Source organism: Alteromonas sp. 5E99-2 (assembly GCF_017368475.1).
In the GTDB taxonomy this organism is placed as follows: Bacteria; Pseudomonadota; Gammaproteobacteria; order Enterobacterales; family Alteromonadaceae; genus Alteromonas_F.
In genome coordinates, this window is record NZ_JAFNJE010000008.1 from 115,344 (window position 1) to 168,839 (window position 53,496).

42 protein-coding genes are annotated in these 53,496 nt (G+C 40.1%); 16 read left to right on the forward strand and 26 right to left on the reverse strand.

The window, feature by feature from the left end:
- The first annotated feature begins 217 nt into the window (after positions 1-217).
- The 3 genes from J3L16_RS10120 to J3L16_RS10130 all read left to right on the forward strand — a co-directional run bounded on the left by J3L16_RS10120 (position 218) and on the right by J3L16_RS10130 (position 4,624).
- Entirely contained in the window at positions 218-1,537 is a 1,320-nt protein-coding gene (locus J3L16_RS10120; protein ID WP_207612904.1) for an MATE family efflux transporter, read from the forward strand.
- The gene (gene uvrB / locus J3L16_RS10125; protein ID WP_207612858.1) at positions 1,516-3,534 is read left to right on the forward strand and encodes an excinuclease ABC subunit UvrB; all 2,019 of its coding nucleotides are present in this window, start codon (positions 1,516-1,518) and stop codon (positions 3,532-3,534) included. Before J3L16_RS10120 ends, uvrB begins: the two co-directional genes overlap by 22 nt.
- Positions 3,535-3,694: 160 nt before the next feature.
- Complete coding sequence (locus J3L16_RS10130; RefSeq protein WP_207612859.1) at positions 3,695-4,624, forward strand: LysR family transcriptional regulator; 930 nt, start codon at positions 3,695-3,697, stop codon at positions 4,622-4,624.
- Here J3L16_RS10130 and queC read toward each other — a convergent pair.
- A complete protein-coding gene (gene queC / locus J3L16_RS10135) occupies positions 4,621-5,283 on the reverse strand; it encodes a 7-cyano-7-deazaguanine synthase QueC (RefSeq protein ID WP_207612860.1) in 663 nt (220 codons plus the stop codon). The genes J3L16_RS10130 and queC overlap by 4 nt on opposite strands.
- Before the next feature lie 93 nt (positions 5,284-5,376).
- Here queC and queE point away from each other — a divergent pair, with 93 nt between their 5' ends.
- Both queE and J3L16_RS10145 read left to right on the forward strand, forming a co-directional pair.
- Complete coding sequence (queE, locus tag J3L16_RS10140) at positions 5,377-6,045, forward strand: 7-carboxy-7-deazaguanine synthase QueE (RefSeq protein WP_347564659.1); 669 nt, start codon at positions 5,377-5,379, stop codon at positions 6,043-6,045.
- 14 nt (positions 6,046-6,059) lie between these two features.
- The gene (locus J3L16_RS10145) at positions 6,060-6,926 is read left to right on the forward strand and encodes a transporter substrate-binding domain-containing protein (protein WP_207612862.1); all 867 of its coding nucleotides are present in this window, start codon (positions 6,060-6,062) and stop codon (positions 6,924-6,926) included.
- 78 nt (positions 6,927-7,004) lie between these two features.
- On the opposite strand, the gene asnB is transcribed toward J3L16_RS10145, so the two are convergent.
- Positions 7,005-8,669: an asparagine synthase B gene (asnB, locus tag J3L16_RS10150; RefSeq protein ID WP_207612863.1), complete on the reverse strand. Its 1,665-nt coding sequence runs from the start codon at positions 8,667-8,669 to the stop codon at positions 7,005-7,007.
- Between the two features lie 227 nt (positions 8,670-8,896).
- Positions 8,897-10,546, reverse strand: coding sequence for a M28 family metallopeptidase (locus J3L16_RS10155; protein WP_207612864.1), 1,650 nt, complete (start codon positions 10,544-10,546; stop codon positions 8,897-8,899).
- A 76-nt stretch (positions 10,547-10,622) separates the two neighbouring features.
- Here J3L16_RS10155 and J3L16_RS10160 point away from each other — a divergent pair, with 76 nt between their 5' ends.
- The gene (locus J3L16_RS10160; RefSeq protein ID WP_207612865.1) at positions 10,623-11,480 is read left to right on the forward strand and encodes a DUF3025 domain-containing protein; all 858 of its coding nucleotides are present in this window, start codon (positions 10,623-10,625) and stop codon (positions 11,478-11,480) included.
- Here the strand turns inward: J3L16_RS10160 and J3L16_RS10165 are convergent.
- Entirely contained in the window at positions 11,469-12,173 is a 705-nt protein-coding gene (locus tag J3L16_RS10165; RefSeq protein WP_207612866.1) for a YIP1 family protein, read from the reverse strand. The genes J3L16_RS10160 and J3L16_RS10165 overlap by 12 nt on opposite strands.
- Before the next feature lie 225 nt (positions 12,174-12,398).
- Here J3L16_RS10165 and J3L16_RS10170 point away from each other — a divergent pair, with 225 nt between their 5' ends.
- Both J3L16_RS10170 and J3L16_RS10175 read left to right on the forward strand, forming a co-directional pair.
- Positions 12,399-13,181, forward strand: a complete 783-nt coding sequence (locus tag J3L16_RS10170) for an ATP-binding cassette domain-containing protein (RefSeq protein WP_207612867.1) — start codon at positions 12,399-12,401, stop codon at positions 13,179-13,181.
- Between the two features lie 2 nt (positions 13,182-13,183).
- Positions 13,184-14,377, forward strand: a complete 1,194-nt coding sequence (locus J3L16_RS10175; protein WP_207612868.1) for an ABC transporter permease — start codon at positions 13,184-13,186, stop codon at positions 14,375-14,377.
- An 18-nt stretch (positions 14,378-14,395) separates the two neighbouring features.
- Here J3L16_RS10175 and J3L16_RS10180 read toward each other — a convergent pair whose 3' ends face one another.
- Entirely contained in the window at positions 14,396-15,304 is a 909-nt protein-coding gene (locus tag J3L16_RS10180) for a hypothetical protein (protein ID WP_207612869.1), read from the reverse strand.
- A 217-nt stretch (positions 15,305-15,521) separates the two neighbouring features.
- On the opposite strand from J3L16_RS10180, the gene J3L16_RS10185 reads away from it, so the two are divergent.
- Together J3L16_RS10185 and J3L16_RS10190 are read left to right on the forward strand one after the other, a co-directional pair.
- Complete coding sequence (locus J3L16_RS10185; RefSeq protein ID WP_207612870.1) at positions 15,522-16,862, forward strand: radical SAM protein; 1,341 nt, start codon at positions 15,522-15,524, stop codon at positions 16,860-16,862.
- A gap of 50 nt (positions 16,863-16,912) precedes the next feature.
- Positions 16,913-17,677 carry a DUF547 domain-containing protein gene (locus J3L16_RS10190; protein ID WP_207612871.1) on the forward strand — a complete coding sequence of 255 codons (765 nt, stop codon included), beginning with the start codon at positions 16,913-16,915 and terminating at the stop codon, positions 17,675-17,677.
- 8 nt (positions 17,678-17,685) lie between these two features.
- Here the strand turns inward: J3L16_RS10190 and J3L16_RS10195 are convergent, their stop codons facing one another.
- The 4 genes from J3L16_RS10195 to J3L16_RS10210 form a co-directional block, all read right to left on the reverse strand.
- A complete protein-coding gene (locus J3L16_RS10195; RefSeq protein WP_207612872.1) occupies positions 17,686-19,077 on the reverse strand; it encodes a DUF1501 domain-containing protein in 1,392 nt (463 codons plus the stop codon).
- Positions 19,078-19,086: 9 nt separating this feature from the next.
- Positions 19,087-20,775, reverse strand: coding sequence for a DUF1800 domain-containing protein (locus J3L16_RS10200; protein ID WP_207612873.1), 1,689 nt, complete (start codon positions 20,773-20,775; stop codon positions 19,087-19,089).
- A 141-nt stretch (positions 20,776-20,916) separates the two neighbouring features.
- Positions 20,917-22,179, reverse strand: coding sequence for a DEAD/DEAH box helicase (locus tag J3L16_RS10205; protein WP_207612874.1), 1,263 nt, complete (start codon positions 22,177-22,179; stop codon positions 20,917-20,919).
- A 117-nt stretch (positions 22,180-22,296) separates the two neighbouring features.
- Positions 22,297-24,171: a CocE/NonD family hydrolase gene (locus J3L16_RS10210; protein WP_207612875.1), complete on the reverse strand. Its 1,875-nt coding sequence runs from the start codon at positions 24,169-24,171 to the stop codon at positions 22,297-22,299.
- Positions 24,172-24,474: 303 nt separating this feature from the next.
- On the opposite strand from J3L16_RS10210, the gene yegQ reads away from it, so the two are divergent.
- Positions 24,475-25,863 carry a tRNA 5-hydroxyuridine modification protein YegQ gene (gene yegQ / locus J3L16_RS10215; RefSeq protein ID WP_207612876.1) on the forward strand — a complete coding sequence of 463 codons (1,389 nt, stop codon included), beginning with the start codon at positions 24,475-24,477 and terminating at the stop codon, positions 25,861-25,863.
- Between the two features lie 8 nt (positions 25,864-25,871).
- Complete coding sequence (locus tag J3L16_RS10220; RefSeq protein ID WP_207612877.1) at positions 25,872-26,123, forward strand: YfhL family 4Fe-4S dicluster ferredoxin; 252 nt, start codon at positions 25,872-25,874, stop codon at positions 26,121-26,123.
- Between the two features lie 36 nt (positions 26,124-26,159).
- Here the strand turns inward: J3L16_RS10220 and J3L16_RS10225 are convergent, their stop codons facing one another.
- The 6 genes from J3L16_RS10225 to J3L16_RS10250 all read right to left on the reverse strand — a co-directional run bounded on the left by J3L16_RS10225 (position 26,160) and on the right by J3L16_RS10250 (position 33,481).
- A complete protein-coding gene (locus J3L16_RS10225) occupies positions 26,160-27,443 on the reverse strand; it encodes an ATP-binding protein (protein WP_207612878.1) in 1,284 nt (427 codons plus the stop codon).
- Between the two features lie 9 nt (positions 27,444-27,452).
- Positions 27,453-28,799 (reverse strand): sigma-54 dependent transcriptional regulator, encoded by a 1,347-nt coding sequence (locus tag J3L16_RS10230; protein ID WP_207612879.1) that lies wholly within the window; start codon positions 28,797-28,799, stop codon positions 27,453-27,455.
- A 101-nt stretch (positions 28,800-28,900) separates the two neighbouring features.
- Positions 28,901-30,142, reverse strand: coding sequence for an FtsX-like permease family protein (locus J3L16_RS10235; RefSeq protein WP_207612880.1), 1,242 nt, complete (start codon positions 30,140-30,142; stop codon positions 28,901-28,903).
- A 9-nt stretch (positions 30,143-30,151) separates the two neighbouring features.
- Entirely contained in the window at positions 30,152-31,441 is a 1,290-nt protein-coding gene (locus J3L16_RS10240) for an ABC transporter permease (RefSeq protein WP_207612881.1), read from the reverse strand.
- 9 nt (positions 31,442-31,450) lie between these two features.
- Positions 31,451-32,164 carry an ABC transporter ATP-binding protein gene (locus tag J3L16_RS10245; RefSeq protein WP_207612882.1) on the reverse strand — a complete coding sequence of 238 codons (714 nt, stop codon included), beginning with the start codon at positions 32,162-32,164 and terminating at the stop codon, positions 31,451-31,453.
- Between the two features lie 45 nt (positions 32,165-32,209).
- Entirely contained in the window at positions 32,210-33,481 is a 1,272-nt protein-coding gene (locus J3L16_RS10250) for an efflux RND transporter periplasmic adaptor subunit (protein ID WP_207612883.1), read from the reverse strand.
- A gap of 393 nt (positions 33,482-33,874) precedes the next feature.
- On the opposite strand from J3L16_RS10250, the gene J3L16_RS10255 reads away from it, so the two are divergent.
- Positions 33,875-34,339, forward strand: a complete 465-nt coding sequence (locus J3L16_RS10255; protein ID WP_207612884.1) for an EVE domain-containing protein — start codon at positions 33,875-33,877, stop codon at positions 34,337-34,339.
- Positions 34,340-34,350: 11 nt separating this feature from the next.
- Here J3L16_RS10255 and J3L16_RS10260 read toward each other — a convergent pair whose 3' ends face one another.
- The 3 genes from J3L16_RS10260 to J3L16_RS10270 form a co-directional block, all read right to left on the reverse strand.
- Positions 34,351-34,932, reverse strand: a complete 582-nt coding sequence (locus J3L16_RS10260; protein WP_207612885.1) for an ankyrin repeat domain-containing protein — start codon at positions 34,930-34,932, stop codon at positions 34,351-34,353.
- A gap of 69 nt (positions 34,933-35,001) precedes the next feature.
- Positions 35,002-36,612, reverse strand: coding sequence for a catalase (locus tag J3L16_RS10265; protein ID WP_207612886.1), 1,611 nt, complete (start codon positions 36,610-36,612; stop codon positions 35,002-35,004).
- A 486-nt stretch (positions 36,613-37,098) separates the two neighbouring features.
- Entirely contained in the window at positions 37,099-38,349 is a 1,251-nt protein-coding gene (locus J3L16_RS10270; protein ID WP_207612887.1) for a serine hydrolase domain-containing protein, read from the reverse strand.
- 398 nt (positions 38,350-38,747) lie between these two features.
- Here J3L16_RS10270 and J3L16_RS10275 point away from each other — a divergent pair, with 398 nt between their 5' ends.
- The gene (locus tag J3L16_RS10275; protein WP_207612888.1) at positions 38,748-40,754 is read left to right on the forward strand and encodes a polysaccharide lyase 6 family protein; all 2,007 of its coding nucleotides are present in this window, start codon (positions 38,748-38,750) and stop codon (positions 40,752-40,754) included.
- 133 nt (positions 40,755-40,887) lie between these two features.
- On the opposite strand, the gene J3L16_RS10280 is transcribed toward J3L16_RS10275, so the two are convergent.
- The 6 genes from J3L16_RS10280 to cysD all read right to left on the reverse strand — a co-directional run bounded on the left by J3L16_RS10280 (position 40,888) and on the right by cysD (position 47,180).
- Positions 40,888-41,667 (reverse strand): hypothetical protein, encoded by a 780-nt coding sequence (locus tag J3L16_RS10280; RefSeq protein WP_242698793.1) that lies wholly within the window; start codon positions 41,665-41,667, stop codon positions 40,888-40,890.
- Between the two features lie 62 nt (positions 41,668-41,729).
- Positions 41,730-43,454, reverse strand: a complete 1,725-nt coding sequence (locus J3L16_RS10285) for an SLC13 family permease (protein WP_207612890.1) — start codon at positions 43,452-43,454, stop codon at positions 41,730-41,732.
- Positions 43,455-43,466: 12 nt separating this feature from the next.
- Positions 43,467-44,882 (reverse strand): sulfate adenylyltransferase subunit CysN, encoded by a 1,416-nt coding sequence (cysN, locus tag J3L16_RS10290; protein WP_207612891.1) that lies wholly within the window; start codon positions 44,880-44,882, stop codon positions 43,467-43,469.
- The gene (gene cysQ, locus J3L16_RS10295) at positions 44,882-45,670 is read right to left on the reverse strand and encodes a 3'(2'),5'-bisphosphate nucleotidase CysQ (protein WP_207612892.1); all 789 of its coding nucleotides are present in this window, start codon (positions 45,668-45,670) and stop codon (positions 44,882-44,884) included. The genes cysN and cysQ overlap by 1 nt, the downstream gene beginning before the upstream one ends.
- Complete coding sequence (gene cysC / locus J3L16_RS10300) at positions 45,667-46,269, reverse strand: adenylyl-sulfate kinase (protein WP_207612893.1); 603 nt, start codon at positions 46,267-46,269, stop codon at positions 45,667-45,669. Before cysC ends, cysQ begins: the two co-directional genes overlap by 4 nt.
- A complete protein-coding gene (cysD, locus tag J3L16_RS10305; protein WP_207612894.1) occupies positions 46,269-47,180 on the reverse strand; it encodes a sulfate adenylyltransferase subunit CysD in 912 nt (303 codons plus the stop codon). The genes cysC and cysD overlap by 1 nt, the downstream gene beginning before the upstream one ends.
- Before the next feature lie 507 nt (positions 47,181-47,687).
- On the opposite strand from cysD, the gene J3L16_RS10310 reads away from it, so the two are divergent.
- Positions 47,688-49,148 carry a catalase gene (locus J3L16_RS10310; RefSeq protein ID WP_207612895.1) on the forward strand — a complete coding sequence of 487 codons (1,461 nt, stop codon included), beginning with the start codon at positions 47,688-47,690 and terminating at the stop codon, positions 49,146-49,148.
- A gap of 75 nt (positions 49,149-49,223) precedes the next feature.
- A complete protein-coding gene (locus J3L16_RS10315) occupies positions 49,224-49,739 on the forward strand; it encodes an ankyrin repeat domain-containing protein (RefSeq protein WP_207612896.1) in 516 nt (171 codons plus the stop codon).
- A gap of 90 nt (positions 49,740-49,829) precedes the next feature.
- On the opposite strand, the gene J3L16_RS10320 is transcribed toward J3L16_RS10315, so the two are convergent.
- Complete coding sequence (locus J3L16_RS10320; RefSeq protein WP_207612897.1) at positions 49,830-51,335, reverse strand: mannitol dehydrogenase family protein; 1,506 nt, start codon at positions 51,333-51,335, stop codon at positions 49,830-49,832.
- A 20-nt stretch (positions 51,336-51,355) separates the two neighbouring features.
- A complete protein-coding gene (locus J3L16_RS10325; protein ID WP_207612898.1) occupies positions 51,356-53,071 on the reverse strand; it encodes a hypothetical protein in 1,716 nt (571 codons plus the stop codon).
- Positions 53,072-53,496: the final 425 nt, after the last annotated feature.

A 53,496-nucleotide genomic window follows, 5' to 3' on the forward strand; every position in this document is an offset into this window, starting at 1 on the left:
TCGTGGTAGTTTGATTTTTAGGCTAGATTAGCAAAAAAATAAATTGTCTGTTCGTGAGCATATAAATTCGCTGCTTTATCGTTGTATAATTTTTGACAGTGAATGGCTGTGTTAACATATAGATCAGTTGTTAATTACCGGATATATTGTGGCACTCCCTCAGCACGATCTCGCCAAATCAAATATAAATAAAACCCTTGTTTCAATGACAATGCCAATGATTTTGGGGTTGATCATGCTGATGAGCTTTGGGTTGGTGGATACTTTTTTTGTCAGCCTATTAGGAACAGATGCACTTGCTGCAATTAGCTTTACTTTTCCTGTTACTTTTACGCTCATTAGTCTAAACATTGGATTGGGCATTGGAGCATCTGCAGTAATTGGTAAATTACGCGGGCAAAAGTTATATGAAAGCGCCAAGGACACTGCCACTGCATCTTTATTGCTATGCGTCATGTTCGTTGGGTTGTTGGCTATTCTAGGCGTACTGTTAATTGAACCTACCTTTATATTACTTGGAGCAGACGATACGCTGATGCCCCTTATTAAAGAGTTTATGTGGGTTTGGTACCTTTCTGGCGTATTCTTATCTGTTCCCATGGTAGGAAACAGTGTGCTAAGAGCCTCAGGTGATATGAAAACACCCAGTATTATTATGGCTGTAGGTGGGGGAATAAATGCATTGCTTGATCCTGTGTTTATTTTTGGATGGGGGCCTATCCCTGCCTTAGGTATTCAAGGTGCGGCTTGGGCAACACTAATTGCCTGGCTGTGTTGTTCCATTTGGATATGTTATCTATTGGGAGTAAAGCGAAGGTTAATGCGTACTAAGCTTCCTTCCTTAAGTGAACTGAGATTACATTCACTATCCGTTATGCGTATTGGACTTCCCGCTGCTGGGGCAAATATGCTAACGCCCATTGCTGGTGGTATCATGACTGCTGTAGTTGCCGCATATGGGCCAGAATCTGTAGCTGCATGGGGAGTTGGAAATCGATTTGAATCAATTGCTAGTATTGTGGTTTTGGCATTATCTATGACGCTTCCTCCGTTTATTAGTCATAATGTTGGTGCTAACTGTTATGATAGAGTGAAGACGGCATATAGAAATACCTTACTCTTTATTGTAATTTGGCAACTCGCACTATTTGTCGTAATTTGGTTTACGAGCCCTTTTATAGCGTTAATTTTTGCCAAAGAACAAGAAGTATCAAATATGATAGTTTTGTTTTTGTCTATTTTACCTTTAGGTTATGGTTTACAAGGTATTGTAATATTGACAAATTCATCGCTAAACGCAATGCACTTACCTATAGATGCACTTTGGTTAAGTATATTAAGACTGTTTGTTTTTTATGTTCCTATTGCCTATGTAGGTAGTCTTCTATTTGGTATAAAAGGCTTATTTGTCGGATGCGTTATTGCTAATTTACTCATGGCAATTGTGTCTTTAATGTGGTTCAAACAATCACTCGAAAAATCAGTAAAAACAGCAGCAATAGAGGCAAATAAACCGTGTCAAAAGGCTTTAAATTAGCATCGAACTATAAACCTGCAGGTGACCAACCTAACGCAATTGCTTCTTTGATTGAAGGATTAGAAGACGGGATTGCCAATCAGATTTTACTGGGTGTTACCGGCTCAGGTAAAACCTTTACTATGGCCAATGTCATAGAAAGTGTGCAACGTCCTACGTTAATCATGGCGCATAACAAAACCCTTGCTGCTCAGCTATACGGTGAGATGAAAGACTTTTTCCCTAACAACGCCGTTGAATATTTTGTTTCTTATTACGATTATTACCAACCTGAAGCGTATGTGCCGAGCTCTGATACCTTTATAGAAAAAGACGCTTCTATCAATGATCATATAGAACAAATGCGCCTATCAGCCACTAAGGCATTGATGGAGCGTAAAGACGTTATTATTGTTGCTAGTGTGTCAGCAATTTATGGTTTGGGTGATCCTGAGTCCTATATGAAAATGTTATTGCATTTTCGCCAGGGCGATACCATGGATCAACGGGAAATTTTACGTAGACTTGCAGAACTGCAGTACAAGCGAAACGATATTGCCTTTGAACGGGGCTCTTTTAGAGTACGTGGCGATGTTATTGATATTTTCCCAGCAGATTCTGAAAGGCAAGCGGTGAGGGTAGAGCTGTTTGATAGTGAGATAGAAAAAATTAGCCTGTTTGACCCACTTACTGGTGCTGTTGATAAAACCGTGGTTCGCACTACGGTGTTTCCCAAAACTCACTATGTAACACCTAGAGACAAAATCCTCAGTGCTATTGACGATGTTAAAGTCGAATTGAGCGAGCGTAAAACCCATCTTAAAGATGTGGGTAAATTAGTTGAAGAACAACGTATTTCTCAGCGTACGCAATACGATATCGAAATGATGCTTGAGCTGGGTTATTGCTCAGGTATTGAAAACTACTCTCGTTATTTGTCGGGCAGAGCGCCTGGTGAACCACCTCCGACGTTATTAGATTACTTTCCAGCCGATGGCTTGTTATTTATCGACGAAAGTCATGTTACGGTTTCGCAAATTGGGGCTATGTACAAAGGTGACCGTTCCCGCAAAGAGACGCTGGTGGAATACGGCTTTAGATTACCTTCGGCGATGGATAACCGACCACTAAAATTTGATGAATTTGAACATATTTCACCGCAAACCATTTATGTGTCTGCAACTCCTGGTGATTATGAATTAAACAAATCTGACGGCGAAGTGGTAGAGCAAGTAGTCCGCCCCACTGGGTTGCTAGACCCCATTATTGAAGTGCGGCCCGTCGCAACTCAAGTTGATGATGTACTGTCTGAAATAAATATTCGCGTTAAAAAAGATGAGCGGGTATTAATCACTACTCTCACTAAGCGAATGGCAGAAGACCTGAGCGATTATTTGAATGAACATCATGTAAAAGTTCGTTATTTACATTCAGATATCGACACCGTAGAGCGTATGGAAATTATTCGTGACCTACGTTTAGGCAAATTTGATGTTCTTGTAGGTATTAACCTGCTGAGAGAAGGTTTGGATATGCCAGAAGTGTCATTGGTTGCCATCTTAGATGCTGATAAAGAAGGCTTTCTTAGAGCCGAAAAATCCTTGATTCAAACCATAGGACGTGCAGCGAGGCATTTGAATGGTCGAGCAATTCTGTACGCTGACAGAATTACTAAATCGATGAAAAAAGCCATGGACGAAACGGAGCGCCGTAGGGAAAAGCAAGCGCAATACAATAAAGATCATAACCAAGTTCCGATGGCGTTGAACAAGCCTATTACTGATGTCATGGATATTGGTGATAGTTCAGCACACCCTGATTCTGGTAAAGTTAAATTACGTAAAGTTGCAGAAAAGAAAAAGTCGTTAGATGCAGCCTCTGCAACAGACCTCATGGCCAGAGTAGGAGAATTAGAAAAGCAAATGTTTGATTATGCAAAAGATCTAGAGTTTGAAAAAGCGGCATCTTTGCGAGATGAAGTGGAAATATTAAGAAAGCAGATCCTTGCTTTGTCGTAAGTGAAAAGATGTTTTTTTGAACGCTAAAGCATTAATAATAAACATTTTATGTTTTATCGGGAATAAATTTTTTACTTATTTACTAGGCTGCACTATATTTTGCTAATACGTATTTATTCGTATACCTATAAATAAAATTCATAATATTATTGGTGTTGTTATGTTAAGTCGTTTGCAAGAATCGGATATTAAATTATTGCGTGTGTTTTTTGCTGTTGCTAGTTGTAACGGGTTTACTGCTGCTGAGCCTGTACTCAGAATGCAGCGGCCTAACATTAGTGCGGCAATAAAAAAGCTGGAAGAGCGACTTGATTTAGTTCTGTGTCATCGCGGTCGAGGCGGCTTTCAAATGACCAAAGAAGGGGAAGTGGTCTTTCAAGAAACTAAACGCGTCTTTAATGCATTTGATAACTTTGTCTTCAATCTTAAAAGTCTTCACGACGACTACTCAGGTAATATCAATTTAGTTTTAATGGCCGGATTGCCTTTGTCTATACAGTTGGCGGTAAGCCGCGCAGCTAAAAGTACGATGAAAAAATTTGATGATATTCATATCAGTATACAAACAAGGTTGTACAGTGAAGTAGAACACGTCGCTTTATCAGGAGAATGCCACCTAGTTTTGGCAACATATGATATGGTCAAACCTGAGTCGGTTACGTTTCATTCAACGGGTCATAAATGTCGAGGCAGACTATATTGTGCACCCAATCATGAATTAGCGAAGTATCGAGATGTAGACAGCTTGCCTCAAGGCGTTTCAATTTCAGATTACCCTGCTATAAGGCTCTCTGGTTTATCCACTGCCAATTACGTTGAAAATGATACTATATTGAACTTGAAAACGACTTCTGATTCATACGACGGTTTGATGTCGGCAATGATGACAGGTGAGTACATAGGGTTACTACCTGACTATATGGCAAAAGAACAAGGGGTGAGTTTAGGTCTAGTCCCAATCGCCAATGGCAATTTATACGAATTTGAACATGAATTATTCGTTATGAATGGAAAAAATACCCGTTTAAATCCAGTATTGCGTCATTGTATTAAAGAAATTTCTTATTTTGTCTGCGAAAGCCAGAATTAACTGGCTTCGTATTCAAGGGGATCCGTTTTACCATTCACTTCAAATGCTTCTAGTCTTTCTTGGCAGGCGCCACATTGTCCACAGGCCAGTTCTCTACCATTGTAGCAAGTCCAAGTTTGGCTATAGTCTAAACCCATGCGCAAACCATCTGCTAAGATCTCACCTTTGTCGTTAGATAAATAAGGCGTACAAATATCGACCGCATCGTAATTTGCTATTTGACTAACATCGTTCATTTTTTTGACAAATTCAGGGCGGCAATCTGGGTAAATGGCATGATCACCAGAATGTGCGCCGTAAAATACTTTATTGGCGCCAATACTAACGGCATGGCCTATAGCTAAAGATAGCAAAATCATATTTCGGTTTGGCACAACCGTAGATTGCATGCTTGGCTCTTCATAATGCCCTTCAGGGATGGGGATGTCAGAAGTTAGAGATGAACCCGCAAGTAGCTGATTTATAGATGTAATGTCTACAAGTGTATGCTCTATATTTAATGTGCGGCAGACATTTTCAGCGTATTTTAATTCTTTACTGTGACGTTGACCGTAATCAAAAGATAGCGCACAGGGTTTCAAACCTTTAGAAAGTGCATGGTGCAGAACGGTAAATGAATCCATTCCTCCGGAATAGATAATGACAGCTTTATCACTCATACTGGTACTCTTGATGGAATTTATGCGCATTTTACGAGATCCTTGGTAAAATCCCAAATTAAGTATAAAAGTTAAATGGTAAATTAAGCGAGCATCATGTTACCAATCAATGAAATGTTTGAGACAATCCAAGGGGAAGGTGTGCACACAGGCGTACCTTCTATCTTTGTTCGGCTACAGGGTTGTCCTATTGGATGTGCGTGGTGCGATACTAAACACACATGGGATGTAACTGATAGTTTAGTCACAGATTCAACAACTGTGATCGCTAAAACAGAGGATACACCAAGCTTTTTTCGAAGCTCTGTAAGTGAACTATTGTCCTTGTTTTCATCACAAGGTTACGCGGCTAAGCACGTTGTAATTACGGGGGGAGAGCCCTGCATGTATGATCTTGTTGAATTAACCACATCACTATATCAGGCTGGGTATTCGGCTCAGATTGAAACAAGTGGTACATTTGAAATTAAATGCCATGAAGATACTTGGGTGACTGTTTCACCTAAGGTGGGAATGAAAGGTGGCTACAAAGTACTCGCTAGCGCAATGAATAGAGCCAATGAAATTAAACATCCGGTGGCAAAGGAAAGTCATATTGCGGATTTAGACACCTTATTAGCACTGAGAGAACAGCCCATTAAACATATTTGTTTGCAGCCTATTAGTCAGCAAAAAAGAGCGACAGATCTTGCTGTCCGCACCTGTATACAAAGAAACTGGCGCCTATCTTTACAAACTCATAAATATCTCGGTATTGCGTAATTAAAGGTATCCACATGCGTTATTTCATTACATTTTGTATTTATTCGATTTTATTTATTTTTCCCAGTTTTACCTATTCTGCCGTGTGGACTATTCATTACCCTAAAGCGCTTACTGATGATGATAAACGAAATGAGTATCCTCTTGCAGTTCTTACTTTGGCCTTAGATAAAACTGGCGTACGGTACAAACTTATTCCTTCAGATAAAACGCTTAATCAAGGTAAAGCTGTCAGACAACTAAAAGAAAATCGCGATATAAATGTGTTCTGGGGAATGACCGACAAGGAAAGAGAAGACGGTTTACTCCCGATACGTATACCTTATGACAAAGGCCTAATTGGCTGGCGTGTTTTACTCACTAGAGAAGAAGATGAACAAAATTTTGATCGACTAACCAGTTTGCGATCTTTGTTGCGATATACTGCAGTGCAAGGGAAAGACTGGCCAGATACCAAAATATTACAGTCCAACGGTTTTAATGTAAAAACTACTGATGGGTTTAATGGTGCTTATAAAGCGTTACGAAAAGGTGAAGGTGACTTTTTCCCTAGGTCAGTTATAGAAGTTACAGCAGAGTTGAAATCCTTGGGTAACGATTCAGCACTTCGCCTTGATGATAAACTAGTATTGCAGTATCCGGCGGCATCCTATTTTTTTGTTAATAAATCAAATTTAACACTAGCGAAACTCATTGATATTGGTTTGCGTAGAGCAATTGAGTCAGGAGAGTTTGATAACCTGTTTAACAATTACTTTGGCGGAGTTATTACTGATCTTGGCTTAGCTGAACGGCAGATTTTTAGACTATCTAACCCGATAATGCCAAAGGAGTCACCCATTAATAACGCGTCACTTTGGTTTGAAATTGAGCCTAAATAGAGAATTTTGATAAATAAAAAGCCCTCAATAACATATAGATTATTGAGGGTTTTTTTGTATTAGTGAGAAAACTAAATACTAGCCTTTATGAACGTCTTTCATTGAACGACCTGAAGGATCAGCATTGTTTTTGAAACTCTCATCCCATTCTAATGCTTCGACTGTAGAGCAAGCGATAGATTTTCCACCTGGAACACAATTCGCTGCACTTTCTTGAGGGAAGTAACCTTCGAAGATAGTACGGTAGTAATAGCCCTCTTTGGTGTCAGGGGTATTCGTTGGGAAGCGGAATTCAGCAGTAGCAAGTTGCTGATCAGACACTTCCGCATCGACGAAATCGCGAATTGAATCAATCCAAGAATAACCAACACCGTCACCAAATTGTTCTTTCTGACGCCATAAAACAGATTCTGGCAAGGTAGAACCATCGTCAAATGCTTTACGTAAAATCCATTTTTCCATACGACCATCAACACACATTTTGTCTTGTGGGTTTAAGCGCATAGCAACGTCGATAAAGTTTTTATCTAAGAATGGAACACGAGCTTCTACACCCCATGCAGAGGTTGCCTTGTTTGCTCTTGCGCAATCAAACATATGCAAGCGTTCTAGCTTACGTACGGTTTCTTCATGAAGCTCTTTTGCATTTGGCGCTTTGTGGAAATACAAGTAACCACCAAAGATTTCATCAGAACCTTCACCAGACAGTACCATTTTAATGCCCATTGCTTTAATTTTGCGGGTCATTAAGTACATAGGCGTTGCTGCGCGAATCGTGGTGGTATCATAAGTTTCTAATTGATAAATCACATCGCGAATGGCATCAAGGCCTTCTTGAATGGTAAAGTGAATTTCGTGATGCACAGTACCAATCATTTCAGCAACATCGCGAGCTGCAATTAAATCTGGCGCACCTTCTAGGCCTACTGCAAACGAGTGTAACCTAGGCCACCAAGCATCTGAGTTGTCGTTGTCTTCTACGCGTTTAGCAACGTATTGTGCCGCGACCGCAGAGACTAATGACGAGTCTAATCCACCAGAAAGTAATACCGCATAAGGTACATCTGACATGAGGTGAGATTTAACCGCTTTTTCAAATGCATCTTTCAGTTCGGCTAAATCGGTTGTGTTATTTTCAACGGCTGAATAACTCATCCAGTCTCGTTGATAATACTTGGTTAATTCGCCTGTTTTACTCCAAAGAACATGCCCTGGAGGGAATTCACTGATTGTCTTACACACAGGCGCTAAGGCTTTCATTTCAGAGGCAACATAGAAGTTACCGTGTTCATCATAACCTGTGTAAAGAGGAATGATACCCATGTGATCTCGAGCGATTAAGTAGGCATCTTCGTCTTCGTCATATAATACGAAAGAAAACATACCCTCTAATTTGTCTACGAACTCGGCACCGAAGGTTTTATAAAGAGGTAAAATCACTTCACAATCTGAGCGAGTTTTAAAGTTGTAGTCTTTTGCTAATTCTTCTGCCAGTTGTACGTGATTATATATTTCACCGTTAACGGCAAGAATTTGTTTGCCTGAATCGGAAATAAGCGGCTGAGCCCCTGTATCAACATCGACAATAGCAAGACGTTCGTGACATAAAATAGCATTATTATTATTCCAGATACCCGACCAATCTGGGCCGCGGTGACGCAGCAGCTTACTTAATTCGAGGGCCTGAGTACGAAGCTCAGCCACATCGGTTTTGAGGTCAAGAATACCGAAAATACCACACATAAATGCGTTCTCACTTGTTTACTAAATTGAATTGTTGGGTTTAATCTGTCGAGGTAAAAAACCAGAGGATTTGTTTATATACTTCTTTTTATTATGGCACTGAGAGTGCCATTCTTACTGGAAATTGCAAGATAAAATTGAGCTTCTTAGCTAAATAAATACGAATAAAATAAAACCGCTTGTGATAAGCGGTTCTATTTTTGTTTAATTTACTATCAAACTAAGTGTTAATTTTTACGTTGAAACTCGCTTGTGCTTGACCAACTAGGGGACTCAGCGGCATTAGCGACGTCTGTGCCAACGTCGAATAATAGTTGAGTGTCTTGAGCTATACCGGATAAGTCCCAACTATCTCGATATTGATCGCAAACTTGGTGATAACACCCCGTTACTATTACGTTCATTTTTTTGCGATAGGCAGCAGTTGCTTCATCAATGGGTTCGTTACCTCCACCGACGTACAGTGCGGGTACACCTTGTTTGGCAAAACTAAAATGGTCAGAACGATAGTAGTAACCTGCTTCTGGGTGGTCTTCTTGAGTTAAATATCGACCTTGTTTTTTTGCTGCAACGGTTAAGTTCTCTTCTAAAGATGATTTACCCATACCAACCACACTGACATCTTTTGTTCTGCCTAGTACATTCATCGCATCCATATTGATGTTCGCGACTGTTTTGTCTAACGGAATAATAGGGTTATCGGCATAGTATTTTGAGCCTAATAGCCCTTGCTCTTCTGCAGTTACAATTAAAAAGGTAACACTACGGGCTGGGCGTGGAGTTAGTTTGCCAAAGGCTTCTGCCATTACCAAAGCTGCTGCGCTACCTGTGGCGTTGTCATGAGCGCCATTGTATATTTGATCACCTTCAAGAGAAGTGTCCTTACCTAAATGGTCCCAATGTGCACTGTAAATCACATGCTCATCGGGTTTACTTGAGCCTGCCAATGTAGCGATAAAGTTGTGGCTTTTCGATTTAACAAATTTGTTCTCTAGGGTTACTGATGCGCTAATCGGCATTGCCTTATTATATGGCCCTAATGCTGCTTTGGCTTTTTCTTCGCTATAATCTAATTGTGCATCGGCAAAGACTTTAGTAGCGGCCTCTAGCGATAACCAACCTTCAATGGCAACGCGACTTGCACCTTTGTCAGGAGAGACTAAACCGTATTGAGGGCCGCTCCAACTGTTGGCCACAACTGACCAACCATAAGATGCTGGAGCTGTTTCATGGACAATTAGGGCCGCAGCAGCACCTTGACGACTAGCTTCTTCATATTTGTAGCTCCAGCGGCCGTAGTAGGTCATGGTTTTACCCTGAAACAAACCACTTTCTGGATTAGCATAGCCTGGGTCATTGACTAATATGACAACGGTTTTTCCTTTTACATCTAACCCTTCATAGTCATTCCAATTGTATTCTGGTGCGTTGACACCATAGCCAACAAATACAAGTTCAGATTGATCAATAGATATCGAGGATTGTTCACGTTTAGAGCCTACGACCATGTTTTCTTTGTAATCAAAAACATTCTCACCTATGGTTAGAGATACCTTGGGATTGGCGGTAATTTCAATCAATTCAACTTCTTGGAGGAAGCTCTCTCCGTTCCCCGGTGTAAAACCGGCAGATGTGAATTCTTGTTCTAAGTAAGCAAGGGTTTTTCGTTCGCCTTCAGAGGTTGGCAAGCGGCCTTCGAATTCGTCAGAGGATAGCGTCTTTATTGGCGGAATCAATGAATCAGCAGTAATCGTGGCATAGATATCGTTAAAATTGGTGCTGGTACTGCTGTCGTTATCATGAGCGTTGTGTTTTTCTCCGCAGCCGCTAAAAATAACGCATGCAGCAAGTAACGCTGTGGGTTTAAAAAAATGCATATTTTCTCTCTTATTGATACTTATTTTAATATAATGCTTAGCCAGTATAGAGAAATGAAAATGAGTGTCTATAACTATGCAAGACAAGTGGGATAGAGAGAAGTTAACGCAATTAAGATGTACGTTTTTGCTTGATTGTATAAACACAGGTAAATTTGATGAAAGAGATTCATTTCCTAGTGCTTCAGAGCTGACAAAAACTGCACAAAGTCAGACGCCTTCGTTTCCTTGCACTTTTATTCCACAAATTGAAGGCGAAGGAACACTGGATTACTACGAGATTCAAATTGCCAATGCGCAACAAATACCTACAAGGGAAAACAATTGGCACGACTTCTTCAATGGGTTGATTTGGCATCAATTTCCGAAATCAAAAATGTTAATAAGTCGGCTTCACGCTAAAGATATTGAGCAGCATGGCCTTTCACCTCGCACACCAAGGAGAGATCGTCTGACTCACTTTGACGAATGTGGTTTACTTTTATTGGTTAAAAAGTCAGATTTAGCACAATGTACGTCTTTTTTTCATGGGTTAAGCACTCATAATTGGACGCAGGTTTACCTTGAACTCAGAAACCTTTGGCACAATGTGGTTACGCCTTGCCTATTTGGCCACGCAAGCGCAGAAATGATGTTAAGCCCTTTTGTTGGGCTGACTGCTAAATGGGTGTTGGTTCCAGTGGATGATGATTTTGATACGTGTTCTTTTGCCGAAAAAAGAGCCCATGTTGATGATCAATTATTGAGTGTCATCACCTACTTTGACGGGTTTACTTCCAAGAATGTACTCAGGCCTATTCCTTTGCTTGGTATTCCGCAATGGTGTGATAAACAAAATGCTAACTTTTATAGCGATTCGAATTATTTTCGTTCTCAGCGAGAAGGCGTAGCATTGACTCAACAATACCCGCCTCGGTGGCCTTTAAAACAATAAATAAGCGAGCCAAATCGAACTAATAATAACGAATGGGGCACTGGCGATAATAAGTGATTTTCGTGTGTTAAATTGGGTCCACTGAGCAATACAGCTGGTAAGTAAATAAATTGACCATACTGTGTCTAATCGTATTGATGTCATGAAATTATACCAGTCGGATCCCATGTTTGTGCCAAGAATAAAACCTAAAGAAAGTGGCGATAAGGAGGTCGGAGAGATTTCATTACTTGAACTCATTAACAGTAGTGCTATTGCAATAAGAGAACTAACAATGGTTGGCATTTGAGTCCACCAGAGTGCCCCGTACCAATCTGAAAAACCTTGAACATGGGAGTCGTCGTTCTTCGTCATTGAGTTCAAATATACCGCCAATATAGCGTTTACTATAACAACACCGAATATTGCTCCTCCTGCACCAATCCCTATCATAGTGGATGGGTTCATCGAGCTTCTTACAGCGTCCTGCTCTGCAGGGCTAGTATTTGCCATTGTTTCACTAATAATCGTTTCAATATACCAGTTGAAATCAATGTGATTGAAGTACGAATAGATAGTGAATAGAGTGACAAGGTTTATCAATATAAAAGGCAACCATGACCAGTTGTTGGCTTTTGCAAGAGTGCTAAACACTGCATTAGGTTTAATTAATACATTAGTCAATCCTTGGATTGGGTTGGATATAGACGACATCACTTTCCTTAAAATGTTTATTTCTTTTTGTTTTATACCAATGGAATACAAAAATTACTACCTGATCTTTTGTAGTGAAATTAGAACGTGTTGATTTTTTTGTTTGTGGCGTGTGTGTGCAGACTTTGTACACGACAAAGGTTGATCTTAGGTTGATGAAATTTGCATTTTAGTTTTTATTACTTTGCATTATGATGAATTCGTACGCTTAACAAAGGACGTAATATGATAGAAGTACAAGGCTTACAAAAACGCTTCGCAGTTGAAAATCCGAAAAAATTATCTGAGCAAGAAAAAAAAGACCCTCGTCTAAAAGGGCGATTTTTCCGTTCGGTACGAGATGTGTCGTTTCAGTGCGAAGAAGGCTGTGTTCTGGGACTTCTTGGGCCAAACGGCGCCGGTAAAACCACAACATTGCGCATGCTAAGCACTGCTTTATCACCAGATTCAGGCTCCATCTTTATTGACGGCGTCGATGTATTAAAAGCGCCTATCGAAGCTAGAAAACGCATCGGTTTTTTATCGGGTTCGACAGGGTTATATGGGCGCTTAACGGGCCGAGAAAATATGGCTTATTTTGGTGAGTTACACGGTATGTCAAAGGCTGCGGTGGAAGAGCGTATTGATGAACTAGCAGATATGCTCGACTTACATACATTTTTAGACAGGCGCTGTGAAAACTTTTCCACAGGAATGAAACAAAAAACCGCCATTGCAAGAACGGTTATTCATTCGCCTAAAGTGGTGGTGCTGGACGAACCAACAACGGGCTTGGATATTATGGCTGCACAAACCGTACTGTCTTTTGTTCGACATTTAAAATCTTTGGGTACGCCGGTTATTTTTTCAACTCATCATCTTGCCGAAGTGTCTGAGCTTTGTGATCGGGTATGTGTTATTAACGAAGGAAAAACCATGTTTGACGATACGTTAAATGCCTTTACACAATTAAGTGAAAACTCGTTGAACGATGCATTTTTATCTGCATTAAATATGAAGGAGGCATAATCATGTGGATAGTCTTTAAAAAAGAACTAAAAGAGATCCTAAGAGATAAGAAAACCTTGTTCTTCATGATTGCATTACCCTTGTTAATCATTCCTGCCATAGGAGGCGTTGTAGGTTATTTTTCTGTTAAAGCGGTGACTGAAGCAGAAGAAAAAATCTTAAAAGTTTCAATAGTTAATCCCAACGCGGCACCGCAAATAACAGAGGAACTGCAGCGTTCTGAATTTTTCGAGATTGTGCCAATAGAGTCCGGTGTAACGCCTGAACAGTGGGTTAAAAGTAAAGGTGCCGATTTTGTACTGACCATGCCTGATAGTTATACAGCACCTTTACTGGAAAGTAATCAGAGGGTGTTTGTTATACATTTGAATGATGCCGGATTGAATTTGGTTGAGCGACGATTAAAAGAAATCATAGAGCCTTATTTAAACAAACAACAACAAACCGCATTTCAAACGCTTAACTTAAGTGAAGAGCAAAGCGCTGGACTCATTGAGCCTTTTGTATTTGATAAAATTGATGTTGCAGATAAACGAGAAAATATTGGTGAAAAAGTCGGTGGAATGCTTACGTATTTTATTTTTATTTTGTGTTTACAAGGCGCGATGATGCCAGCAGCAGACTTAGGGGCAGGCGAAAAAGAGCGGGGGACTTTGGAAACCTTATTGATTTCACCTATTGAGCGTAAGTATTTGGTATTAGGTAAATTTCTAACTATTGCTTTAGCCGGTGTGATGACGGCGTTAATTACCGTGTTAAGTATGGCAATATGGGGAATTGTACTTAGTCAGGGTATGGCAATTCAATTTGTTGCTGAGTTTATGGGGGCGATCAATGCCATTGATTTTGTATTAATATTCTTTATGTTAATTCCTATTGTCAGTATTTTGGCTTCTATTTTATTAAGTATATCTACTTATGCTAGAAGTTTTAAAGAAGCCCAAAGTTACATGGCACCGCTGGTGTTTGTAGTGATAGTTCCTACGTTGATGTCATCTTTGCCGGGCATTGAGTTAACGGGTGGTTGGGCTTGGGTGCCTTTAACAAATGTTGCTCTTGCGATTAAAGAACTCATAAAAGGAACAATGGATTATTACCAGCTTATTCCTATCTTTGTTTCTTCCATGGCTATTGCATTAGGTACATTGAGTTTTTGTGTGTACTGGTTCAACAAAGAAAAAGTACTTTTTCGTTAATGTAAGAGCCTGTAGATATTAATGGATACTAGGGTGTCGAAAATGCAGCCTAGTATCACAACTCTTTGAGCGTATTGATTCGGTAAATTGGATATAGCCCACTTCCTCCCACGTCGCTTTACTTTTACCCTTGTTATGAGCTTTAGCTGCGTATATTTGGTACCTTAATTGGTTTCCTTCATAGTGTTTCAAATCAAGTTCATCGCGAAAATCTAATTTATCAACACGGGCTATTGTTGGGGCCGTTTTTACTTTTATCCACTGAGGTGAATGTATATCTTCAACCTTAGAGCCATTCTTATCGATTTTTGCTAAATGCGACACTGGACGAAATCGCGCATTGGCTTTTTCTTTACTGTAAAGAGCATCGGCATCTTTCAAATCAGATTCTAGTCTGTGAGCGGTGAGAAGCTGGCTAAACGGGGGTAAAGAACCCAGCTCAGGTTCATTATCCATTTCGAGGTCGAGTACTGCGTCTGTTTTTATTCCGCCTAAGGAATGCAACAAAAACAAATTTAGGGTTTGATCGTGTTGCGGTGATTGAGGCGAGCCAAACACCTTAATTGCCATTCCCATTGCTCGTTTGTCTTTTTGTGTAGTACCGCTTAAGGACACTGAAATTCTAGCCAAAATGGGCACACTGGTATTGGCGGCATAAAACCCAGAATACTCACTTTGTTCATTAATAACCCACTTTCCTGCGAAACAAATACCATTGGCTTGGAGTAATTTTTGCCCGGCGGGAAACTCAATTAAATCGTCGCCGCTTTCTAATGTTCTTTTCGCATCTGCGAAGAGAAGGTTGTGGCCGTCGCGGTCAAAGTGTTTTTTAGTTACCTTGTAGTGAGGTAGAGCGCTGTATTCATCGGAAAATACACTGTTTTTGATTGAATTGAAGTACTCAAGATTAGGTTCATCTACGCTCACTTGATTTGCATAAGCTACCGTAAAAAAAACATGTGAAAACAGAAATAGTGATACAAAGGTTATAAATAAAGAAGTGAGTATCGTTCTACAATAATGAGTAAGCATGAAAGCAATGACTGCGATAAAAGGTCTATTGCAATACATAAACATAGATTCAATACAAAGACGACATTTTTTCGAGAATGGTACTCAAATTAATAATTAACTAGGTAAGTCTATGGCGATTTCGTTAAAGCAATCAGCAAGCGACACTCCAATTTATACGCCCTCCATACGCCAGCAGCAGTTAGCGTTAACCCAAAAACGAATGGGGGAACACTTTACTCCCAATCAGTTGTTGGGACGTTCATTGACTGTGGGATGTGTTGCAGTAGAAATTACCCAAAAATGTAATTTAGATTGCACCTTGTGTTATTTATCTGAACATTCTCAGTCTGTAAGAGATATTCCATTAGTTGAAGTGTTTCGCCGCTTAGACGATGTACTTGCCCATTATGGCCCAGGGACCAGTGTGCAAATAACCGGTGGTGACCCCACGCTGCGAAAGCACAGTGAGTTAATCGAAATTGTTGAATATGCAACTCAGCTAGGATTAAACACAGCTTTGTTTACAAATGGCATTGCTGCCTCTAGAAAATTACTGGTTAACCTCGCCAAAGCCGGTTTGAAAGATATTGCCTTTCATGTGGACACCACACAAGAAAGAAAAGGCTATACCGACGAAGCCTCCTTGAATGAAATTCGAGAAGAATATATCGAACGGTGCAATGGCTTGGGGCTGATGATCATCTTTAATACTACTGTGCACAACGGCAACTTTAGTGAGTTACCACAGATGGTGCGTTTCTTTGTGGACAGAGCTGAAACAGTGAGCTTTGTATCGTTTCAATTACAAGCAGAAACAGGCCGAGGGGAGTGGGGTGCGAGAGATGATGTTATCGACCCGGTTACCGTAAAAGCGGGAATTGAAAAAGCCATTGCTAAGTCACTTCCTTGGGAAAAAGTGCGTATTGGCCACAATAATTGTCACAGCTATATGCCCACATTAGTGACAAACAAAGAAGTGTATTCTGTGGTAGATGATGAATCTTTTTTTGCTAAATTTATTCACGATTTCGATGACGTACAAATACTTCGTCAAGAAGGCTTAGCAAGTATTGTTGCCCGTTATACTTGGGCGTTACTGAAAAAGCCGGTGTGGATCCCACGACTTATCGGTGCGACCTTGACTAAGCTCAACGAAATGAAATCGGATTTATTTAGGGCTAGGGGAAAGGTTCACAAGCTGTCATTTTTCGTACAGAACTTTATGGATGCAAACGCATTAGAACAAGACAGAATAGATGCTTGTTCTTTTATGGTGATGACAGCTGACGGCCCTGTTTCCATGTGTGAGCATAATGCTCACCGCGATGATTACATTTTAAAACCTTTGGAGTACGTAAACAAAAAAGGTGAAACACAAATGTATCAGCCTCTTCGTGAAAAGAAGAGTCACGGGATCCCAGTAAAAGTTGTCGGCGCCGCACCCGCTGCTTGCGGGAGTTGTGCAGGTTAATGCGTTATCCAATTATTTTTAATATTTATACATTACATAGGAGCAGATAAATGCTATCTCGAGTTGTTCTACTTGTTGGAATTTTATTAAGTTTTCAAAGCCTTGGTCAAACACCACAAGCGCAAGAGGAAGCACAAAAAGAATGGGCGTACATTGTTGCAAATTACGTTGACGAAACCGGCAGCACAGACTTTGCTCGATTAGCTAAGTCTGATGATTTAGCGCGTTTGAAACAAGTTGTGGAGTTTATAAGTAAAACTAGCCCTAATACCCACCCTGAACTATTTAAAGCCCCTAATGCAACAATGGCTTATTACATTAATGCATACAATGCACTTGCTATGTACGGCGTTATTGATAGAGGCATTCCCGATGGCTTTACAAGTTTTATAAAGCGCGCGAAATTTTTTAAATTCCGCGATGTTGTTATTGGCGGTGAAGAAACGAATCTGTATGACTTTGAAAATGATGTAGTGCGTCCTTTAGGTGAGCCACGGGCACACTTTGCCTTAAATTGCATGGTTAAAGATTGTCCTCGTTTGCCTCAAGTCCCTTTTGTAGCTGAAACCTTAGATGAGCAATTAAAACAAGCCGCGTGGGAATTTTTTGCTAAGGAAAAACACTTCTACAGAGATGACAAAAACAATGCAGTTTATGTGTCAGAAATTCTCGACTTTTATACTGAAGACTTTGTTGAATCTGGCAAAACAAAAGATTTAGGTGAATATATAAATCGCTACGTAAACACGCCTATTCCAGATAGTTATAAAATTAAATTTATCGATTATGACTGGCGTATCAATGCGCAGAAATAACCTGTTTTTTAATTAAAAATAGATAGTGAGGCTGAGTTAAAGCGGTTTAAATTAGGTAATACCGCATTTAACTCAGAATCGCTAAGCCCAAACCATCTAGCTAAGCTGGCAATATATTCATCTACTGAAGTAGTAGGAATAATACGGCCATCGTCTAAATCGTCGTTTGAACCTAGTGCTAGTTCAGGTAAATTACCTACAATATTTCCACCATTTACAGCTCCTCCCATTACCAGTTGATGACCGCCCCAACCGTGATCAGTGCCATCACCATTACTGGTTAAGGTTCTACCAAATTCAGACATAGTAAATGTAGTAACTGCATCCGCCATATTTAACTGAGTTAAATTGGTTTGAAAGGCGCTCAGCGCTTCACTTAGCAGTTGCAGTTGTCTGGGGTGAGTATCGACTTGTCGATCATGGGTGTCCCATCCTCCTAGACCAACAAAGTAAACCTGTCTGCGCTGGGTAAAGCGCTGTTCAACACTGATTAGCCTTGCCACTGTTGCAAGCTGTGCGGCAAGTGGATTTGACTCAGGGTAGCCACTGGCATTTTGTGCTGATGAGGTTAACGCTTCGTCAATAAGCACGTTGTTGGTCATTGCTCGGCTCACTTTTTGTATATACCCTTGTTCTAATACATGAGAGCTAGTAGCTGATAATTGTTCCAGCACATTAAACCGCTGAGCATTAAAAGCCTGTGTGGGTGTTAATGCTTGAAACTGCTCTGTTCCCTCTGGCGTTAATGAAAACAAAGAAGTAGATAAGCCTGTTTGCATTAAATTATTGCCAAATAACGACAAATTGATTGGTAGCGCACTGGCTGATTCTGTCAGTAAATCGGCCATTCTTCCTGCCCAACCACTCACTGAAGGTGCATCGGGACGAGATGTTTGCCAATTGGCTTGTTGATCATTATGAGAAAACAATTGAGGTGGTGCTAATTGAATATTATTCACTAAGCTTTGTTTTGTAACTGGAGCAAGTAAAGGTCCTAGGTTTGCTACAAAGGACAAATCTCCCGAGTCGAAAAAAGGCATTAATGACGACATTGCGCTAGGTAGTCCAACGGGATATGTATTGCTGCTACGAGTATTTAACGGTAATAAAGACGCTTGTGAAAAGGCGAGATTTTGCCGCACATTTTGATAGATAGAGTAATCAGCATTGTCAGTAGGAACAAGCATGTTAAGGGAGTCATTACCGCCGAAAAGAAACACGCAAACCAGGGCTTTGTAATCGTCAAAACGAGTACTACTTTGAGCAAGGGCTGCATTCATCAAACCTAAGCTCCCACCCACCGCAGTTGCACTCGCAGTCGCACTCGCAGTTGCCACACCAACTGACGAGCGAAGTGTATTGCGAAGGAAGTCTCGGCGTGAAAAAGTCGTTGTTGTCATAACACCACCTTACTTCTGAATTGCATATTGGGGAGAGCTCATTATCAAAAAGAGCAAGTTTGTTATTCTGTCTACGGGGGCAAACGTTAGTGTTCGGGTATATTCGGCAAATAAAATATCGCGCATTTCGTCAGACATTTGCCCAGCCATTAATAAAATGTCCAAATGAGATATGAGTTCCTCTGGGTCATCTGCCAATGCGAGTTCAGTGGATAAATCAATTAATATGCGATCATCAGTTTGATTTTCGATTTGATTGTGTCCGGCAAAAATCGAGAATGACAAAAAATTACTGGTGCGAGCCAAAAAGGTATCTGTGGCAATTTGAAATTCAGGTGCCACGAGTCCTTGGTCTGAAATAATGCCTTGGGGAGTAAAGTCGGGAGAGAAAAAATTAAACACAGAAGGAGCGGCAAGAGGCGCTTGGTTGAAAAAGAACTCTGGAAATCCAAGAGAAAACACTCCATCGGGTGATTCCCCGTCAAATGCCCGCCATAAATGAGTTGCAACTAAAATGGGCTCTCTTAATTTACCAAAGGTGTTGGGCTGTAATTCAGCACCATTTCTCGCTTCCTCGTCCATCAGCAGGGCTTTAACAACTGCGGCTAAATTACCCCGTACGCCATTGCCATCGTCGTTAAAAACACGAGCAACTCTCTCTACATAGGCTGGTGTAGGGTTGCTTGTGACGAGTTTTTGGATCAGCTGTTTACTCATAAAGGGAGCGACATTTTGATGATTGAATAATGAATCTAGGGCAATAGCTAAATCTTGCTCTGCGGTTTGGCCTTGAGGCACAAAGGTGTTGTTGAGTAAGGTTTTTGCATTGGTATCATGAAATGCTTGAATGGGCTGCATTGGCGCACGAGAGTTGTAGTTTCTAGAGAATTGGGTAAATGTTTGTTCGTTCGCACCAGCGAAATTCCAACCGGTATACACTCGTGCATAGTTTTCAATGATATCTTGATTGTAGGTGGGAATAGCAAGGCCATTTTCATCTAAACGTAGGGTGCCGTCTAGGTTCAGTTCGACCAAACCAATGCTGAATAATTGCATGGATTCTCGAGCAAAATTTTCATCTGGCCTGATATTGAGGGTGTTATCAGGTGCTTGATTACCTAGCATACTCAAATACAAACCCATGATAGGGGATAGAGTGATGTCTTCTAGTAAGTCGCGATAATTGCCAAAAGCATGATTGACCAATATGTCGTAATAAAGGGCAATACCTAAGGTATCTTCATTAAATACACTGTTTTCACTGACAACCAAAATTTCGCTTAATGCGAAAGCAACGCGCTGGCGCAATTGGTCTTCGCCTTGTAATGCAATTTCCCACCAGGTTTCAATGCGCCGTTCTCTGGACACGGTTTGATTATCCGATACCCCTTCAATTAGCCTTGCATTGTTTACCCCTTGGGCATGGGATGAACTAGGTGCGTTAATTTGACTATCAATCCAACCTTCGATACCTAAAGCAACAACATTATCGATATCTGATGTACGAGGGCCAAAGCTTCCCTGATTCAGTAGTTGAGCTGCTTGGGCTCGAGTGGGAGGTTCAACCGCAATAGGGGGCGGAGCTGGAACAGGTTGAGGGTCTGCTATGGGTGCTGGTTCTTGATTTGATGAATCTCCACCGCCACAGCCGCTTAACAGCAGTAAGAAAACAAGTAGCGAAGGTGTAATTACTTTCATATCAAATCACTTCTAACTATCTCAGGTAAAGGTACATGCCTTATTAGATAGTAGCCAAAAACCATTACTATGCAGAATAATACGCCCAGTTGTGGGTATTTGCGATAAAATGACGTCAACACAGAATTGTAAGCCTAAAAATTAACGTCCTCGCCTTTTACGACCTCGACCCTTGGCTTTTTTCTTCGGATTAATGTCTGCTTCAAAATGTCCATAAAGATCGCCGTCATCTTCAACTTTCTTTTCAATGACTTTCTTGGGTGGCGCAAAGGCCGGTATGAAATGGCGTTTAAACTGACGGCCTGTACTTCGCTCAATTGCTCGAAGCTGTTTGGCTTCATCTTCGCTAAATAAGGTAATTGCGAGCCCTTCTGCAGACGCTCTACCTGTGCGACCAATTCGGTGCACATAATCTTCAGGTACGTAGGGAAGGTTGTAATTGATGACACAGGGTAGCTGATTTATATCTATGCCTCTTGCAGCAATATCGGTTGCGACAAGGACTTGAATTGTACCTTGTTTAAAGCCTTCTAGCGCCTTTGTTCTTGCATGTTGGGTTCTATTAGCATGAATAGATTCAGCGCTAATTCCGGCTTCGCCTAATGTGTCTCTCAATGCGTCGGCATCGCGTTTTGTTTTAATGAATATGAGTAATTGGTGCCATTTATGTTGTTCAATCAGGTAACGTAAGAGCTCGGTTTTTCGCTCCTTTTCTACCGGATGCAGCATTTGAGTAATGGTATTAATATTATTATTGGTGTTTTTTATTTCTAATGAAATAGGCTGCTTAAGCATGCCTTGTGCGAGGGACTTAATTTCTTTGGAAAAAGTAGCTGAAAATAATAATGTTTGTCTTTGCTTTGGCAATAGTGTTTGGATATGGCGAATATCATCAATAAAGCCCAGCTCTAACATTCGGTCAGCTTCGTCGAGCACAAAAAACGCAATATCATCGAAACTAAGACTGTGGTTGTTGTACAAATCAAGTAAACGCCCAGGCGTCGCAACCAGTATATCTAGCCCTTTTTGTAGCTCAATGAGCTGAGATTCAATGCGCACACCGCCAAATACAGCAAATGAACGCAAGTTTGTATACTTTGAATACGCTTCAACACTCGTGGCAACTTGCGCAGCAAGTTCACGAGTAGGGGCAATAATTAAAGCGCGTATAAGCCCTGAATCCGTTTTTTTTGCGTTATGTATTAAGTGTAATATTGGTAAAACAAAACTTGCCGTTTTACCCGTGCCGGTTTGTGCGACAGCCATGACATCTCGTTCACTTAATATAGCGGGCACGGCTTCTATTTGAATTTCTGACGGTGTGTCGTAACCTTTTTCTGCGACAGATTGTAAAAGTTCGTCACATAAGCCTAGTGCCGAGAACGTAGTGGTGGGGCCTGTCATTAAATATGATACCGAATTTACTTTTTAATAATTTTATCACCAAAGGACAGTACAGGGGCTTTTTTTCTATAAATAGCTAGCGAAGACCAAGTGGCCTTGCTAGCTAGTCTTCCTTGTTTATTTTTCTAACGTATTAAAGTGGATTGCGCTGGGATACTGTTTATTGTGGTAAATAGTATGGAAGGCTTTAACAAAGTCTTCTTCTTTCGCATCAAAAATGTTTTCTACATAGTTCTGTGGATTAATGTCGGTAAAGGGAAAGAGACTGCTTTGCACTTGTATTTGTAGCTTGTGACCGCGCTTAAATGTATGCAGAACATCATATAATTCAAACCCAACTTTGGTTGGTTTGTTGGCTTCAAAAGGTTTAGGGTCGCTCATACTTTCTCTAAATCGACCTCTGATCACACCCCAACGCACAAGCTCGTGGCGATTCCCCGTTTTTTGGTCAACCTTATTGTTATTCACATCTACACCAGGGAAAACATCAACCAGTTTAACCACAACGTCCGCTGCCGTTTTATTAGTAGAAAACCATAAATCTAAATCAATTTCACCGGCGATTGTTAAGTCATTTTCAAGTGGGGCCGTTTCAAACACTAATACATCTGGGCGTCGTGCAGCAAAACGCTGATCTTCAACCATGTAAGGGCGATCCCACCCTCGACTGATGTTTGCAGAATGTGGAACCGGATTATTGGGGTCGCTAATGTAGTCACTTTGTCCTGCGCTTGGTTTTTCATCGCTAAACTTCTGGTTTTTATTCAAATAAAGTGTTTTGTTTTTGGTGTTTTTAGGGGGCCAAACATCAAATTTTCGCCATCTATTTGCACCTGTTTCAAACATTGTTGCTGTAGCAATGTTTACATTATCTTCTTCTTTTAAATGCTGTTGAAAGAACGGAAGTAAAATGTTTTTTTGAAACCAAGCACTGGTGTCAAAACCAAACTCTGCTTCACCTAGGCTTTTGCCTCCTTTGGGGCTGTTCCATTGTCCGTGATACCAAGGCCCCATAACAAGTTGTATATGTTCGTTCTTGCTTTTGTCAGACATGGTTTGGTAGGTAGCAAGTGGGCCGTATAAATCTTCCGTATCGAACCAGCCTCCTACCACTAAGGTTGCAGGCTTGGTGTCATTAAGGTGCTGAAGTACATTTCTGGCTTGCCAATAGTCGTCATAGTTAGGGTGTTCTGTTAGTTCATTCCAAAACGGGCGTTCGCCGTGAAAATGATCTTTATTTACATTGGATAACGGACCAAGCTCTTTAAAAAACTGATAACCATCTGGAGTGACTGATTCCATTGCTTTGGGCCAATAGCCAAATTCACCGTCTCTTTGTTTGTCGAAGGTATCAAAAAAGATAAAAGCCATAGGTGTAACAAATGCACCATTGCGATGGAAATCATCAAAAAACCAATCGGCAATAGGCGCTTGAGGAGAAATCGCTTTCAACGCAGGATGGGCATTAATTGACGCAACAGAAGTGTAATATCCAGGGTAAGATGTGCCCCACATACCGACGTTTCCATTGTTGTTGTCGATGTTTTTCACTAGCCAATCTATGCTGTCGTAGGTGTCGGTGGAATCGTCTGTGGCTTTTTTGCCTCTTTTGTACGCGTCTTGAGGGCGCATGTTCACAAACTCACCTTCAGACATGAATTTGCCTCTAACATCTTGAAATACGAAGATGAACCCTTCTTTTTCAAAGGCTTCGCTTGGCCCTAAACGGGTTTTGTATTTGCTAACCCCATAAGGCGCTACTCTATATGGCGTGCGCTGGAACAAGATAGGGTGTGGGGTCGAGTCGTCGTTGGGAATGTACACAGATGTGAACAATTTCACGCCATCTCGCATCTCAATTTGATATTCGTATTTGGTGTAGTTATCTCGAATATATTCAGCTCGCTTTTCAGCAGCGTCGTCGGCAAAGGCTGGGGTAGCATGAGTCAATAATATAAAAAGGGGTATGACGAACAGAGGAAGTAGCCGCATGGTGTTCCTGTTGTTAGTTTGAGTTTAATAGTGGGTAATGTACCAAGCTTGAGGGTGACTCGATAGGCAGCTTAACTTTGAAATCAATTCGTTCACAGTATTGTGGGTGTTAGGTGAAGGAAAGAACAGATATTGTTTTAGTTAAAACTTCTACGACATAATTAATCTCATAACAATGATGTTATGTTGTTTTTTTGATCTAAATCAAACTGAACGCATTTTCAGTGAAAAACGACTTGCAGCGACTTGAGTTCGAAAAACTCATGGGTAAAATTCCCGCGTTTTTATTGGTCGGTTAGTATTATGTCTCAGAGAACAGAACTTTCGAAAAGCGCATTTACACCAGAGCTTTTGTCTCCTGCGGGGTCATTAACAAACATGCGTTATGCTTTTGCCTATGGTGCTGATGCAGTGTATGCCGGTCAACCACGCTACTCTCTTCGCGTACGCAATAATGAATTTGATTTAGAAAAACTTGGAATGGGTATTAATGAAGCTCATGAGTTAGGTAAAAAACTCTATGTAGTCAGTAATATTGCGCCCCACAATGCTAAATTAAAAACCTATTTGCAAGACTTGGCACCTGTGATTGATTGTAAACCCGATGCGCTGATTATGTCCGACCCTGGACTGATTATGATGGTACGAGAATCCTTTCCAGACCAGCAAATTCACCTTTCAGTACAAGCTAACGCTGTAAATTGGGCCACTGTGAAGTTTTGGCAACAGCAAGGTATTTCTAGAGTGATACTCTCTCGTGAACTATCACTTGATGAGATAGAAGAAATTCGTATGAAAGTACCAGACATTGAGCTGGAAGTATTTGTACATGGTGCGCTATGTATGGCTTATTCTGGACGCTGCCTGCTTTCTGGTTACATGAACAAACGAGATCCAAATCAAGGCGCATGTACCAATGCTTGTCGCTGGCAATACAATGCCCACAATGCCAAACAAGATGACGCAGGTCAGCTTATTGCCGACAGTAATTCTATTATGCCATCCGGCGTTCAAGTTCAAGCCCCAACAGACCAATTATTTTTACTTCAAGAACGGGATAGGCCCAATGAGTACATGCCTGCATTTGAAGACGAGCATGGCACTTACATTATGAACTCAAAAGATTTACGCGCCATCGAACATGTAGAGCGTTTGGTTAAAATGGGAGTACACTCTTTGAAAATCGAAGGCCGAACTAAATCACTTTATTACGTAGCGAGAACCGCTCAAATATACCGTGAAGCAATTGAGGATGCAGTTGAAGGTAAAGGGTTTAATAAAGAGTTACTAGGTAATTTAGATAACCTTGCTAACCGAGGTTATACAGATGGTTTCTTACAACGTCACCGTCATGTGGATTTACAAAATTACGATACAGGGAACTCTATAAGCCAGCAGCAACAGTTTGTTGGTGAAGTGGTTAATACGAATGAAAAACTTTTGACGGTGGAAGTAAAAAATCGCTTTAGTGTTGGTGACTCTATAGAGCTGATGACTGCTAAAGGGAACGTAACATTTTTATTAGAAAAACTTTATGATAAGCAGGGGCAAGCTATTGAGGTTGCTAAAGGTAGCGGTCATGTAGTCAAAATACCTTGTCCGCAAGGAGTAGATGCCACAATGGGAATTTTATTAAGAAATCTCAGCGCAGGGCAAACCACACGGCAACCACATTGTAAAGAAACGGCGTAACCAATCTAATGGCATTATTAATCAATAATCGATGCATTAACTGTGACATGTGTGAACCTGAATGCCCAAATGAAGCTATTACTATGGGGGCGAATATTTATGAAATTAACCCTGATAAGTGCACAGAGTGTGTTGGTCATTACGAGCAGCCTACCTGTGTTGCAGTATGTCCTATAGATTGCATAAAACTTGATCCAAACAGGTTAGAGTCAGAAGATCTGTTATACGAAAAGTTCGTTGAATTGCATTTTGAGATTTAATTTACCTTTCAAATAAATGAGAAAGCACAACGGGCTTTAAATAGGCTCAATTGGTAAAATGATCAACACACACAAACCACCTTGGTCGCGATTATTAAATAATAGCTTACCATTGTGGGCTTCGATTATTTCGCGGCATAAAGCTAATCCTAACCCTGTGCCCGAATGCTTGGTGGAATAAAAAGGCAGTAATGCATTTTGTATTACCTCGGCAGACATACCGTCGCCATTATCATTAATAGTGATTTCAATGGTGTGAGCTGTGTCTTCAAATTGCATTGAAATATCACCAGTGTCATCGGCCTCATGGGCGTTTTTTAATACATTAATAAATACTTGCTCTAGCTGTGCTAAATCAGCATATAACTGGGATGCAGGTAAAGGGTTGGTTAATGCAAATGGATATAAGGCCTGAAGTTGCTGTGTTAATAATTGCCAGTCAATAAGTTGTTTATTTGGTAGCTTTACTTTTGTTAAGGAAGCGTAGCCTTTTATGAAGTCGTTAAGGTGATTTACTCTGCCGCTGATTGTATTGAAAACTCTATTTAATCTAGGCTCGTCTAAATTCTTAGCCAGTAATTCACCGCTGTGACACATGGAGCTGATGGGTGCGATAGAATTATTAAGTTCGTGGCTAATAACGCTTATTACTTTTTTCCATGTCGCCACTTCTTGTTTTGATAACTCCTGAGTAATGCTTTTGAGCAAAAACAGTTGATGACGTGCTTGATGAATTGTCACACTAGAGCTGGTTACATGCCATGCTTGCTGCGAGCCTTGAGGATCCGTTAAGGTAAATATTGATTCCCCTTGGTTTTGTAACGCATGTTGAAACTCTGGTGCTAATGACGCAACCAAGTTTGTCCAACGTTTACCTACAATAGACTCGTTTAATTCAAACGCCTGTTGGGCACTGTTGTTGGTAAATACGATAGTGTCACGGTGATCTACTAATATTGTCACCATAGGAGAGGCGTTAAGCACTTTATCTAACATCATTTCACGCTGATAAAGGCGTTGTCGTTCTTCCCGCAGCTTTTCACTTGTCTGGTTAAAAGCACTCACTACGGAATCATAATTAGCGTCTTTTTGTAAACGTAAACTGATGGAAAAGTCGTTATCACGTAAACTTTGTAATCCGTGATCTAAACTTTGTAATAACTTTTTTTGTTGTCTGTATTGCTTATTTAACAAGTAGAATGTGATGTATAAAGATACAATCAGTAAAACAATTAATAGCCTTGGATGTGTATCAATAAAAAAGTAAACAGCTAACATTAAGGTTAAATGCAGCGAGCCTAAAAAAATAATCACTGGCATGTAATAGCCTTATTCTTGAGTTAATTGGTATTTTTCAATACGACGATACAGGGCTTGACGGCTTAGCCCAAGTTCAGTTGCAGCTCTAGCAATCACCCATTGGTGTTTATCTAAAACGGATTGTAAATTAGTTTTATCATCCAGTTGGCTGTTGTTTGATGTGTTAGTATTCAATATAAAATGCTCAGGTAATAATATATCGTTGCTACAAAGCACCATAGCGCGCTGACATTGATTTTCTAATTCTCTGACATTACCAGACCAAGGCTGTTGAATTAATAGCTGTTCGGTTTCTGTGGCTAAGGTATGGCTTCCAGATACAAAATGACGGGCAAGTGGGACAATGTCGTCTTTGCGCTCACATAAAGGGGGTAAATTTAATTCCACGACATTAAGTCGGTAATATAAATCTTCTCGGAATGTTCCGTTTTTAATTGCTTGGGGTAGGTCACTATTGGTAGCGCTGATCACGCGAACATTAACGCTAGTCGTCTCACTTGAGCCAACACGTTCAAATTGTCCAGTTTGTAGCACTCGTAGTAGTTTCATTTGTCCGGCAAGAGACAAGTTACCAATTTCATCTAAAAATAAAGTACCACCGTCAGCTGCTTCAAAACGTCCTACTCGTGCTGCGGTTGCACCTGTGTAAGCGCCTTTTTCTGCACCAAATAACTCCGCTTCCATTAGTTCATTGGCAAGTGCGCCCATGTTAACTTTGATAAAAGGTTTTGCACTTCTGGCTGAATGTTGATGAATATAATCAGCAATGCGCTCTTTTCCACTCCCATTTGGGCCTGTAATAAGTGCACTTATTTCACTGTCAGCAATTCTTTTAGCCATTGCCGTGAGCTGTTTCATTGGCGGACTTTCAACAATAAATGATGACGAGTTAACTTTCGAACTGGATGCGGATTTAGGTGCAGAACGTTCTAAATTAGTATTGGCCTTGGCCTTGTCACTAGCGGATGTTCCATTTTTTTCAGCAGCGCTGATAGATTCTGCGATAATATTTAATAGTTTTTCATCATTCCATGGTTTAGGTAAATAATCCGCAGCGCCTGATTTTACTAATTCAATTGCGGTTTCTAGCTGGCTCCATGCAGTGATCACAATAATAGGTGTATTTGGGACAACGTCTTTTAATTGATAAAAAAGAGACTTTCCTTCATCGCCAGAGGTGGTTCCTTGGCTAAAATTCATGTCTTGAATAATTAAGTCGAGGCGTTGATTTTGGGCGGCGAATACTGCAGCTTTTAACGTATTCGCTGTGATCACATCGTAGTTGTGTAAGCTGAGTAACAAGTCTAAAGCGTCTAAAATATCAGGATTGTCATCCACTACTAATATGCGCTTCATTTCTGTTATTCCTGTTTTTATTATCGTTACATTATTAATGTGTTATTTAACTAAAAAGTGACTATTGTTACTCAACAGCCACTTTTTAAATTTCTTATATATTACAATGTTCTAGTTGCAATAACGGGTGGTATTTTTGTTGTTTTATAAGCGGGTAACCAAGTGGCTAATGAACCTGCTATCAATACAACTAACACCGCCAATATATATAATATTATGTTTGGTTTATCGATATTAATCACTTGTGATAGCGCTATATTCAAACCTACCATGGTGGCGATACCAAGCAAGCTTGCCCCTAATGTCAACATCCAGTTTTCACTAAATACATAAAGCATAACATCTTTTTTACGTGCGCCAAGGGCACGACGAATGCCAATAAACTTACGTTGTTGGGTAACATGAAAATGGGCATGAGCGAAACTGCTTACTACGGTTACTAAAATCATTAATAAAGATAGCACCGCAAAAAGGTTAGCTAAACCAGTATCTTGGCTGTAAAACGTCTCTAGGTGTTCTGACATGCTTCTAATTGTAAGAATATCACGCTCTGGCTGAACTCCCAAAATGGTATCGCGTAACTTTTCTTTAACTTGTTCTATTTTCCCTAGCTCTACACGTATTAAATAGTTTTGTGGGAAGTCAGCTCGTGCAAACATAAAATTACCAAAGAATGCAAAGTGTTTTGCTGGCCCTGTTAATGTCGGGCCAACAACAAAATCTTTAGCAATTCCTACAACTCGCCCGTTGTTTGTTAATTCACCTATAGCTGATTTATTTGGGAAAACGGCTTTAGCGGTAGATTCTGTTAGAACGATATTTTGCTCTATATCATCTAGATTTTTATCGGGATTATAGTAATCGTCAGTTATGTCATCGGCATCTGTTAAACCTCGACCTTCTATAATTCTAACGCCAAGATTATCCAGTCCAATTTTGCTGCTATAAAACTGCGGAACATATTGTAATTCTCTTGGTAAAACGGCGTCGTCCGGAAAATCAGCTGCTTGCAAATTACCATTCCAGCCGCCTCTTTGAATTGGCAATTGGTTATAATGTGCAGCGCTTATTACGCCATCTAATTCAGAAATTTTTGCAATGTCTTGTTGAATAATAGATCGCGCATAGTTGTTGTCTCTAAATGCGCCCGATGTTGGGATTAAACTCACTGAAATTAGCTGATCTACATCAAACATGAAAGGTTTGTTTAACTTTTCGATGGCTGAATTGGTTAAAATCACGGTATTAACCATTAAACCTATTGTTAAGCTGAGTTGTAATAATAATAAGCCAGTGGCGAATTTACGTAATCGCAATGATTTAAATAACGCTTTAATACTCATAATGCTGCCTTATTTTAACGTGGTTGAAAGTGGTGTTTTACAAGAGCGAATTAGCGGGTAAAACATACTTATGAATGAGGTAACAAGCGCAATACCAATACCTATCAATATTAGTGTTGTGTCTATGTCGCTGGTTCTTTGAATACTTGGAAAGAGTTCAATGGAGATTTGTAAAAATAACCAACCAAATAATAATGAAAATACAGCACAACACATTCCAACCAATAAACTTTCGACTAAACCTTGGTAAAACACATCTTTAATTCTGGCGCCAACAGCACGTCTTAAACCGGTTTCAAAACGAGCACTATGATAACGAGCTAATAGCAAGCTACTGGCATTAAAAATACACACGATTAAGAATAGAGAAGTGGCTAAGCCAAATGCCAACATGCGTTCATCCACTACCGATTGATATGTTAACCATTGATTTACATCTAATAACCGATTGTTGTTAGCACGTAAGTATTCACCTTGTTCTTTACGGTGTTGTGAGTAATTATCAAGATATTGTTGCATCTCTTGTTTTTGTTCAGGTGTGTCCAACTGAACGTATGCTTGAATAAAAAATCCATTTTTCCCTCGATTATCAGATACCGTAGCAATATGTTCAGTGGCTGAGCTTCTTACGTCCACAGACCATTCATGATCCATTGCTGTTTCTATAGGTGCAAAAATATCATCTGCAGAAGAAAATGCTTGTTCATAAGCTGCGTTATAAAAATTGGGCTTTAATTTCCAAGGTTTTAATACGCCCACAATTTCAAAAGGTGTGCCATCAATCTCAAGTATTTTTCCAACACTATTTTCACCCGCAAAAACCTGTTGATTAAGTTGGTTACTGATAACGAGCTGTTTGGCACGATCTTGTTGCCAGCTACCGCCAAATTCGAACGGTGCATCAGTTAAAGGAAAAAAGCCCTGAGTTGTCGCTCGTACTTTTGCTTTATGGCGAGCAAGGCTTGTTGATTCAGAATCTCTTACATAAACCTGAGATTGATAATGCACCATGGTATGCGTTGCGATGTCATTTTTTAAGAGGTGCATCGCATCGTCATAACGCATAATTTCCAATAGCTCTGCATCTGGATTATCATTTGGCCAAATGTTTAGTGAGACATTAAATATTTTGTTACTTTTATGTGGAATAGGGTCCGCTGACATAGATTTAATAATGGCGATATTAGCCAAAAATACACCAACGCCCACCGCTAAAGTTGAGATCATTAATGTAAAAAATAATTTGTTGCGAATTAAATTTCGCACACTTAATTTTAAATAGTAGTTAAACATTTCCATGATAACTCCTTAACTTTTAACAACAATAGAGGCGTTTTCATGGGCTGGTGCATAAACGCTATGGTCGGTAATTTGTCCATCAATAACTTGAATGTTACGGCCTACGGCACGTGCTTGATCCGGGTCGTGCGTTACCATAATAATGGTGCTACCAGCTTCGTTTAATGTGTGTAGTAGCTCCATAACTTGGCGCGCCATTAATGAGTCAAGGTTACCTGTTGGTTCGTCGGCTAGTAATATTTTAGGTTCACCCGCGAGTGCTCTTGCAATGGCAACACGTTGTTGCTGACCACCAGATAATTGACTAGGAAGGTAGTTAACACGGCTCGCTAGCCCAACTTGCTCTAAAGCATCATTAATAAGGTGTTTTCTTTTTGCAGCACTAAAGCCACGGTAGCGTAATGGCATATCAATATTGTCAAAAAGATTAAAGTCGGGAATGAGATTATAGTTTTGAAAAATAAAGCCAATTTTCTCATTACGTAAGCGCGATAAATTATCGTCGTTTAACCCTTGGATATTTACACCGTCAAGTTCGTAGCTACCTTGGTCAAAGCCATCTAATAAGCCTGCTATATTTAAAAATGTTGACTTACCTGATCCAGAAGGCCCGGTTACAGCCACAAACTCACCTTCTTTTACCTCTAAATTAAAGTCGCGTAATGCATGAGTTTGGATAGTATCGCTACGATAAATTCGGCTAATGTTTTTCATGTTAAGCATATCTATAGTCCTAAATTAATTTGTGTTTTATATTCAAAGATACTTTTATTCGTGTAGAGATATTTGTGTGTGTGTTTGAAACGCTTCTGAAGATGAAATTATGATTTCGTCACCAGCTTTTAACCCTGATGTAATTTCAACAAAATCAACGCTTTGAGAACCAATTGATATTGGAGCTTTTTGAGCACTGTTGTCGGTAACAATATAAGCGGCTTTACCAGCATGGCTACTTAAAAAACCACCGCGTTTAACCATTAGTACATTGTCTTTTTTCTCAAATTCGATACGAGCATTAAGACGTTGGTTTTGGCGTAACTGGATATCAGCAACATTATCAACAGATACCCTTACCGCGACTTGGCTGTCTTTAATTTCTGGTGAAATTGAAATAACCTTTCCTATCAGTGGTTTGCCTGCAATTTTAATTTGCACATCTAAGCCAAGGCCTAAATCATCAGCGTAAAATTCAGGAACATTTAACTCTGCTTCATATTGGCTTAAATCAACAATGGTCATAATAGGTTGCGTATTTGCAACGCGTTCTTTCTTTTGAACCAACCAATTACCAACAACACCATCTACAGGCGCTTTAATGTCTAGAAGTTCAACTCGACGCTGTAATTCATCAACAATAAGTTGCTGACTTTTAACAAAAAACTGTCTTGTTTGACTTTCAAATGCTAAACGCTTTTTAGATAAATCAACGCGTTTTTGGGCATGTTTAAGCAGTAACTCGCTTTCCGTTTTTGTATCTTGTTTGGTAACCAGCTCTAATTCACTTATTACTTTTTTGTCAAAAGATAATTCAGCACGAGTTAATTCTCTAACACTTGCGTTATAAGTTATTTTCGCGCTATCAAGGCTGCGCTCTAAATCGAGTAATGCTTCATTATCACTTAGTTCACCGCGGCTAGATTCTATTTTTAAACGCTCTAAGGTTGCTCTTGCTTGTTTTACTGTTGACTGTAACTCTGGACTTAAAATAGAAGCGACAATCGTCCCTTTTTTTACTACATCACCGGGCTTAGCGAATAAACTTACTTGCCCAGCTTCAGAGCTATAAAGTGTCGGAGCATTTGCCGCTACTAATTTTCCACTTACTGCAACATCTCTGATTAAGGTTCCTTTAAATACTTTTGCTCGGCTAATTGTGTTTGCTTCAATGCTTGGTACACCACCCATCCATTGATTCAGAGTTGGTAAGCCTAGCCATGTTATGGCAATAACAACTAATGAGCCGATTGTGATTTTTTTCCACGGTTTGTTGTTAACGCTTTTACTGATAACTTCATCTTGTCCGCTAGTATTATTGATCATGGTTTTTTCAAATTTCTTAAACAATATACTTAAGATAAAGCGAGAGTTGTGCCAAATTTGTAACTAATTGTTTTATATTCATAATTTTTGTTTTTGGATTTTAAAAGTGTCCGTTCGGACAGGTGGAAGTGTCCGTACAGTGTCCGTTTTTACTGAGTGGACAGTGAATAAAAAAGGAAAGGGAAATTTGTGTTGTAATGTCGGTTTTCGTTCAATAGATAAGGTGTGAATTTTACTAAAATGCAATCCACATATTGATGAGTGCAAGCGAAGGCGCTTATTCTGGTTTGTTGGTGTCGGATGATTTAAGATTAAACTGGCAGCTAATTCGCTAAGGAAGCAGTTTAACGCGAAGTCTGTACTGTTTTAAAAATAGAATGAAAAGAGCGTGTTATGAAATATTGGTTATTCAAAACAGAGCCCGATGCATTTGGTATTGATGATTTGGCAAATATGCCTAATCAAACCGAGCATTGGGATGGGATCCGCAATTACCAAGCAAGAAACTTTTTGCGAGATGATATTGCCGTGGGAGATTTAGTATTTCTTTACCACTCTAGTTGTAAACAAGTGGGTATTGTTGGGTTAGCTGAAGTGACTAGAGCAGGGTATCCAGATCACACTCAATTTGACCCAGAGGCAAAATATTATGATCCCAAATCTTCAACAGATAAGCCTCGCTGGTACATGGTTGATATTCGTTTGAAAGAGAAGTTTCCTCAATTACTGTCGTTACAAGCAGTTAAAGCGATGGAAGAAATAACGGACATTGGTTTAGTTAAAAAGGGCCACAGGTTATCTATTATGCCAGTGGCCGAACATGAATTTGAAATCTTGCTACAGCGTTGTAAAGGGTAAATCTCTTTCAATTATTGAGGCCCTTCAACATAGGGAGTCAACTTTTCCGCTAACTCGTAATTGCCTTGGCTCAGGGCGATATCAACGAGGTTGTTACCCGAAGCGTCTTTTGTACCTAAATTCGCACCTGCTTGGCTTAATTCATTAAGGGTCTCGGTTCTATTAAATAAAGTGGCAAACATTGCGGCAGTTTGTCCATTTTCATTTTTCTGATCTACGTCACAATCGGCTTGAATAAGCGCTTTTATCGCACCAAAATTGCCTTTAAATATTGCACCCATCAATGCTGTGTTACCTGAATTATCCTTTTGGCAAGGGTTCGCATCAGTTTGCTTTAATAAGTAATTTACGGCCTCAGTTTCTCCGTGGTATGCGGCTAGTATCAAAGCGCTATAGCCCTTTTTGTCGGTGACATCGGGGCTTAATCCTGCATCGTAAAAGGCACTAAGTGTTGGGATGTCACCTTGTCGAGCTGCGTCAAAATACAAGGTTTGTAGCGCATCTTCATTGGTTTGTGCATGGCCTGTAAAAGTGGCGCTAACTAGTATAAATAGGGCAAGGATTTTTAATGATTTGGTTACTAAGGCTTTCATACTTGTTCCTTTTTAAAAAGCTAATGACACGGAGGTTTGTGTCATTAGCGATAAGGTTAAATGAATGGATTAGAAATCTTGTCTGTACGCGATACGGTTATAACCATCTGCTACTTTCTTTGCGTGTTTCTCTCTTTGTGCTTGCGCATCAAGTAGCTGCTTGGCGACGATTTTTACTTTACGCAATGGAGCATTAGCTTCTTTCGCTACCGCTTTTCCATAATTAACATCTGCGTTATACATGTAAGCGCTGATGATGACTCTGATTTCCTCTTCTGGCACACCTGCCAAGGCTGAACCTAAGTTTTCAATAAGGTGTTGCTGCTCAACTTTACTGAACGAGCGGAATTTCTCTCCTGCTTGGGCAAAATTGCGTTGCTTGTAGAAAGGCGCTTGTTGCGTAGTACCAGCCAGTGGGGTTTGTGCATATTTAAATTGATTGTCATCATTTAAATCCAAACGGCGGCTAGGCTGATAATTCACATCGCGCTTGCTGTTTGTAGTACGCAATTGACCGTGTTGCTCGTGGTTGTTAATGCTTGCATTACGAGGCGCATTGATTGGAATGCGGTATGCATTTGTACCAATTCTGTAGCGCTGAGTGTCAGCATATGAAAACAAACGACCTTGCAACATTCTGTCTTCAGACGGCTCTATTCCCGGTATTAAATTACTTGGTGCAAAAGCCGACTGTTCCGTTTCTTCAAAGAAGTTATCAGGTACGCGATTAAGCGTTAATTTACCTATCTTTCTTGCCGGAATTAACGACTCAGGCCAGATTTTTGTAGTATCTAGTGGATTAAACTCAAAATCATCAAGTTGCTCTGGCTCCATAGTTTGTAGATATAAATCCCAAGTTGCCGATTCGCCATTTTTGCCAATGCGAGTGTAGATATCCGTTGTCATTGGCTGGAAGTCTATGCCTTGCATTTCTTGTGCTTCTTGAGCGGTAAAGTTCTTCACACCTTGGTTGGTTTTCCAAGTTAGCTTAAAGTACTTTACTTGTCCTTTTTCGTTGACGAATTTAAAAGCGTGAACACTAGAACCATCCATATTTAGATAACTTTTTGGGGTTCCCATATCTGAAAATAAATGAGTCAACATGTGAGTCGCTTCAGGAATGTGGGAGAAAAAATCGAATACACGGGACGCATCTTGAGCATTGGTAACCGGAGATGGCTTTAAACTATGAACCATATCGGGAAACTTAATTGCATCTCGTATAAAGAAGATTGGGAAGTTGTTTCCAACTAAATCCCAGTTACCTTGTTCGGTGTAAAATTTCACTGCGAAGCCACGAGGGTCACGCAGTGTTTCTGGTGATTGGTGACCGTGAATAACGGCTGAGAAGCGCACGAAAACATCGGTTTTTTTGTTTTCACCTTGAAACGGTGCGGCAACCGTGATGTCGGAAAGATCTACGTAATTCTCATAGTAACCGTGCACACCTGTACCTCTTGCATGCACAACGCGCTCTGGAACACGTTCACGGTCGAATGCTGCAAGCTTTTCAATTAGGTGACTGTCTTGAAGTAATACTGGGCCCCATGGGCCGGCCGTTTGAGAATTTTGGTTGTCGCCTACGGGCGCGCCATTTTGACGAGTAAGTGTATCTGCACTTGCTGTACTTGCTAAGCCGAAAAGGGTGGCTGCAATAATTAGTGAATTCTTTAATTTCATTTTTACTCTCCAGTAAACGTTTTGCCTAATACGCGAGTCGTATTTTTTAGAGGCCTTGGTTTTGGCTAAGTGCAGTATGGAGAATTAGAGTTGATCAATAAAACTGTTAAATTAGATTGATTTAATCTTATTTTTGGATTGGATGGTTTTTTTGTTTAATTTCGTGTCGATTAGTTACTGAGACTACTCGATACGAATTATTCATTTGATGCACTAGCCGTCAGTAGTGATGACCTTGATAAGTTCACTGAGGGCGCTACTGCTTTGTTAGTGAGGTACTTGGCATGTTCCTGCTGCGTCATGCCTGCCGCCATTGAACTTAAGCATGAGTTCTCCCACGTTTGTTTTCTGATTTTTCGTTACGCAAAGTTTCACTGTGGTGGTGATCAAAGGCAATATGTACATCTTTTACATAAGGTAAATTGGTTGAAATATCGTGTCAGTAACTTCAATGACACCATCTTGCATGTCTTTAGGGTGGAAAAATTAATATGCCATTCCGAACGCTTCATAAACATGCTTTCGAATGCCTTTATGTAGTTTTTCATCAAACGGGAGTTTTTGGGTAAAAAAGACAACCGTTATGTCGTTGGTTGGGTCTACCCAAAATAACGTACTGGCAAGGCCATCCCAGAAGAACTCTCCCACAACGCCAAAGTTTTCGTTGCTGTCTTTTGGAGGGGCAATGCGAACGGCAAAGTTGAGCCCAAACCCTACATTCCCTTTACTCGGTAACCAACTTTTTTCTGTTAACCCTTGTGGTAAATGATTTTTAGTCATTAAGTCTAAGGTTTCAGGTTTAACAATACGCACACCGTCTAATTCACCTTTGTTTTGCAACATTAAAGCAAAGCGCATGTAATCATCAATAGTGCTAATTAGCCCGTGGCCTCCATTGATTTGTACTGGTGGGGAAGAGTATAAGCCATAAACCAACTCGTCAGGTTCGCGAATGAAGGTACCATCATCATTTTTAATATAGATAGCACTAACCTTGTGTTTTTGTTCACCAGGTACGAAATAGCCTGTGTTGTTCATTTTTAACGGCGAGAGTACCTTTTGGGTAACCAGTGTTTGATAGTCTATGCCTGAAAGCACCTCTGCTAATCGTGCTTGAATATCTACTGACGCACCGTAAAGCCACTGCGTTCCCGGTTGGAAATGAAGTGGCAGTGATGCTATTTCTTCGCTCATTTGTTTAAGGGGTTTTTCCGGTAAAAATGGGGCTAGTTTTTCCATTTGCTTAGCGGGGTAGTTGCCTTCCCAATCATAACCAATACCTGAAGTGTGACGCATTAAGTCCAGAATAGTTATGGGGCGCTCGATTGGCCTAAGTATAGGTTTATCATTGCTATCTAATGTTTCAAAAACACGCAGGTTACTAAATTCAGGTAAGTAGCGAGATACCGGATCATCTAATTTGAATAAGCCCTCTTCATAAAGCGTCATTAACGTAATGCCGGTGACGGGTTTAGTCATTGAATAGATATTAACCAGTGTGTCTCGGCTCCATTCTCGCTTTGTTTCGCGGTCGCTTACACCAAGTTCACGATAAAACACTTCTTTGTTGTTTTGAAAAACCAGCACGGATAAACCCAGAGTTTTGTTTTCTGAGATTACCTGTTGAAGGTAACTGTTTAATTTTTCTTCCTTAAAGTGGGCCGGTTCAGCACGAGCTACCAATGTAAATAGAAGAAAAATAGCGGAGCCGTAAATAAATTGAAAATTATATTTCATTGTATAACCCAACTACTAAAAGGTTGCTAAGTAAATTTCAAGTAAGTCAACCTAAAGTAACATCGATAGTGGTGTAAAGGTATTGTCATATTCTATACATCCAAATATTCCGTAATCCTCATTTTCAAGATACTGCAGTTTTTACCTGTTTTATATCTCTCTAGACGCCTTGTTCTTTGCGGAGTGGAGTTGTCTATAACTAGCAATTTAAGCTTTGGTTAGTTTTGTATTGTTATTATTCGGCACCCTAATTGCTTAAATAGATCCTTATATTAAATTTTAATTAACTTATTGGATTAGGGTTTTTCTGTGTTATAACGTAACAGTTGGTTGTTTTATCGCCTTTTTTAACTCCCAACATTTTTCTTTCAAAAGGTAATTGTTAAGGAAGTTTATAAATGAAACTTTGGAAAAATCACGGCTTACATTTTTTAAGCGCTACAATACTGTCTATTTTAGCGGGTTCCATATCTGCTCAAACAGCTGGAAGTTCCTCAGCACAATTTTTGTCAAAAACTAATATCGGAGACAATGATAGTGTTCCTACAGTCAGTTGTACTGATGTTGTTAATACTATTTCTGCGTTAGAACGTGCCGCGGATACTGACTTAACAGCAGGTACTACACTATGCTTAGCTGATGGAACATACACGGGTTTAAATATTGATTTTGGTGGTGTTGGCAGTGCTGATAATCCCATAACCGTAGCGGCTCAAAATCCGGGAAAAGTGGTTATTGACGGAACGATTGAAGTCAACATGAGCGGTGAGTATGTTGTATTACAAGGGTTTATTTTCAGAGAGGGTAATGTTGATGAAAGATTAATACAAACCCGTTCTGAGAGTCGGGACATTTGTCAGCATTGCAGAGTAACCGAAAACACTATTTTAGATATGAATGGCTTAACTTCGGATACACGTTGGATACAGGTTTATGGTACAGATAACCGTATAGATCACAACCGATTCTCTGGTAAAACGGCGCAAGGGCCATTACTAGTAATAGAGCGGGTCGTTACCGACGAACCAGATCGAACTCTTATTGATCACAATTATTTTGGTGATAGACCACCTGCTCAAGGTAGGGCTTATGCGTTAAGCAGCGACAATGAATATGAAGCAATGAGGTTAGGTGATAGTCGTTCTCATACATCTGATTCTTTCGCAATTGTTGAGCATAATTATTTTGAACATTTTGATGGAGAAGCTGAAGTTATTTCAGTTAAAGCTGGGAATGTTACGGTTAGGCATAACACGTTAAGGGATAACAGAGGGTCACTTGTTACACGTCATGGTGAAAATACGACTATTGATAATAATTTTATTTTTGGCGACGGAAACCCTTTTGCTGGTGGAATTAGAATAGTTGATGCTAATCATTCGGTTACAAACAACTATATTTCTGGTGCACGGAATCCTTCTTCAAGTTTCTATGGCGGCATATTAATACACAATTCTGATCTATCAACAACAAATGGATATCAGTTTCTTGAAAATGTATTGATTGCAAATAATACCGTTGTAGATAGCGTTAACAGTATTAACTTATCTGGTGGTAGAGAAGAAGAAGATGCTCGAAATGTATATCTAGTTAACAATATTGTAGACAATGCGGTAGACGCTGCAATAAGAAACCCAGAAACAATTTTAGAAGATTCAGTTATATCGGGGAACATTGTTTTTGGAGCAAGACTTACTGATAGCAGCTCTATAACTAACATTGAAGGCTTTACGTTTTCTGATCCCGAATTAGTAGAAGATAGCCTAGGTGTTTTTAGGCCGAGTCTAGATAATTCAAGTTTGATTGCTAACCTTGGGGTTGATACAGGAAATTTTGAGTTACCTTCACTGGACATGGATGGGCAAACACGGACTCAGCGTACTTTTATTGGTGCTGATGAGGTCCTTACTGAAGTACCATCAGTTACAAATCGAAGGGGTGTTCTTGATGCAAGTTTAGTTGGCCCTATAAGTTATGAAGCGCCTGTTAGTGAATTTAAAGTGCCACGGATTGAGCTAACTAACCCTGAATTTAGTTCAGGTGATTTAACCGGGTGGGAGAGTTCATCAGCGACAATAGTAACCAATGCAAGTGATGTTTTTTCTTTGGACAATTCAGTTCGACTTGATGGCACGAGTGCTTTTCTAGCTCAGAATATCGACCTATCAACGAATACCAATTATACCTTTTCTTTTTTTGCTAAAGGAGCAGGGAAAATACAAGTAACAGTTGATGATGAAGTCATTGAAAGTGAATTTGATAACTCTCGATACCGTTTTGTTTCTGTAAGTTTTAATACTGGAAATACTACATCGGTTTCACTGGAAGCTATTGCAATTAATGATAATGGAAGTGCTGAAGCTTTTGTAGATAGTGCAAGATTAGTCTCTCATGAATCAATTTAAGCTGAACGAATCAAATTAAATTACGAGGTGACGATTTAAAAAACGTTATGGCGTTATTGCCATAACGTTTTCTTTTTTCATTACTCAATTATATTCAAGCTTATTAAAATGGCGTACTCTGAGTTGGGTTTACTTACTCTGAAATAGGGGAGTTTAATACAATACCTTCAACCATATACAAGTCGTCATATAAAATACCGCCATTTCCATAAGGGTTTTTCTCAGGACCAGTATTGCAGTTCATTAAGAAATACGTCAATGGCTGTTCACGTTTCATTCTAAAGTCAGCGTGAGAATAGACTTTTGTTTGGGTAAGAAATTCACCACCTTGAACATACACATCGTAAGATTGGCCACCTTCAGATTTAGATGCATTGTTTACGACATACCATATTTGGTACCACACGCCTTCTTTCAGCGGCATAGCCGTGATGCTTGTGTCTGCCGTGTGTATTTTGTCGTACCCTTTGCCTTTTTTAACCATTAGGGTGCCGTCGTTTTTAAATCCGTTAGATTCGGTTTTATCGGTAATACGGATAGAAGGCTCGAAGGCATTGTAGTCGTTTTCTTCAATTCCTTTAGGGTCTAAATTACTAAGACCAAAAACATGGTTATTGGGAAAGTACTCAACTTGAAAGCGAGAATAAAATGTATAGGTTTCACCCACAGCCACTTGGGTAGGCAGAGCTTTAAAAGAAAGTGCTTTGCGATTACCTATAATACCTTCTGGGGCCGGTTTTTTGATTAAGTAATGGTTTTTCTCAGACCTTGATTGTCGTACTTCAGTAACTTGAGGGTTCGGCAAGTGCGGTGACGTGTTGTTACGGGTGTCTTTTTTTACCCAACCGTTTAATGTTCCCGACTCGAAATCATCAATAAGTAACCAAGCTTCATCTGCAAAAGCATTCGGCATGATAAATAAAGTGACCAATACAATAGTGAATACAGTTTTTAGTGTAGTCATAGGTGTAACCTTTATAGGTAAACAATGTTAAGTAAGCAAAGCACAATTGAGCTATACAAAACAGAGATAGGAACGCCCACTTTTATAAAATGCTTAAACTCGTAATGAGTCGCATTGTAAGCAAGTAAATTAGTTTGATATCCGTAAGGAGAAATAAAACTCGCACTGGCTGCAAATGCCACTGCCAATGCAAAAGGTAATATAGGAGCGCCGACAATTTCGCTTAGGCCATAAGCAAAGGGAAACATTAATGCGGCTGCTGCGTTATTTGTGACAAATTCGGTCAGCAATAGGGTGACAACGTATATAACCACCAATGCATGAAATACACTGAAACCAGATAAAATTGGGGTAAGGACGTCTATGAATAACGGAATCACACCTGCATTTTCTAACGCTGAGGCTAAGCTGAGTGCGCCTACAATCACCATGATCAGGTTAAGAGGCAGGTTGCGTTTAATTTCACCACTGTTGGTGACTTTAAATGCAACTAACAAAGCACAAAAGAAAAGTAGCCCTATTGCCAAGGGCACTACTTCACATGCTGCAAGCAGTATAGTAGTGATGAAGCCACCTAATGTCGCCCACTCTTGTACATGAGATAACTTTCTAGCGACCCGTTGTTCCGATAAGGTGAAGAAGTTTTTTGCAATGTTTTGTCGACTATTAAAGTCTGGCCCAGCGGCTAGCAATAAAAAATCCCCAGCTTGGAGTTTTATTTCGCCCAATTTTCCCGATAGTTGCTCGCCGTCTCGGCGTATAGCGACTACCGCCGCATCGAATAAGGCCCTGAAGCCTAGAGCTTTAATAGTTTGACCAATAATTTGTGCGTGGTTAGACACAATCACTTCTGTCAGGTCTTCTCGCATTAACCCATTTGATTCTGCGAAAATAGTTAAACCTTTTATATGAGATAGGTTGTCAATATTTTGCACGTTGCCGCTGAAAATGAGTTTATCGCCTTGTTGAATAACGAACTCAGGGGAAACAGGGGTAACAAGAGTGCCTTTGCGAATAATTTCGACTAAAAACAATTCAGGTAAATTTCTTAAGTGATTGGCTTCTACACTTTTTCCAATTAATTCTGAATGTTCTTCTACTTCAGCTTCTAATAAGTACTCTGTGTATTTCGCCTCTTTTCGTTTAATTTCTGGCAACAAGGGCGTGAGTAAAAATAGTAAGACACCGCAGCTTAGCCCTGCGATTAAACCAAATACGGTGAAGTCCCAAAATTTAAAACCGGAATGGCCGTGTTCTATGAGGAAACTGTTAACGATTAAATTCGTTGAGGTTCCTATAAGGGTCACTGTTCCGCCTAAAATAGCAGAATAGGAAAGGGGAATAAGTAATTTAGAGGCACTATGGTGTTGGTTTTGTTTTACTGGTCCAATTAATGTGGCCACAATAGCCGTGTTGTTTAATAGCGCAGACGAGAAAAAAGTGAGACCAAATAACCGTAAATAAGATTTTTTATAGCTGGCAGTAATGAGTTTTCGTCCCCAGCTTTTTATTAACGCGGTTTTGTCCACAGCGCCACTTACAATAAGTAATAAAACGAGGGTGATTAAGCCTTTATTGGTTAAGTTATGTAACAGATCATCAAAAGTGAGCTGTTGGGTTACCAGCAATATCAATGCTGACAACGCAAAAATGGTTGAGGGGCGTTGTTTGCTAAAAATTAACGCAAAAATTGTACTGGCAAATACTGCCAGTACAATGAGTTGTATAGAGTCCATATTCCCGTCTGGTTACAGTTTAGTAATGTCTGTTGTGTTCCAGTGAGGGAAATGTTTGCGTACTAATGCATTGAATTCAAGTTCAAATTCAGAGAATTGAGCAGAAGCATGCTGTTCACCTTCAGCCAATGCATCGATAACCATACCTGCACCAACAGTGCCATTAGTTAATCTATCAATAACCACAAATGCGCCTGTTTCACGGTTTTTCGTGTACGGGTCACACGCAATAGGCTGGGTTAATTTAAGATCGACAACTGCAATTTCATTTAGGTTTAAATGCAGCGCTTGCTGCTGTTCTAAAGTATTTACATCAATTTGATGATCGATGTGGGCAACGGCACCTGTTGTCATTTTTGTCGCAAACTTGAAGTAGTACTGCTTGTTTGGCATTAATGGCTCTTCAGACATCCACACTAAATGAGTTTTCAACTGAGATGCATGAATCGGCGTGTTGTTTGATTTTACAATCATGTCGCCACGAGAAATATCAATTTCATCTTCAAGTGTTAGTGTGACTGCTTGCGGAACATAAGCATTTTCTTGTTCGCCTTCAAAGGTGACAATGGATTTCACTTTCGATGTTTTACCCGACGGTAACGCTGTAATTTCATCACCTGGGGCAATTTGCCCTGACACTACAGTACCTGCAAATCCACGAAAATCTAAATTTGGACGATTAACGTATTGAACAGGGAAGCGGAAATCTTCAGTGTTTGAATCGTTGCCAATTTCAATTGACTCTAGCATCGCCATCAAAGGTTGGCCTGAGAACCAAGGTGTTTTGTCGCTTAAATTAACAACGTTATCACCTTCTAGTGCAGAAATAGGCACAAACTGAATATCTTCAATATTAAGTTGTTCAGCAAAGGCTAAGTAATCTTTTTGAATTTGATTGTAAACTTCTTCGCTGTAATCCATTAGGTCCATTTTATTAATGGCAACAACAACGTGTTTTATACCTAAAAGTGATACTAAGAACGAATGACGTTTTGTTTGGGTTTTCACACCACCGCGGGCATCAACCAAAATAATCGCAAGATCACAGGTAGACGCACCGGTTACCATGTTTCTCGTGTATTGCTCGTGTCCTGGTGTGTCTGCAATAATAAACTTACGTTTATCAGTTGAGAAATAACGGTAAGCCACATCGATAGTGATGCCTTGCTCACGCTCTGATTGAAGGCCGTCTACTAATAGTGCAAGGTCAACTTTTTCACCTGTTGTACCCATTTTTTTACTGTCTTTGGTAATGGCTGCAAGTTGATCTTCATAAATCATTTTTGAGTCATGTAACAAGCGACCAATAAGAGTACTCTTACCGTCATCAACACTACCGCAAGTTAAAAAACGCAGTAGATCTTTATTTTCATGTTGCTCTAGGTAAGCAAGGATGTCTTGTTGGATTAATGTATTATCACTGTTCATTATTCAGCGCTCACAAGGAAATAAGGGTTTAAAACAGAATCTTTTTGGTTGTACGTTAAAGCTAACGCAGCGTCATCAAAAGGATTGTTCGGATCAAGAACGGTTACATTGGCGCCTGCGGCTAAAGCCACGGCATGGGCTGCGCCGGTATCCCACTCTGATGTTGGACCTAATCGAGGGTATAAATGGGCGTCACCACTTGCAACGAGGCATAGTTTCAAAGAACTGCCCATTGCAACTAATTCAGCTTCACCGCCTAATTCAGCCAGTAATGCTTGTATCTCAGGGCTTTGATGAGAGCGGCTACCTACCACTTTCCACGCTTCGCCGTCTTTGTGCTTGGCAGCGGATATTGAACGGGTACCTTGCTCATCGTCCATATAGGCACCTGACTCTAGGCTTCCCCAGTACGTGCGTTTTAATGCCGGAGCATACACCACACCAAAAACAGGCGTACCTTGGTGGATAAGGGCAATGTTAACCGTAAACTCACCGTTCTTTTTTATGAACTCTTTTGTACCGTCAAGAGGATCAACTAACCAATAGGTATCCCAAGTCTTACGCTCTTCCCAACTAATACTTGCGGATTCTTCCGATAAGATTGGAAACGTAGAGCTTGCTTCCAAGCCTTCAACTATAATGTTGTGGGCGGCTAAATCTGCTTCTGTTAGCGGGCTGCTATCTGACTTGTCGTATACCGCAAAATCTTTATCGTAAATGACCATGATTGCATCGCCAGCCTTTTTCGCTAACGCAATAATGTGATCTTGAGTGTTTGAATCTATCATAGGTTTACAACACCTTTTTCTACCAGCATTTGGAATAAACGCTCTGCTGATGCTTCAGGTGTTTCATCTTTCCATGTAAAGTGAATTTCAGGAGATTCCGGCGCTTCGTAATCTGAACTTATGCCTGTAAAATCTTTGATTTCTCCCGCTCGGGCTTTTTTATACAAGCCTTTAGGGTCGCGTTTTTCGCATTCAGCAAGTGGCACATCAACAAATACTTCAACGAACTCGCCGTCGTCTAGTAAGTTTCTGCAATAGTCTCTGTCGGCTTTAAACGGGCTTATAAAAGCGGTTAAAACAAGTAAGCCTGCATCGACAAAAAGCTTGGATACTTCACTCACGCGGCGGATATTCTCTACGCGATCTTTATCGCTAAATCCGAGATCGCCACACAAGCCATGTCGAACGTTATCGCCATCGAGTAAATAGGTGTGTTTTTGTGCCGCGACGAGGCGCTTTTCAAGCAAACCGGATAGTGTTGATTTACCAGAGCCGCTTAAACCTGTTAGCCAAATGACTTTAGCTGCCTGTCCCAATGCTGATGAACGAGCAGCTTTGTTTACTGCGTGCTCGTGCCATACAATATTGTCGGTGGTCATTAGAAATAACCTTCCATTTTTTTCTTTTCCATTGAACCAGAACTGTCGTGATCGATAACGCGACCTTGGCGTTCAGAGGTCTTAGTCAGCAACATTTCTTGAATAACTTCTGGCAATGTATCTGCTTCAGATTCAACAGCACCTGTTAATGGGTAGCAACCTAAAGTACGGAAGCGTACAGAACGCATTTCTGGTGTTTCGCCATCTAAAGGCATACGCTCGTCATCAACCATAATTAATACGCCGTCTCTTTCAACAACAGGGCGAGGTTTCGCTAGGTACAATGAAGGAATTTGGATGTTTTCTAGGTAAATGTACTGCCAAATATCTAGCTCAGTCCAGTTAGACATTGGGAATACGCGAATACTCTCGCCTTGATTTATTTGAGAGTTGTAAATATTCCAAAGTTCAGGACGTTGGTTTTTAGGATCCCAGCGATGGTTTTCATCGCGAAACGAATAAACCCGCTCTTTCGCGCGAGATTTTTCTTCATCGCGGCGAGCACCACCAAATGCAGCGTCAAATTTGTATTTGTTTAAGGCTTGTTTTAAACCTTGAGTTTTCATTACATCAGTGTGCTTTGCACTACCGTGAGAAAACGGACCTACGCCTTGGTCAACACCTTCTTGGTTTATATGAACCAACAAATCGAAGCCATACTCTGCCGCCATACGGTCGCGAAATTCAATCATTTCTTTGAATTTCCACGTAGTATCAACGTGTAGTAATGGGAACGGTATTTTTCCTGGAGCAAAGGCTTTTCTTGCTAAATGAAGTAGTACAGAAGAGTCTTTTCCTACTGAATATAGCATTACAGGGTTATCAAATTCTGCAGCCACTTCACGGAAAATATGAATACTTTCAGCTTCAAGTTGTTTTAGATGTGTTACAGACGGTATGTCTAAAGTCATTGCACAGTCCCTTAAGGTAGTAATATGGGAATAAGTAAGTTAAGCATAGTCATATGCTAAATCATTATATGCATAGAACAATAACACAATTAGGCAGTAATCGATTATTCAATTTAGCTATGTCTAATAGGTATTTTATTCCAAATTGACTATTTTGTTTAAAAATCACTTCGCAATACAGGTTTTGTAGTAAAGAAAAATTCATTACTACAATTTGTTCTATACTCTATTGGCGTTTTTCATTTTAAAACGTTGACTAAGGAAAATGAGCTGAGGCTTAAAAATAATCAATATTACACTCTGACCATGACTTCAATGACGATAACTTTAGAATAACTTTGCCGATGGGAAAAAATTTAAATGCTCTTGGTCGGAATAGGGAAAACCCAATATTAATAATAAAATCAATAGTATTTAGTAATTACATCTATCGATAAAGAGTATTATACATTCACCTGTTACTACGCAATATTATATCCATAACGCAAACCTACACTGGAAATGGAAATGACAATAAATAATAAACTGACTACAGCTAATGGCGCTCCTGTCGCTGACAATCAAAATGCACAAACTGCTGGGCCTCGAGGGCCAATGCTTCTTCAAGATGTATGGTTCCTTGAGAAGCTAGCACACTTTGATCGCGAGGTAATTCCTGAGCGACGCATGCATGCAAAGGGGTCCGGCGCATACGGAACTTTTACTGTTACTCATGATATTTCTAAATATACGAAAGCCAGTATATTTTCCGAGATAGGCAAAAAAACCGAAATGTTTGTTCGCTTTTCTACCGTTGCTGGTGAGCGTGGTGCAGCAGATGCAGAACGTGATATCCGTGGTTTTGCGATGAAATTTTACACTGATGAAGGAAACTGGGATTTGGTGGGCAATAACACCCCAGTATTTTTCCTAAGAGATCCATTAAAGTTTCCTGATTTAAATCACGCGGTTAAACGAGATCCACGTACAAACCTACGTTGTGCGAATACCAATTGGGATTTTTGGACTCTGCTTCCAGAAGCTTTGCACCAAGTCACTATTGTGATGAGTGATCGTGGGATCCCACGTACTTACCGTCATATGCATGGCTTTGGTAGTCACGTGTTTAGTTTTATCAATTCAGATAACGAGAGATCGTGGGTCAAATTCCACTTCGAAACGCAGCAAGGTATTGAAAACTTGACTGATGAGGAAGCGGAAGTGTTAGTGGGTAAAAACCGTGAAAGCCATCAACAAGATTTGTATGAATCGATTGAAGCAGGAGATTACCCTCGCTGGACATTAAAAGTGCAAATTATGACCGAGCAACAAGCAAGAGAATGCTCTTATAATCCTTTTGATTTAACTAAAGTTTGGTCTCACGCTGATTTTCCATTAATCGATGTAGGGGTAATGGAATTAAACCGCAACCCAGATAATTATTTTGCTGAAGTAGAGCAAGCCGCCTTTGCTCCTGCAAACGTTGTTCCGGGGATTAGTTTTTCTCCAGACAGAATGTTGCAAGGACGTTTATTTTCTTATGGTGATGCGCAGCGTTATCGTTTAGGGGTCAACCACGCACATATTCCAGTAAACCAACCCCGTTGTCCTGTGAATTCATATCACCGCGATGGCGCTATGCGTGTAGACGGAAATTTCGGCAGCACGAAGGGCTATGAACCAAATAGTTTGGGGTTATGGCAAGAACAGCCTCATGCAAAAGAGCCGCCATTACAACTTGATGGTAATGCATATAACTGGGAGTTTGGTGAAGATGATAGCGATTATTTCTCTCAGCCCCGTGCTCTATTTAACCTTATGTCGTCAGAACAACAACAGGTGCTGTTTGATAATACCGCTAGAAGTCTTGGCGGAGCATCGGTCGAAGTTCAACATCGTCACATTTACAATTGTTATCAAGCATCTCCAGCTTATGCAGAAGGTATTGCAAAAGCACTTGGAATTAACTTGGATGATGTTGCGCTGTAGCTAATTTTTGAGTTAAAAGCGGGCTGAGTCAATCAGTCCGCATTTTCAAAATTCAAATAACGGAGTATCAAATATATGAAAACTTGGAGTGACTATAAAACCACCTTTCGCAGTGAGTCTAATCTACTAGATTACGCTCGTACAGGAGATTTGCCAGGACTCGTACACCTTGTGACTGATGATCCGAATGTTGATCTTGATATGAAAAATGCTCGTGGGTATTCCGCGCTTATGTTAGCTGTTTATAATGGCGAAAAAGATTATTGTGAAGCTTTATTGAAGCTTGGCGCCGATGTTAACTCAATGGATTTTATGGGTAATACGGTACTAATGGCATCGGCATTTAAAGGTAATGTAGAGATATTGAACTTATTATTACAATACGGTGCAAATACACATTTTAAAAATCATACAAACATGAACGCCAGAGACTGGGCTGCAATGTTTGGGCGTAAAGAAGCCGTAAGGTTTCTTGATAAAAACGCACCAAGCATTGATGCTTCCTCTAAACTTACTAATATGCTGCGGTTTATACAATTGAGTGTTCTACTTTTGTTAGGAAAAAATAGAAAACTCAATCATCCAATTTAATACAAATATCCACTGTATTATCCTAAATGTCAGTACAATCAAAGCAAGTATAAATTCATTGACTGACTTGCACTTAGCAGGCTAAACATCTCATACAGAAGTCCGGCTACGCAATATAGTTTGCATATGAAGCTTAATGTTAGGCGTGTTATACAAAGCCTTTACCTGTGTTTTATAAGCGGTGACAAAAGCTTCTGAACTCGACACACACGAAAATAGAGATGCTAACTCTAGTAGTGAGTCTGAACGCTGGGCCGTTTTATTCGCGAATTGATGAACTTCGTCAGCCATTTCATCAGCAATAACCAATGGTGTTCCTTGTAAATCGACTTGTTTATCACTGTATAAACACCAAGCAGCTATGACTAATGTTGCACATTGGATCTCACCCTTTTTAGCTAGGTTTTCTACAATGGTAGGCAACATAAAAGTACTCAACTTTGCACTACTCTCAGAGCATATTCGCGCCAAGCTATCTTTGATATTGGGATTCGAAAAACGCTCAAATAACGTATTCTTATACTCATCTAAATCAATACCAGGCACGGCAGGTAAAATGGGCGTGACTTCTAAATCCATGAAGAGCCTTAAGAACTCTGCAAATAAAGGGTCTTGTACACTTTCATCTATGGTACTGAAGCCATGCAGTGAGCCTAAAATGCCCAAAACAGAATGGCCAGCATTGAGCAGGCGAATTTTCATGTTTTCATAAGGGGTCACGTCATTAACAAACTGAGCGCCTACCTGTTCCCATTGCGGACGTCCTAAAGTGAACTTGTCTTCAATTATCCACTGATGAAAGGGTTCGCATGTTACTGGCCACTGGTCTCTTAAATCTAGCGTATTTAAATATGCAATATCTTCTGGAGTGGTTGCAGGTGTGATGCGGTCAACCATAGCGTTTGGAAATGATACTGATGATTCAATCCATTTTGCCAACTCATTGTCAACCTTCATTGCATAGGCAATAGTCATTTTCTTAGCGACATCACCATTGTGTTGTATGTTGTCGCAAGACTGAATGGTAAAAGGGGCTAAACCTCTTTTAAAGCGCAACTGTAGTGCAGCAATCAGAAAACCAAACACCAAGCGCGGTGTATTCGGGTTAGCCAAATCGTGAATGACATCAGGGTTTGTAAAATCAAATTCCCCTGTTGCGGGGTTAAAATTATACCCACCTTCAGTGATGGTCAGAGATACAATTTTTGTTTCTTCACTGGCCATCTTGTTTATAACGGCTATTGGGTCATCACAGCCTAATAAAAAATCTGTTAGGCTTCCAATAACCTTGTTATCAATTGTACCATTTGGGTGACGTACTATGAGGGTGTATAGATAATCTTGTTCTTTGAGAATCGATTGCATTTTTCTGTCTGCATCTCGCAAACCTACACCACAAATCCCCCAACTTAAATCACCACTTTGAGCCATATATTCGTCGGTATAAAAAGCTTCGTGAGAACGATGAAAGCCACCTACACCAATATGAACAATACCCGAAGTAACTTTTGAACGGTCGTATGCCGGTACGCTAATAGCCGAAGGTAAGGCGTGTAAGTTTTGGTTATTTAAACAAATATTTGTTCGAGTTTGCATAATGAGGTATTCCTTTTAACTTAATCGACAACTTTGTTGTTTTGTTGCATAACCCAATAGGCAGAAGCAAAATAAATAATGGTGCAAATAAAGCCAATATCGAAAAATAGCTCTCTATTTTCTTCATACGCTAAGACATCTCCGCTCAAAAACATAGTGTTGAACGCTAACGCTAGGGTCGTAGCTAAACTAAGCAAAGAAATGGAATTTACTATTTTAGTCATTAGTGATTGTTTTTTTACTAATACCGGCTCGTGTTGCGCTTGTGCTTGATGATATTGCTCAACTTGATTGTCGTAATTATCAAGGCTAGCTTGTTGCTCAGGGTATTTTTTAGCTGCGCCATAACGCTTGGATAGTAAAATATAGACGACAGCAGTAAAGAACCAAGTAGGGATAAACAAATAATAAAACGACATTAGATCTAATGCATTAAGGCCAAAACCAAATGCTAACCCAAGTCCCCAAGACGCGACGGCGGGGGTACTGTGCGTTAAATTGCGGAAGGTTGCCCAATAACGGGTAAAGCCAATACGAGGAAATATAAAGTGTTCGGTAAATACAATAGCTCCAACAGGAACAACCAATAGGCCTGCATAGGTTAATAAAGGTAACATCTTGTTAAATACAAATGGGAAACAAGCTATACATACAGCAACAATACCTACAATCAATGTTGTTTTAGTACGCGAGTGGTCTTTGAATATAGCTTGAGCCGCTAAACCCGCTCGATAAAGGTTTGCATTTGCGGTAGTCCAACCTGCTACTATAACTATCACTAAGCCAGATAAGCCTAAGGCTTGAAATGCTACATCACCTGGATCGAGCTCTACAATTGATTTTTGAACGATAACCGCTGTTCCTGCTCCCATTATACCCGCTGAAATCCACGCAATATAATGTCCAAACATCATGCCTGAAGATGTGCATAATCCATAGGTTCTACTTTTGGCATAGCGCAAAAGGGCCATATCGATTAATCCAACATGAGTAATTGTATTTGCTGCCCAAGCAAAGCCTATCACTTCAAGTAAGCCAATTCCTGGCTCACCTTGGGCATTGATACCTGTCCACACAGAAATGCTACTAATATGCATGAAGTCAGCCCAACTACTTAATGTTGTTGCACCAATAACGTGTTCGGCTAGTGCAGGCATTAATACCATAGGGCCGCTTATAAACATTACAAAAAGCCAAGGAGCACAAATTTTAGAAAAATTAGAGACTGCATTAAATCCATACATCGCAACCAGAACTACTATCATACCCACTGCCAGCACAATGAGTACAAACCATGCATTTGTTGGGTACCAGTTTAATTGAGCGGGTATACCGAATGCGAATCGAACAGCAGTGGCAGAAACCGTGACCATAGCGGCTGAAATAACGGTAAAGATAATGACATTTACCCAGTTATATAGGGTGGTCATTGAGTTACCCGCAATCTTTTGTAAATAGGTATAAAGGCTTAATCGCGTCTCAACAGCAATAGGTGTGGTGATTAACGTCCAACTCAAGACTGCAAGAAGGTTACCAATCAAAAGTCCTAACAATATATCTGTCATCGTTGCGCCAAGGGCTACAAAAGTTGCACCAATAACAAATTCAGTTGCCGCTACGTGCTCTCCAGCGTACAAACCCAGAAAATGACCCCATCCTTTGCGCTTATGCTTTGGTATAGGGAGCTGTTCTTCACTTATATTGTCAAAATTCACTTTAGACGATTCAGGTTTCATCTTAGTTACCAACCTTTTAATTTATTGGTTATCTCATTTCATGCAATGCATAAAAGCTATTGCAAATCGAAGCGACCGCATCTCATAAGTGTTTATCAGCTTGAATAAAAAATGATACTTCACGTTACAGAAAGGAAAAAATACCTAATGATGGGGCATTTGCTATATATTTGGGCATAATCCCAGAAAGCCACTGTGACTGTCAATATTTTGTTAACAAATTTTTTATGTAAGATTATGGTTGACTCTAACGTAGCGTAATAGCCGATAGTAAAATACTTTAGGGCGTGTTGATCTTTGCTGTACAATTTTGCAGCGGTTTGTGCCCTGTTTATGCAATGCAGAACGACTGTAGTGTAGTTACTCTACATAAAGGAGTGATAAAGCAGCAGAAATAGGGCACAAGCACTGCCCGAAGGGTTCAA

Coding starts and splice junctions, on each gene's coding strand:
- J3L16_RS10120 (WP_207612904.1), top strand. CDS start 218: ATGATTTTGGGGTTGATCATGCTGATGAGCTTTGGGTTGGTGGATACT.
- J3L16_RS10130 (WP_207612859.1), top strand. CDS start 3,695: ATGTTAAGTCGTTTGCAAGAATCGGATATTAAATTATTGCGTGTGTTT.
- queC (WP_207612860.1), bottom strand. CDS start 5,283: ATGAGTGATAAAGCTGTCATTATCTATTCCGGAGGAATGGATTCATTT.
- J3L16_RS10145 (WP_207612862.1), top strand. CDS start 6,060: ATGCGTTATTTCATTACATTTTGTATTTATTCGATTTTATTTATTTTT.
- asnB (WP_207612863.1), bottom strand. CDS start 8,669: ATGTGTGGTATTTTCGGTATTCTTGACCTCAAAACCGATGTGGCTGAG.
- J3L16_RS10155 (WP_207612864.1), bottom strand. CDS start 10,546: ATGCATTTTTTTAAACCCACAGCGTTACTTGCTGCATGCGTTATTTTT.
- J3L16_RS10160 (WP_207612865.1), top strand. CDS start 10,623: ATGCAAGACAAGTGGGATAGAGAGAAGTTAACGCAATTAAGATGTACG.
- J3L16_RS10165 (WP_207612866.1), bottom strand. CDS start 12,173: ATGTCGTCTATATCCAACCCAATCCAAGGATTGACTAATGTATTAATT.
- J3L16_RS10170 (WP_207612867.1), top strand. CDS start 12,399: ATGATAGAAGTACAAGGCTTACAAAAACGCTTCGCAGTTGAAAATCCG.
- J3L16_RS10175 (WP_207612868.1), top strand. CDS start 13,184: ATGTGGATAGTCTTTAAAAAAGAACTAAAAGAGATCCTAAGAGATAAG.
- J3L16_RS10185 (WP_207612870.1), top strand. CDS start 15,522: ATGGCGATTTCGTTAAAGCAATCAGCAAGCGACACTCCAATTTATACG.
- J3L16_RS10190 (WP_207612871.1), top strand. CDS start 16,913: ATGCTATCTCGAGTTGTTCTACTTGTTGGAATTTTATTAAGTTTTCAA.
- J3L16_RS10195 (WP_207612872.1), bottom strand. CDS start 19,077: ATGACAACAACGACTTTTTCACGCCGAGACTTCCTTCGCAATACACTT.
- J3L16_RS10200 (WP_207612873.1), bottom strand. CDS start 20,775: ATGAAAGTAATTACACCTTCGCTACTTGTTTTCTTACTGCTGTTAAGC.
- J3L16_RS10205 (WP_207612874.1), bottom strand. CDS start 22,179: ATGACAGGCCCCACCACTACGTTCTCGGCACTAGGCTTATGTGACGAA.
- J3L16_RS10210 (WP_207612875.1), bottom strand. CDS start 24,171: ATGCGGCTACTTCCTCTGTTCGTCATACCCCTTTTTATATTATTGACT.
- yegQ (WP_207612876.1), top strand. CDS start 24,475: ATGTCTCAGAGAACAGAACTTTCGAAAAGCGCATTTACACCAGAGCTT.
- J3L16_RS10220 (WP_207612877.1), top strand. CDS start 25,872: ATGGCATTATTAATCAATAATCGATGCATTAACTGTGACATGTGTGAA.
- J3L16_RS10225 (WP_207612878.1), bottom strand. CDS start 27,443: ATGCCAGTGATTATTTTTTTAGGCTCGCTGCATTTAACCTTAATGTTA.
- J3L16_RS10230 (WP_207612879.1), bottom strand. CDS start 28,799: ATGAAGCGCATATTAGTAGTGGATGACAATCCTGATATTTTAGACGCT.
- J3L16_RS10235 (WP_207612880.1), bottom strand. CDS start 30,142: ATGAGTATTAAAGCGTTATTTAAATCATTGCGATTACGTAAATTCGCC.
- J3L16_RS10240 (WP_207612881.1), bottom strand. CDS start 31,441: ATGGAAATGTTTAACTACTATTTAAAATTAAGTGTGCGAAATTTAATT.
- J3L16_RS10245 (WP_207612882.1), bottom strand. CDS start 32,164: ATGCTTAACATGAAAAACATTAGCCGAATTTATCGTAGCGATACTATC.
- J3L16_RS10250 (WP_207612883.1), bottom strand. CDS start 33,481: ATGATCAATAATACTAGCGGACAAGATGAAGTTATCAGTAAAAGCGTT.
- J3L16_RS10255 (WP_207612884.1), top strand. CDS start 33,875: ATGAAATATTGGTTATTCAAAACAGAGCCCGATGCATTTGGTATTGAT.
- J3L16_RS10260 (WP_207612885.1), bottom strand. CDS start 34,932: ATGAAAGCCTTAGTAACCAAATCATTAAAAATCCTTGCCCTATTTATA.
- J3L16_RS10265 (WP_207612886.1), bottom strand. CDS start 36,612: ATGAAATTAAAGAATTCACTAATTATTGCAGCCACCCTTTTCGGCTTA.
- J3L16_RS10270 (WP_207612887.1), bottom strand. CDS start 38,349: ATGAAATATAATTTTCAATTTATTTACGGCTCCGCTATTTTTCTTCTA.
- J3L16_RS10275 (WP_207612888.1), top strand. CDS start 38,748: ATGAAACTTTGGAAAAATCACGGCTTACATTTTTTAAGCGCTACAATA.
- J3L16_RS10280 (WP_242698793.1), bottom strand. CDS start 41,667: ATGCCGAATGCTTTTGCAGATGAAGCTTGGTTACTTATTGATGATTTC.
- J3L16_RS10285 (WP_207612890.1), bottom strand. CDS start 43,454: ATGGACTCTATACAACTCATTGTACTGGCAGTATTTGCCAGTACAATT.
- cysN (WP_207612891.1), bottom strand. CDS start 44,882: ATGAACAGTGATAATACATTAATCCAACAAGACATCCTTGCTTACCTA.
- cysQ (WP_207612892.1), bottom strand. CDS start 45,670: ATGATAGATTCAAACACTCAAGATCACATTATTGCGTTAGCGAAAAAG.
- cysC (WP_207612893.1), bottom strand. CDS start 46,269: ATGACCACCGACAATATTGTATGGCACGAGCACGCAGTAAACAAAGCT.
- cysD (WP_207612894.1), bottom strand. CDS start 47,180: ATGACTTTAGACATACCGTCTGTAACACATCTAAAACAACTTGAAGCT.
- J3L16_RS10310 (WP_207612895.1), top strand. CDS start 47,688: ATGACAATAAATAATAAACTGACTACAGCTAATGGCGCTCCTGTCGCT.
- J3L16_RS10315 (WP_207612896.1), top strand. CDS start 49,224: ATGAAAACTTGGAGTGACTATAAAACCACCTTTCGCAGTGAGTCTAAT.
- J3L16_RS10320 (WP_207612897.1), bottom strand. CDS start 51,335: ATGCAAACTCGAACAAATATTTGTTTAAATAACCAAAACTTACACGCC.
- J3L16_RS10325 (WP_207612898.1), bottom strand. CDS start 53,071: ATGAAACCTGAATCGTCTAAAGTGAATTTTGACAATATAAGTGAAGAA.